At 70.3% G+C, this 54,926-nt stretch carries 58 protein-coding genes (2 of these 58 running past the window's edge); 45 read left to right on the forward strand and 13 right to left on the reverse strand.

Annotation, left to right across the window (positions count from 1 at the left end):
- The 5 genes from QRN19_RS00580 to QRN19_RS00600 form a co-directional block, all read left to right on the forward strand.
- Window positions 1-332, forward strand: partial view of a DUF1349 domain-containing protein gene (locus QRN19_RS00580; protein WP_285024596.1) — the 3' portion only. The gene continues 280 nt to the left of window position 1, outside the view; 332 of the gene's 612 nt are visible here — the last part of the coding sequence; its start codon lies off the left edge, out of view; it ends in the stop codon at window positions 330-332.
- A gap of 69 nt (window positions 333-401) precedes the next feature.
- Window positions 402-779: a PadR family transcriptional regulator gene (locus tag QRN19_RS00585; protein ID WP_285024597.1), complete on the forward strand. Its 378-nt coding sequence runs from the start codon at window positions 402-404 to the stop codon at window positions 777-779.
- Window positions 776-1,537: a hypothetical protein gene (locus QRN19_RS00590; protein ID WP_285024598.1), complete on the forward strand. Its 762-nt coding sequence runs from the start codon at window positions 776-778 to the stop codon at window positions 1,535-1,537. The genes QRN19_RS00585 and QRN19_RS00590 overlap by 4 nt, the downstream gene beginning before the upstream one ends.
- Window positions 1,534-2,187, forward strand: a complete 654-nt coding sequence (locus tag QRN19_RS00595) for a hypothetical protein (RefSeq protein ID WP_285024600.1) — start codon at window positions 1,534-1,536, stop codon at window positions 2,185-2,187. Before QRN19_RS00590 ends, QRN19_RS00595 begins: the two co-directional genes overlap by 4 nt.
- A gap of 38 nt (window positions 2,188-2,225) precedes the next feature.
- Window positions 2,226-2,819: a short chain dehydrogenase gene (locus QRN19_RS00600; RefSeq protein WP_175117067.1), complete on the forward strand. Its 594-nt coding sequence runs from the start codon at window positions 2,226-2,228 to the stop codon at window positions 2,817-2,819.
- A gap of 39 nt (window positions 2,820-2,858) precedes the next feature.
- Here QRN19_RS00600 and QRN19_RS00605 read toward each other — a convergent pair whose 3' ends face one another.
- Window positions 2,859-4,148, reverse strand: coding sequence for a helix-turn-helix transcriptional regulator (locus QRN19_RS00605; RefSeq protein WP_285024603.1), 1,290 nt, complete (start codon window positions 4,146-4,148; stop codon window positions 2,859-2,861).
- A 101-nt stretch (window positions 4,149-4,249) separates the two neighbouring features.
- Between QRN19_RS00605 and hxlB the strand changes: the two genes are divergently transcribed.
- The 5 genes from hxlB to QRN19_RS00630 all read left to right on the forward strand — a co-directional run bounded on the left by hxlB (window position 4,250) and on the right by QRN19_RS00630 (window position 8,151).
- A complete protein-coding gene (hxlB, locus tag QRN19_RS00610; protein WP_285024604.1) occupies window positions 4,250-4,861 on the forward strand; it encodes a 6-phospho-3-hexuloisomerase in 612 nt (203 codons plus the stop codon).
- A gap of 70 nt (window positions 4,862-4,931) precedes the next feature.
- Window positions 4,932-5,558 carry a 3-hexulose-6-phosphate synthase gene (gene hxlA, locus QRN19_RS00615; RefSeq protein ID WP_064297125.1) on the forward strand — a complete coding sequence of 209 codons (627 nt, stop codon included), beginning with the start codon at window positions 4,932-4,934 and terminating at the stop codon, window positions 5,556-5,558.
- Between the two features lie 270 nt (window positions 5,559-5,828).
- Window positions 5,829-7,364, forward strand: a complete 1,536-nt coding sequence (locus tag QRN19_RS00620) for a carboxylesterase/lipase family protein (RefSeq protein ID WP_285024605.1) — start codon at window positions 5,829-5,831, stop codon at window positions 7,362-7,364.
- A gap of 104 nt (window positions 7,365-7,468) precedes the next feature.
- On the forward strand, window positions 7,469-7,645 hold the full coding sequence (locus QRN19_RS00625; RefSeq protein WP_159453388.1) for a hypothetical protein: 177 nt from the start codon (window positions 7,469-7,471) through the stop codon (window positions 7,643-7,645).
- Window positions 7,646-7,986: 341 nt separating this feature from the next.
- A complete protein-coding gene (locus tag QRN19_RS00630; RefSeq protein ID WP_162852292.1) occupies window positions 7,987-8,151 on the forward strand; it encodes a hypothetical protein in 165 nt (54 codons plus the stop codon).
- Window positions 8,152-8,241: 90 nt separating this feature from the next.
- Here QRN19_RS00630 and QRN19_RS00635 read toward each other — a convergent pair whose 3' ends face one another.
- Window positions 8,242-8,991, reverse strand: coding sequence for a type 1 glutamine amidotransferase (locus QRN19_RS00635; RefSeq protein ID WP_285024608.1), 750 nt, complete (start codon window positions 8,989-8,991; stop codon window positions 8,242-8,244).
- Between the two features lie 138 nt (window positions 8,992-9,129).
- On the opposite strand from QRN19_RS00635, the gene dcd reads away from it, so the two are divergent.
- Window positions 9,130-9,720 (forward strand): dCTP deaminase, encoded by a 591-nt coding sequence (gene dcd / locus QRN19_RS00640; protein WP_056009122.1) that lies wholly within the window; start codon window positions 9,130-9,132, stop codon window positions 9,718-9,720.
- A 63-nt stretch (window positions 9,721-9,783) separates the two neighbouring features.
- Window positions 9,784-10,311 carry a hypothetical protein gene (locus QRN19_RS00645; RefSeq protein ID WP_071261813.1) on the forward strand — a complete coding sequence of 176 codons (528 nt, stop codon included), beginning with the start codon at window positions 9,784-9,786 and terminating at the stop codon, window positions 10,309-10,311.
- 31 nt (window positions 10,312-10,342) lie between these two features.
- Here the strand turns inward: QRN19_RS00645 and QRN19_RS00650 are convergent, their stop codons facing one another.
- Window positions 10,343-10,828, reverse strand: a complete 486-nt coding sequence (locus QRN19_RS00650; protein ID WP_285024610.1) for a MarR family winged helix-turn-helix transcriptional regulator — start codon at window positions 10,826-10,828, stop codon at window positions 10,343-10,345.
- 45 nt (window positions 10,829-10,873) lie between these two features.
- On the opposite strand from QRN19_RS00650, the gene QRN19_RS00655 reads away from it, so the two are divergent.
- Together QRN19_RS00655 and QRN19_RS00660 are read left to right on the forward strand one after the other, a co-directional pair.
- A complete protein-coding gene (locus QRN19_RS00655; protein ID WP_285024611.1) occupies window positions 10,874-11,824 on the forward strand; it encodes an EamA family transporter in 951 nt (316 codons plus the stop codon).
- Window positions 11,821-12,258 carry a YdeI/OmpD-associated family protein gene (locus QRN19_RS00660; RefSeq protein WP_285024612.1) on the forward strand — a complete coding sequence of 146 codons (438 nt, stop codon included), beginning with the start codon at window positions 11,821-11,823 and terminating at the stop codon, window positions 12,256-12,258. The genes QRN19_RS00655 and QRN19_RS00660 overlap by 4 nt, the downstream gene beginning before the upstream one ends.
- 60 nt (window positions 12,259-12,318) lie before the next feature.
- Here QRN19_RS00660 and idi read toward each other — a convergent pair whose 3' ends face one another.
- Window positions 12,319-12,864 carry an isopentenyl-diphosphate Delta-isomerase gene (gene idi, locus QRN19_RS00665; RefSeq protein ID WP_079704925.1) on the reverse strand — a complete coding sequence of 182 codons (546 nt, stop codon included), beginning with the start codon at window positions 12,862-12,864 and terminating at the stop codon, window positions 12,319-12,321.
- Window positions 12,865-12,949: 85 nt separating this feature from the next.
- Here idi and QRN19_RS00670 point away from each other — a divergent pair, with 85 nt between their 5' ends.
- Genes QRN19_RS00670 through QRN19_RS00695 form a run of 6 tightly spaced genes read left to right on the forward strand, consistent with a single transcriptional unit; the run spans window position 12,950 to window position 18,158 of the window.
- A complete protein-coding gene (locus QRN19_RS00670) occupies window positions 12,950-14,023 on the forward strand; it encodes a polyprenyl synthetase family protein (RefSeq protein ID WP_285024614.1) in 1,074 nt (357 codons plus the stop codon).
- The gene (locus tag QRN19_RS00675; protein ID WP_285024615.1) at window positions 14,020-14,988 is read left to right on the forward strand and encodes a phytoene/squalene synthase family protein; all 969 of its coding nucleotides are present in this window, start codon (window positions 14,020-14,022) and stop codon (window positions 14,986-14,988) included. Before QRN19_RS00670 ends, QRN19_RS00675 begins: the two co-directional genes overlap by 4 nt.
- On the forward strand, window positions 14,985-16,565 hold the full coding sequence (gene crtI / locus QRN19_RS00680; RefSeq protein ID WP_285024616.1) for a phytoene desaturase family protein: 1,581 nt from the start codon (window positions 14,985-14,987) through the stop codon (window positions 16,563-16,565). The genes QRN19_RS00675 and crtI overlap by 4 nt, the downstream gene beginning before the upstream one ends.
- Entirely contained in the window at window positions 16,565-16,918 is a 354-nt protein-coding gene (locus QRN19_RS00685; RefSeq protein WP_285024617.1) for a lycopene cyclase domain-containing protein, read from the forward strand. Before crtI ends, QRN19_RS00685 begins: the two co-directional genes overlap by 1 nt.
- Window positions 16,915-17,295, forward strand: coding sequence for a lycopene cyclase (locus tag QRN19_RS00690; protein ID WP_202938893.1), 381 nt, complete (start codon window positions 16,915-16,917; stop codon window positions 17,293-17,295). The genes QRN19_RS00685 and QRN19_RS00690 overlap by 4 nt, the downstream gene beginning before the upstream one ends.
- Entirely contained in the window at window positions 17,292-18,158 is an 867-nt protein-coding gene (locus QRN19_RS00695) for a prenyltransferase (protein WP_285024618.1), read from the forward strand. Before QRN19_RS00690 ends, QRN19_RS00695 begins: the two co-directional genes overlap by 4 nt.
- 99 nt (window positions 18,159-18,257) lie before the next feature.
- Here QRN19_RS00695 and QRN19_RS00700 read toward each other — a convergent pair whose 3' ends face one another.
- Complete coding sequence (locus QRN19_RS00700; protein WP_285024619.1) at window positions 18,258-19,058, reverse strand: isocitrate lyase/PEP mutase family protein; 801 nt, start codon at window positions 19,056-19,058, stop codon at window positions 18,258-18,260.
- 205 nt (window positions 19,059-19,263) lie between these two features.
- Here QRN19_RS00700 and QRN19_RS00705 point away from each other — a divergent pair, with 205 nt between their 5' ends.
- The 6 genes from QRN19_RS00705 (at window position 19,264) to QRN19_RS00730 (ending at window position 27,184) form a co-directional block, all read left to right on the forward strand.
- Window positions 19,264-20,373 carry a LacI family DNA-binding transcriptional regulator gene (locus QRN19_RS00705; RefSeq protein WP_121291487.1) on the forward strand — a complete coding sequence of 370 codons (1,110 nt, stop codon included), beginning with the start codon at window positions 19,264-19,266 and terminating at the stop codon, window positions 20,371-20,373.
- A gap of 187 nt (window positions 20,374-20,560) precedes the next feature.
- Window positions 20,561-22,237, forward strand: a complete 1,677-nt coding sequence (locus QRN19_RS00710) for an ABC transporter substrate-binding protein (protein WP_285024620.1) — start codon at window positions 20,561-20,563, stop codon at window positions 22,235-22,237.
- Between the two features lie 8 nt (window positions 22,238-22,245).
- Entirely contained in the window at window positions 22,246-23,217 is a 972-nt protein-coding gene (locus QRN19_RS00715) for an ABC transporter permease (RefSeq protein ID WP_064297181.1), read from the forward strand.
- Entirely contained in the window at window positions 23,214-24,134 is a 921-nt protein-coding gene (locus tag QRN19_RS00720; protein WP_064297140.1) for an ABC transporter permease, read from the forward strand. The genes QRN19_RS00715 and QRN19_RS00720 overlap by 4 nt, the downstream gene beginning before the upstream one ends.
- Entirely contained in the window at window positions 24,131-25,900 is a 1,770-nt protein-coding gene (locus QRN19_RS00725; protein ID WP_071261828.1) for an ABC transporter ATP-binding protein, read from the forward strand. The genes QRN19_RS00720 and QRN19_RS00725 overlap by 4 nt, the downstream gene beginning before the upstream one ends.
- Window positions 25,901-26,005: 105 nt before the next feature.
- On the forward strand, window positions 26,006-27,184 hold the full coding sequence (locus QRN19_RS00730; RefSeq protein WP_285024621.1) for a glycoside hydrolase family 1 protein: 1,179 nt from the start codon (window positions 26,006-26,008) through the stop codon (window positions 27,182-27,184).
- Window positions 27,185-27,474: 290 nt separating this feature from the next.
- Here QRN19_RS00730 and QRN19_RS00735 read toward each other — a convergent pair whose 3' ends face one another.
- A complete protein-coding gene (locus QRN19_RS00735) occupies window positions 27,475-28,245 on the reverse strand; it encodes a winged helix DNA-binding protein (RefSeq protein ID WP_285024622.1) in 771 nt (256 codons plus the stop codon).
- 53 nt (window positions 28,246-28,298) lie between these two features.
- Between QRN19_RS00735 and QRN19_RS00740 the strand changes: the two genes are divergently transcribed.
- Window positions 28,299-28,961 carry a MarR family winged helix-turn-helix transcriptional regulator gene (locus QRN19_RS00740; RefSeq protein WP_285024623.1) on the forward strand — a complete coding sequence of 221 codons (663 nt, stop codon included), beginning with the start codon at window positions 28,299-28,301 and terminating at the stop codon, window positions 28,959-28,961.
- 239 nt (window positions 28,962-29,200) lie between these two features.
- On the opposite strand, the gene QRN19_RS00745 is transcribed toward QRN19_RS00740, so the two are convergent.
- Window positions 29,201-29,971, reverse strand: a complete 771-nt coding sequence (locus QRN19_RS00745) for an SDR family NAD(P)-dependent oxidoreductase (RefSeq protein ID WP_285024624.1) — start codon at window positions 29,969-29,971, stop codon at window positions 29,201-29,203.
- A complete protein-coding gene (locus QRN19_RS00750; protein WP_285024625.1) occupies window positions 29,968-30,870 on the reverse strand; it encodes a fumarylacetoacetate hydrolase family protein in 903 nt (300 codons plus the stop codon). The genes QRN19_RS00745 and QRN19_RS00750 overlap by 4 nt, the downstream gene beginning before the upstream one ends.
- 179 nt (window positions 30,871-31,049) lie before the next feature.
- Here QRN19_RS00750 and QRN19_RS00755 point away from each other — a divergent pair, with 179 nt between their 5' ends.
- From QRN19_RS00755 to QRN19_RS00770, 4 genes are read left to right on the forward strand one after another with little or no spacing between them, the layout of a single operon-like run.
- Window positions 31,050-32,339: an L-fuconate dehydratase gene (locus QRN19_RS00755; RefSeq protein WP_285024626.1), complete on the forward strand. Its 1,290-nt coding sequence runs from the start codon at window positions 31,050-31,052 to the stop codon at window positions 32,337-32,339.
- On the forward strand, window positions 32,332-33,285 hold the full coding sequence (locus QRN19_RS00760; RefSeq protein ID WP_285024627.1) for an aldo/keto reductase: 954 nt from the start codon (window positions 32,332-32,334) through the stop codon (window positions 33,283-33,285). The genes QRN19_RS00755 and QRN19_RS00760 overlap by 8 nt, the downstream gene beginning before the upstream one ends.
- Window positions 33,285-34,148, forward strand: a complete 864-nt coding sequence (locus QRN19_RS00765; protein WP_285024628.1) for an amidohydrolase family protein — start codon at window positions 33,285-33,287, stop codon at window positions 34,146-34,148. The genes QRN19_RS00760 and QRN19_RS00765 overlap by 1 nt, the downstream gene beginning before the upstream one ends.
- Before the next feature lie 43 nt (window positions 34,149-34,191).
- On the forward strand, window positions 34,192-34,608 hold the full coding sequence (locus tag QRN19_RS00770; RefSeq protein ID WP_285024629.1) for an RbsD/FucU family protein: 417 nt from the start codon (window positions 34,192-34,194) through the stop codon (window positions 34,606-34,608).
- 22 nt (window positions 34,609-34,630) lie between these two features.
- Here the strand turns inward: QRN19_RS00770 and QRN19_RS00775 are convergent, their stop codons facing one another.
- The 4 genes from QRN19_RS00775 to QRN19_RS00790 all read right to left on the reverse strand — a co-directional run bounded on the left by QRN19_RS00775 (window position 34,631) and on the right by QRN19_RS00790 (window position 38,283).
- Complete coding sequence (locus tag QRN19_RS00775; protein ID WP_285024630.1) at window positions 34,631-35,041, reverse strand: hypothetical protein; 411 nt, start codon at window positions 35,039-35,041, stop codon at window positions 34,631-34,633.
- On the reverse strand, window positions 35,038-36,135 hold the full coding sequence (locus QRN19_RS00780; protein WP_285024631.1) for a serine hydrolase domain-containing protein: 1,098 nt from the start codon (window positions 36,133-36,135) through the stop codon (window positions 35,038-35,040). Before QRN19_RS00780 ends, QRN19_RS00775 begins: the two co-directional genes overlap by 4 nt.
- A 25-nt stretch (window positions 36,136-36,160) precedes the next feature.
- Window positions 36,161-36,742 carry a winged helix-turn-helix domain-containing protein gene (locus QRN19_RS00785; RefSeq protein WP_285024632.1) on the reverse strand — a complete coding sequence of 194 codons (582 nt, stop codon included), beginning with the start codon at window positions 36,740-36,742 and terminating at the stop codon, window positions 36,161-36,163.
- Between the two features lie 74 nt (window positions 36,743-36,816).
- Window positions 36,817-38,283 carry an MFS transporter gene (locus QRN19_RS00790; protein ID WP_285024633.1) on the reverse strand — a complete coding sequence of 489 codons (1,467 nt, stop codon included), beginning with the start codon at window positions 38,281-38,283 and terminating at the stop codon, window positions 36,817-36,819.
- 160 nt (window positions 38,284-38,443) lie between these two features.
- Between QRN19_RS00790 and QRN19_RS00795 the strand changes: the two genes are divergently transcribed.
- From QRN19_RS00795 to QRN19_RS00830, 8 genes are all read left to right on the forward strand, one after another.
- On the forward strand, window positions 38,444-41,026 hold the full coding sequence (locus tag QRN19_RS00795) for an ATP-dependent Clp protease ATP-binding subunit (RefSeq protein ID WP_285024634.1): 2,583 nt from the start codon (window positions 38,444-38,446) through the stop codon (window positions 41,024-41,026).
- Between the two features lie 306 nt (window positions 41,027-41,332).
- On the forward strand, window positions 41,333-43,195 hold the full coding sequence (dnaK, locus tag QRN19_RS00800; RefSeq protein ID WP_064297153.1) for a molecular chaperone DnaK: 1,863 nt from the start codon (window positions 41,333-41,335) through the stop codon (window positions 43,193-43,195).
- Between the two features lie 2 nt (window positions 43,196-43,197).
- Window positions 43,198-43,872, forward strand: coding sequence for a nucleotide exchange factor GrpE (locus QRN19_RS00805; RefSeq protein WP_285024635.1), 675 nt, complete (start codon window positions 43,198-43,200; stop codon window positions 43,870-43,872).
- A gap of 2 nt (window positions 43,873-43,874) precedes the next feature.
- Entirely contained in the window at window positions 43,875-44,876 is a 1,002-nt protein-coding gene (locus QRN19_RS00810; RefSeq protein WP_079704948.1) for a DnaJ C-terminal domain-containing protein, read from the forward strand.
- 30 nt (window positions 44,877-44,906) lie between these two features.
- Window positions 44,907-45,323: a heat shock protein transcriptional repressor HspR gene (locus QRN19_RS00815; RefSeq protein ID WP_064297156.1), complete on the forward strand. Its 417-nt coding sequence runs from the start codon at window positions 44,907-44,909 to the stop codon at window positions 45,321-45,323.
- Window positions 45,324-45,404: 81 nt separating this feature from the next.
- Window positions 45,405-46,049, forward strand: a complete 645-nt coding sequence (locus tag QRN19_RS00820; protein ID WP_285024636.1) for a hypothetical protein — start codon at window positions 45,405-45,407, stop codon at window positions 46,047-46,049.
- Between the two features lie 82 nt (window positions 46,050-46,131).
- Complete coding sequence (locus QRN19_RS00825) at window positions 46,132-46,524, forward strand: RidA family protein (RefSeq protein WP_285024637.1); 393 nt, start codon at window positions 46,132-46,134, stop codon at window positions 46,522-46,524.
- A 41-nt stretch (window positions 46,525-46,565) separates the two neighbouring features.
- Window positions 46,566-47,768, forward strand: coding sequence for a class I SAM-dependent methyltransferase (locus QRN19_RS00830; RefSeq protein ID WP_285024638.1), 1,203 nt, complete (start codon window positions 46,566-46,568; stop codon window positions 47,766-47,768).
- A gap of 91 nt (window positions 47,769-47,859) precedes the next feature.
- On the opposite strand, the gene QRN19_RS00835 is transcribed toward QRN19_RS00830, so the two are convergent.
- The gene (locus QRN19_RS00835; RefSeq protein WP_285024639.1) at window positions 47,860-49,332 is read right to left on the reverse strand and encodes a hypothetical protein; all 1,473 of its coding nucleotides are present in this window, start codon (window positions 49,330-49,332) and stop codon (window positions 47,860-47,862) included.
- A 91-nt stretch (window positions 49,333-49,423) separates the two neighbouring features.
- Between QRN19_RS00835 and QRN19_RS00840 the strand changes: the two genes are divergently transcribed.
- The 6 genes from QRN19_RS00840 to QRN19_RS00865 all read left to right on the forward strand — a co-directional run.
- Entirely contained in the window at window positions 49,424-50,341 is a 918-nt protein-coding gene (locus QRN19_RS00840) for a DUF817 domain-containing protein (RefSeq protein WP_285024640.1), read from the forward strand.
- 243 nt (window positions 50,342-50,584) lie between these two features.
- Window positions 50,585-52,246 (forward strand): sensor histidine kinase, encoded by a 1,662-nt coding sequence (locus QRN19_RS00845; RefSeq protein ID WP_285024641.1) that lies wholly within the window; start codon window positions 50,585-50,587, stop codon window positions 52,244-52,246.
- A gap of 52 nt (window positions 52,247-52,298) precedes the next feature.
- Window positions 52,299-52,583: an ATP-dependent Clp protease adapter ClpS gene (clpS, locus tag QRN19_RS00850; RefSeq protein WP_056009029.1), complete on the forward strand. Its 285-nt coding sequence runs from the start codon at window positions 52,299-52,301 to the stop codon at window positions 52,581-52,583.
- Complete coding sequence (locus tag QRN19_RS00855; protein ID WP_285024642.1) at window positions 52,580-53,149, forward strand: DUF2017 family protein; 570 nt, start codon at window positions 52,580-52,582, stop codon at window positions 53,147-53,149. Before clpS ends, QRN19_RS00855 begins: the two co-directional genes overlap by 4 nt.
- 54 nt (window positions 53,150-53,203) lie before the next feature.
- Window positions 53,204-54,409 (forward strand): glycosyltransferase, encoded by a 1,206-nt coding sequence (locus tag QRN19_RS00860; RefSeq protein WP_285024643.1) that lies wholly within the window; start codon window positions 53,204-53,206, stop codon window positions 54,407-54,409.
- Between the two features lie 9 nt (window positions 54,410-54,418).
- Window positions 54,419-54,926, forward strand: partial view of an MGDG synthase family glycosyltransferase gene (locus QRN19_RS00865; RefSeq protein WP_285024644.1) — the beginning only. Its footprint extends 956 nt past the window's final position; 508 of the gene's 1,464 nt are visible here — the first part of the coding sequence; it begins with the start codon at window positions 54,419-54,421; its stop codon lies beyond the right edge, outside the window.

Below are 54,926 nucleotides of genomic sequence, written 5' to 3' on the forward strand. Positions count from 1 at the left end.
ACTGGGCCAAGCTCTGCTTCGAGCAGTCGCCGCAGGGTCAGGCGATGGTGGTGAGCGTCGTGACGAACACCTGGTCGGACGACGTGAACTCGACGCCCGTCACGGCCGACCACGTGTGGATGCGCATCAGCCGTCTCGGCGAGGCGTGGGCGTTCCACAGCTCGACGGACGGTGTCACGTGGGACTTCGTCCGCGTCTTCCGCCTGCACAGCGACGCTCCGGCGCGCATCGGCTTCCTCTCGCAGGCGCCCGCCGGGCCGCCCTGCACGGCGCGCTTCGACGAGATCGCTCTGGGGGCCGAACCGCCGACGGACCTCCGCGACGGCAGCTGACCGCCGCCGGTCGACGCGTCCGCGGATCCGGAGTTGACGTATCGGAACCTATCTTCCTATAGTGTCTTCATGGCACGCAGACGACCCGGCACGCTCTTCCCGCTCGAGCTCGACATCCTCGACGTCGGCACAGTGCTCCAGTCGACCGAGGGGAGCTTCTACGGGTTCGCCCTCGCCAAGCAGCTCGCCGAAGCCGGGGACGCCGCCCTCACCGCGCACGGCACGCTCTACAAGGCCCTGTCGCGGATGGCGGACGCCGGCCTGATCGAGGCGACCTGGGAGGACCCGGAGGTCGCCGAAGCGGAGGGCCGCCCTCGTCGACGGCTGTACCGGATCACGGGCGAAGGAGCGACGGCTCGGGATCGGGAGCACGCGAGGATCGCCGGTGAGCAGACCGCCGCGGCGAGGCCGGCGGGTGCGGCGTGGACGCAGGGGGCGATCGCATGACCGCCATCCGGACGCCGGAGTACCGCACGGCCGCCCACCGGGTCCTGAGCTGGTGCGGGTGGTACACCCGCGACCTCTCGCCCGACGTCGCCGGGGAGCGTCGCGACGAGATCGCGTCCGACCTGCACGAGCACGCCGTCTGGGCCCAGGAGGCGGGCGTCGCACCGCAGCGGCTGCGGCGCGACATCATGCTGCGGGCCATCCGCGGGATCCCGCACGACCTCTCGTGGCGCTCCGGGCAGTTGCGCGCGGGCCACGGCGTCGATCCGATGCCGCTCGGCATGCGGCGGGCCGGCGACGTCCTCGCAGCCCTCGTGGTGACCGGCGGCATCCTGGTCACCGGAGCGGCGCTGTTCCTCCTCGTCCGCATCCTCCGTGCGCTCGTCATCGGCGACGTCGTCGAGGTCCCGGCGGGCGCGCTCGGTGTGGCGATCGCCGCGGTCCTGGGCATGGTCGGGCTCGTGCTGTCGTTGCGGCGACGCAGTCGATGGCTCGGCGCGGGGCTCCTGGCGCCCGCAGCGGTCCTCATCGGCGTGCTCGCGGGCGACATCATGTACCGCGTCAGCGCCACCGGCGTGCTCATCGTGTCCCGCCTGAGCTCGCACGGCGCCGGGCTCGAACCGTGGTGGGTGATGAGCGTGGCCATCGGCGTGGGTGCCGCGCTCGGGTTCATCGGAGCCGCGGTGTGGTGGTGGCCGGGGGGTCGCCGAACGACGGAACGGGACGCAGCGGCGTCGGTGCAGGGGGAGACGGCATGAGCGGGAACGAGATCCACGACGGGTCGGACTCGGCGCAGGAGGCGGCACCCGTCCGCCGGAGCCCCGGAACGCTCCGACGACGGATCGGGCTCGGCATCGCGATGAGCGGGGTGCTCGCGGTGGCGGCAGGCGGGGTGTTCATCGGGGTGTCGAACGCCCAGGCGGCCGCTGACGACGCACGGTCCGTCGAAGCGGCCGCCGAGGCCGCCGCGTCGCTCGACGACCTCCCGCCCGTCGAACCCGTGGTGCCCGCGGATCCCGCAGCGACGCCGGACGCCGGCGAACCCGTCTCGCCGGCGGCCGGCGTCGACTACTCGCAGACGCCGGCCGGCTGGTTCGACGCGACCACCGACCCGGCGTCCATCGTGATCCCGCCGACCAACGAGTGGGGTGAGGCGAACAACGGGATCTGGGAGGCACAGCAGCAGATCATCGCGAAGTGCATGGCTGATCAGGGATTCTGGTACGCCTGGACGAACAATCGTGCGCTGCTCGACCCCGAACGGCCAACGATGGTCCTCTCGGAGGATGGCCCGGCGGCCGAGTTGGCGGAGTACGGCGACACCCCGCTCGGCGACGCCTACGACTGGACTCGTGCAGGGTGCCACGGTTACGCCGTCCACGTCACCGGGATGGACGACGCCAACTGACGGAGCCGGCGTCCGACGCCGGTGCTAGCGTCGCCCGCATGAGAATCCTGTTGATCGGTGCCAGTGGACATGTCGGACGAGCGGCTCAGGACGCCCTCGCGGAGCGTCACGAGGTGATCGCAGTGTCGCGCTCGACGGCACCTGCGGTCGACACCACCGACGAGGCGTCCATCGAGGCGCTGTTCGCCGAGGTGGGCGAGGTCGACGCGGTGATCGTCGCCGTCGGATCGGTCCCGTTCAAGCCCGTGGGAGAGCTGACGCGCGACGACTACCGCGCGGCCTTCCTCGGCAAGGTGCTCAGCCAGCTCGACGTCGTGCGGATCGGGACCCCGTTCGTCCGCGACGGTGGCTCCTTCACGCTCACGACGGGCATCCTCGCCCGCGAGCCGATCGCGACGGGTGCTGCGGCCTCGATGGCCAACGGGGCGGTCGAGTCCTTCGTCATCGGTGCCGCCCCGGAACTCCCGCGCGGCATCCGCATCAACGCCGTCAGCCCGACCGTGCTCGCCGAGGCCACCGGCTACCACGACGCGTTCCCCGGCTTCCCGCCCGTCGCGTCCGACGTGGTCGGCCTGGCGTTCGTGCGTGCCGTCGAGGGGGTCGGTACCGGGCGGGTGCTCGCGCTCGACTGAGCCATCCCGACACGCTCCTGAGGGGAGGCGGTGACGGGTTCAGCGGCTGGCGGCCAAGGCGGCTGCCAGCTCCACGCGGCTCGCGACGCCGAGCTTCCGCAGGACGTTCGCGATGTGGAACTTGACGGTGTTCTCGCTGATGGTGAGGGTCTCGGCGATCGCCCGGTTCCGTGCTCCACCGGCGGCCAGCTCGGCCACGCTCCACTCGCGCTCGGTCAGCGCGGCGGCCGAGTCTGCGCGGGTCTGCGTCGCGGGCGGCGGGTCGAGCGGCAGCGTCACGTGCAGCTCCGAGCCCCACCCGGGCGTCGCCTGGACATCGAGACTGCCGCGGAGGGCGGCGACGCGAGCACTGAGCTGCTGCACGCTCGGAGTGTCGACGGTCAACTCGCCGGGGCCGTCGTCGCGGATGCCGATGAGCAAGTTGCTGCCGTCGCAGTCCCACTGCACCCGGACCCGCCCGACCGAGGACTGCTCGACGAGCGCGAGGACCGTGCCGCGGACGATCGCCCGTCCGGCGTGCGCCACCTCGCCGGGCAGGGCCCGACCGTCGACGGGCGGCTCGATGAACTGGACCTCGGGGCCGCCGAAGCGGGCGAGCGGGCGGAGGTCCTCACGGAGTCTCGCGAAGGCGCGGGCGACCGGTTCCTCGGCCAGCTGGCGGTCGCGGTCCGACACCGCCCGCAGCTCGACCATGGCGGCCGAGGCGATCTCGGTCACCGCCGCTCGGGCGTCCTCCGCCGACGTCTGGCGCGACCGGGTGACCGCGAGGATCGACTCCAGCGTCGTCGCATGCGCGTCGGTGAGTTCCGCGATCGCGCCGGCCCGCTCACTTGAGGCGGCCCGCGAGTCGCGGAGGTAGTCTGGGGCCGCGGTCGCCACTTGCTGGCGGATGCCCGCCGCGACGACCTCCCACAGGGCGCCGACGAGCCGATCGTCGATCGGTCCCTGCGGGTCGGTCAGGACGAGGAGGGCGCCGGTGTCGGCCAGCCAGGCCCCGATCGGACGTTCCGCGCCTGCGATCACCGCCGACGTCGGCCGGCCGGCGTGCGGTCCGGCATCAGCGAGTGCCGTGGTTACCGGGCCGCGCGGGGTGCGCTGTCGGACCGCGTCGAGCTCGGCGATCGTGATGCCCTCGACGATCGCCGGGTCGCCGGCCTTCTTCCGCGGGCGGCCGGTGCAGTCCTCGGTGAAGATCACGAGTGCGGAATGGGCGACGACCGGTTCGAGGACCTCCCGGAACGCACCGGCGATGCGGAGCAGCGAGCTGGATGCGACGGAGGCCAGGCCGTCGAGCAACTCGACCGGGTAGGTGACAGAGCGTTCGATCATGTCCGCACCCTATCCCATTGCTTAGCGCCCACCCGTTCGGGTAGGAGGAACCGTTCGGGTGAGCAGCGGCGTACCTACCCGATCATGCTCAGGATGGAGGGATGTCGAACCCCACCGTTCCTCCATCCACGTCGGTGACGCCTGCGACCTCGACGGTCCAGGGAGCGCTCGCCGCGATCGACGCCGAGCTCCATCGCACCGTGTCGAGCCTGCTGGAGGCCGATCCGGCTCCCTTCGCCGGCGCACTCGACCGCCTGCGAACGGCGGACCGCGTGTTCGTGTCCGGCGCCGGTCGGTCCGGTCTCGCGCTCCGGATGACCGCCATGCGCCTCATGCACCTCGGACTCACCGTGCACGTCGTCGGCGAGACGACGACGCCCGCCATCACCTCGGGCGACGTCCTGCTCGTCGCCAGCGGCTCGGGTACGACGACAGGTGTGGTGCGCGCCGTGGACACGGCCGTCTCCGTCGGGGCTCAGGTGATCGCCATCACGACCGACCCCGCATCCCCGCTCGCCGAGTTGGCCGCCGAGACGATCGTCGTCCCCGCCGCGCAGAAGACCGACCATGGCGGCACGCGTTCCGTGCAGTACTCCGGGAGTCTCTTCGAGCAGGCGGTCATGCTGCTCGGCGACGCGTTCTTCCACGCGCTCTGGCAGTCCACCGGGGTCAGCGCCGAGGAGCTGTGGCCGCGCCACGCGAACCTCGAGTAGTCCCCCCGATCCCTTCCAACGCGCCCGGCAGACGTCGGACGCATCCCATCACGACAGAAAGCAGCACCACATGAAGCTCCAGGTAGCCATGGACGTCCTCACCACCGAGGCAGCCCTCGAACTCGCCGGGAAGGTCGCCCCCTACGTCGACATCCTCGAGCTCGGCACGCCCCTCATCAAGAGCGAGGGCCTGCGTGCCGTCACCGCGGTCAAGGACGCCCACCCCGACAAGATCGTCTTCGCCGACCTCAAGACGATGGATGCCGGTGAGCTCGAAGCCGACATCGCCTTCTCCGCCGGTGCGGACATCGTCACCGTCCTCGGGACCGCCGGTGACAGCACGATCGTCGGCGCAGTGAAGGCCGCGAAGGCGCACGGCAAGTCCGTCGTCGTCGACCTCATCGGGGTCGCCGACAAGGTGCAGCGCGCGAAGGAGGTCACCGCTCTCGGTGCCGCGTTCGTCGAGATGCACGCCGGTCTCGACGAGCAGGCCGAGGAGGGCTTCACCTTCCAGACGCTCCTGTCCGACGGTGAAGCGGCCGCCGTGCCGTTCTCGGTCGCCGGCGGCGTGAACGTGTCGACGATCGCGTCGGTGCAGCAGGCGGGCGCGCAGGTCGCGGTCGCCGGTGGCGCGATCTACTCGGCCGACGACCCGGCGGCCTCCGCAGCCGCCCTCCGCGCGGCCATCGTCGCCTAACCCCGCCCGCCAACCCCGCACCCGTCGGATTGGCCAGCGCGGTGCGCTGACGTGAGCGCGGTGCATCGGACGTGAGCGCGGGTCTCCAGAGGCCCGCGCTCACGCCTCCGGGGCGCGCTCGGGTCGGCGCACCGCGCTGGCGCATCGGGTGGGTTGGCCGGGCGAAGCCCGAACATCGGACGGGATTCGGGCGTGACGCGGCATACTGGGCGGATCACCACGCGACGCTCGTCGGATGAGCGCGCAGCCGAGCACCCGGAGGATCCGCCGATGACGACCGATTCCAGCCCAGAGCAGCCCATTGCACAGACGACCTCGGGAGCGGTCCGCGGGACGCGCCGAGCCGACGGATCGGTCGCCTTCCTCGGCATCCCATTCGCCGAGCCGCCGACCGGAGCGAGACGGTTCCAGGCCCCCGAGCCCAAGGCGCCCTGGGACGGCGTCCTCGACGCGACCGTCTACGGCGCGACACCGCAGCGGAAGGCCCTGGCCGAGATCACGACCATCCCGGAACCGTCGATCCCCGGCGACTCGACGCTCAACGTCAACGTCTTCACGCCCGACCCGACGCCTCCGTCCGAGGGTGCAGGACTGCCCGTCCTCGTCTGGATCCACGGCGGCGGCTTCATCGCCGGGTCGCCCGCGAGCCCCTGGTACGACGGCCGGGCCTTCAACCGCGACGGCGTCGTCACGGTCTCCGTGTCCTACCGCCTCGGCTTCGACGGGTTCGGCTGGCTGCCCGACGCCCCCGCCAACCGCGGCGTCCTCGACTGGATCCTCGCCCTCGAGTGGGTGCGCGACCACATCGCGTCATTCGGCGGCGACCCGCAGCGCGTGACGATCGCGGGCCAGTCCGCGGGCGGCGGGTCGGTCATGACCCTGCTCACGGTCCCGTCCGCCAGGCACCTGTTCCACCGGGCGATCTCCGTGTCCGGCGTCCCCGGCGACGTCCCGCTCCACGAGGCGCAGGCCCTGACCGCGCGACTCGCCGAGCACCTCGGGGTACCCGCGACCCTGGTCGGCTTCGCGAGCATCGCGGAGGACACGCTGATCGAGGCTCAGCGGTTCGAACTCGTCCCCGGCGGCGCGACCGACCCGGAGTCCGTGCTCCGCGGGATGACGACGATGAACGGCCGCCTCGGCCTCGGGCCGGTCGTCGACGGCGAGTTGGTCGTCGACACCGTCGAAGCCGGCATGACCGCGGGACGAGGTGCTGACAAGCCGTTGCTCGTCAGCGCGACCCGAGAGGAGTTCGCCGGGTTCTTCACCGGTCGACTCGACGAGTTCGACGTCGTGGCGCCGACGCGTGCCCTGGAACTCATGGGCGTGCCGGAATCGCTCGGCGAGGCGTACGTCGCGACCCAGCCCGGCGAACGCACTGGACTCGTCGCGGGGCGCTTCGTGAGCGACGTCATGTTCCGGGAGCGCGTCATCCGCTGGCTGGCGCTGCGGGATGACGCCGAGACGTGGGTCTCCGACTTCGTGTGGCCCTCGGCGGTGAGCGGGATCGCGGAGCACTGTCTCGACGTCCCGTTCATCTTCGACGTGATCGACGACCCGGACGTCACCCGGGTGGCGGGCCCGCACGCGCCACAGGAGCTCGCGGATCGGATCCACGGTGCGGTCGTGGGGTTCGTCCGAGACGGGTCGCCGGGTTGGTCGCGGTCCGATCGCGACGCCTCCGGGATCGAGGTGTTCGACGCGGCCGGGGCGCCGACGGTCGAGCCGTTCGCGAGCGCACGCGTGCTCGCAGCGGCGAAGCGATTCGCGGAAGCGGCGTCGGGTGCGGCGTCGACACCGGTCTGAGGGACTCGCGCCCTCGGCACGTAGGACGAACCGGGCCGTTGTGCCAGGGGGTGTGGCTGTGAGGCGTCCCGCGTTACCGTCGGGACACGAGGAAAGGAATCAGCATGAGCGACCCACGAGACGAGATGGACGACCCGATCGGCGATGCGCAGGAGGCGATCTCCCGAGCGCTGCCCGACAACGCTCCCGAGAGTGACGATCCGATGGCGGCGCCGACGGTCGACGACCCGGGCTCCGAGCCCGGCGACGGCGACCCCGCCGACCAGCCGGGTCTCCTCTAACGCGGCTCGCCGGGCCGGCCCGCTGCTCGGGAATCCCTGGTCAGCGCGGTGCTGCCACCCGAGAGGTGCTGATCCGGTGCCGGCGCGGTGCGCTGGTCCGAACCCCCGGGATCAGGCCTGAGCGCGGGGCGTGCGCGTGAGCGCGACCCTCCGGAGACCCGCGCTCACGCGTGTGCCCCGCGCTCGCGTCAGCGCACCGCGCTGGCGCAACCCGGGGCGGAGGTGTGCAACGCGGGGGCGCTCCGCGCGCGTAGCGGAACGACTTCGAGCGATGTCAACCCCCGGGACGGAATGGTCATGCCCCCATACGGTGGACGGAGTTCTGCGAAAGGAGCTTCACCATGAACATCCTGCTCATCATCGTCATCGTCGTTGCCATCGTTCTCGCCATCACCGGTGGGTTCGTCCAGTCCCTCAACTTCCTGCTGTGGGTCGGCCTCGTGCTGCTCGCGATCGCGATCATCGCGTTCTTGATCAGGACGATCACGGGTCGCAAGGCACTCTAGCTCAAATCCGAGTTCACGAAGCGGTCGGTCCCTCCTGGGGCCGGCCGCTTCGCTGTGTCCGGGGTGGCGCGTGCGGGCGCGATCCGAGTCCTACCGCAGGGACGGGTCGACGCTCGTCCGCCGAAGCACCGCGTCGGCGAACGCCCCGAACAACCGCTCGCCGGCCTCCCGCATCGGCCCCGCCACCGCGGCGACCTCGGACCGCAACCGGTCGGCCGCCTCCTCCGCGGTCCCCGCGATGAACGGCAGATCGCGGAGCATGAGCGGTTCCGCGAGCCACCGGTCGAGCATCGGCGGGTCGACCTCGAGGTGGAACTGCGTCGCGAAGACCCGATCCTCGATCCGGAACGCCTGGTTCGGCGTCGACGGCGACGACGCGAGGACCGTCGCCCCGTACGGAGCCTCGACGACGTCCCCATGCCAGTGCAGCACCGGCAGCCGCTCGCCACGCATGCCGAGTTCGCTCTCGGTCAGGAGCTCGACGTCGCCGACGCCCACTTCATGCGCGGCCGCCGAGTGGAGTGTGGCGCCGAGGGCCGTCGCGATGAGCTGATGCCCGAGACAGACTCCGAACACCGGGATGCCGAGCACGGCCGCATCGCGCACGAGCTGCGCTTCGAGCCCGAGACCCGGGTGCTCCTCCACGTCGAGCGCGCCCATCGGGCCGCCGAGGAGGACGAACCCGTCGAATCCGGTGATCTCGCGCGCCGGCGGCAGCTCACGACGCTCGACGATGGTGTCGAGCGTCCAGTCGATGCCCGACGCCGTGAGCACCTCGCCGAGCACCGCAGGCTGCTCCCATGGCACGTGCTGCAGGACGAGGACGTGCGGTCTGGTCATCGAAAGGCCTCCAGGTCGCCGGGGCGGCGCGACCGGTCTCCGCCGGGTCGCGGAGGTCCGCGCCGTGCGAGCATCGTAGCGAATCCGGGCGTCGTCACCGGCCCGAGGCTTCGGGCTCCCGGCCGATACACTGTCACCGTGCTGCTCTCGGACCGTGACATCAAAGCCGAACTCGACGCCTCCCGCATCGCGCTCGACCCCTACTCGCCGGAGATGATCCAGCCGTCGTCCATCGACGTGCGCCTCGATCGCTTCTTCCGCCTCTTCGACAACCACAAGTACCCCTTCATCGACCCCGCGGAGGATCAGCCCGAGCTGACGCGCCTCATCGAGACGCTGCCGAACGAGCCGTTCATCCTGCACCCCGGCGAGTTCGTCCTCGGGTCCACGTACGAGCGGGTCTCCCTCCCGGACGACGTCGCCGCCCGCCTCGAGGGCAAGAGCTCGCTCGGCCGTCTCGGTCTGCTCACGCACTCCACCGCCGGCTTCATCGACCCGGGCTTCACGGGTCACGTCACCCTCGAGCTCAGCAACGTCGCGACGCTGCCGATCAAGCTCTGGCCGGGGATGAAGATCGGTCAGATGTGCTTCTTCCGGCTCACGTCACCGGCCGAGCGCCCGTACGGGTCGAGCGAGTACAGTTCCAGGTATCAGGGACAGCGTGGACCCACCGCCTCCCGTTCCTTCCAGAACTTCCACCGGACCGACGTCGGCGAGACGCAGCGCTGACGCAGGACTGAGGCGGGCGTCCCGACGACGGGCGAGCAGGTGGACCAGCAGAAAGGCCCCGCCATGAGCACGTCAGAGCGACCCGACTTCGCCCGCGCGATCACCGCCGACGGGCCGACGCCGCTCTACCCGCGTCGCATGGTCCGGTTCGGGCAGTTCGTCGGGTCCTGGGACGTCCACTCGAAGCGGCTCGACGACGAGAGCGGCGAGTGGGTCGAGTCCGACTTCCGCTGGATCGTGTCGTACATCCTCGAGGGGCGGGCCGTGCAGGACGTCCAGCTCGTCGCGAACGACGCGGAACCGTCCGGCTGGGAGACGGTCAGCACGGCGCTCCGCGTCTACGACCGGTTGATGGGTGCCTGGCGCGTGAACTACGTCGAGCCACGGCGCGGCGAGTTCTGCCAGCTCGTCGCGACGCCGCACCGCTCCGACGGCATCCGCCAGGACGGCACGCGGAACGACGACAAGCTCATCCGGTGGAACTTCAGTGGCATCACCGAGGACTCGTACACCTGGGAGAGCTGGGTGTCCGACGACGAGGGCGTGACCTGGTGGCTGCAGGAGCACAACGAGGGTCGCCGCATCGCCTGAGTGGCTCCGTCTCCACCCTCCACCGCGACACTCAGGGGTCGGTGCGCGCCAGGCGCTCCAGGAACGACGCCAGCTGCTCGCGCTCGGCCGTGGAGAAGCCGTCGAGGACACGCTCCTCGGCGGCGAGGTGATCGGGCAGGGCCGCTTCGACGAGGCGCTTGCCGGCAAGGGTGAGGGCGACGACCGTGCCGCGCCCGTCCTGCTCGCTCGGACGGCGCGTCACGAGACCGCGCTCGACGAGCTTGTTCACGCGCTGGGCGATCGCACTCGACGTCACCATCGACCAGTGGGCGAGGTCCTTCGGCGCGAGTTCGTGCGGTGAGCCGGCGCGGAGCAGGGTGGCGAGCACATCGAACGAGGCGCTGTCGAGACCGTGCTCGGCGAAGGTCGCGGACAGGCGTGTGTCCACCGCCGTCGCCGCCCGTGACAGTCGTCCGATGACGGCCATGGGCGAGACGTCGAGGTCGGGCCGCTCGGTCCGCCACTGGCTCAGGATGTCGTCGACGCGCGTGCTCATCCAGCCAGCGTAGCAATTCGCTTAGCGCTGAGCTATTCTTGCTCAGTGCTTAGCAATCAACTCCGCATCGCCGCCGTCACCGCCATCGCCCCGATCAGCTGGGGGACGACCTACCTCGTCACGAGCGAACTGCTCCCGCCGGGACGACCGCTGCTGGCAGCCGTGCTCCGGGCGCTGCCCGCGGGCCTGCTGCTCCTCGCGATCACGCGAACCCTGCCGGTCGGTGGCTGGTGGTGGCGGTCGCTCGTGCTCGGCACGCTGAACATCGGCGCCTTCTTCGCCTTCCTCTTCCTCGCCGCCTACCGACTGCCCGGCGGGGTCGCCGCGACCATGGGGGCGATCGGGCCCGTGCTCGTCGCCGTGCTCGCGAGCCTGCTGGTGGGGGAGGCCTTGACCGTGCGCCGCGTCGTCGCCGGGTTCGCCGGAGTGGCTGGCGTCGCTCTCATCGTGCTGCAGGCCGACGCGCGTCTCGATGTGATCGGCGTCGTCGCCGCGCTCGCCGGTGCGGTCTCGATGTCGCTCGGATCGGTGCTGAGCAAGCGGTGGGGGAGACCGGAGGTCGGTCGCCGGATCGGCGCGCGCCGGCGCACGAGCCCGGACCTCGACCCGAACGCCGGCAGCGACGCACCGGTCTCCGGCCTCGCGCTGACCGCCTGGCAGCTCGTCGCCGGCGGTCTCGTCCTCGTGCCGGTGCTGCTCGTCGTCGAGGGGCTCCCGTCGGCCGCGCCGGACGCCGCGGCGATCGGTGGGTACGCCTACCTCTCCCTCGTCGGCACTGCCCTCGGGTACGCCCTGTGGTTCCGAGGCATCGCCGCGCTCCCCGTCGGGTCGGTGTCGTTCCTCGGCCTCCTGAGTCCCGTCGTCGCCGTGCTGGCAGGCCTCGTGGTCCTCGGCGAGGCGCTGAGCCTCGGACAAGTGATCGGGATCGCGGTCGTCGCCGGCTCCCTCATCCTGGTCTTCACCGCGAGACGGCCCAGCGTCATACTGGGCGCATGAGATTCCGCACCGTCATCGAGCTCCAGGGCAACAACACCGGGATCCTCGTCCCCGATGCCGTCGTCGAGGGCCTGGACCGGGGCAAGCGCGTGCCTGTCGTCGTCACCGTCGGAGCAACCACCTACCGCAGCACCATCACCCCGATGGGCGGCAGGTACCTGATCGCGTTGAGTGCCGCCAACCGCGCCGCTGCCGGGGTCGCGGGAGGCGACGAGGTCGAGGTGGACCTCGAGGTCGACGACGCACCGCGCGTGTTCCCGCTGCCGCCCGAGCTCGAGACGGCGCTCGCGGGAGACGAGCAGGCGCTCGCCGCCTACGGAGCCCTGTCGTTCAGCCGACAGCGCGCGCTGGCCGAGCCGGTCGCACTGGCGAAGACGGATGCGACGCGCGACAAGCGGATCGCCGCGGCCGTCGAAGCGCTCCGCGGCGCCTGAGCTCGCTCAGTCGCCTGAATCTGTTCGGGAACCGGCTCGATCCGTGCAGATCCGGGCGCCTCAGCGGGCCGCGGACTCCGCGAGAAGCGGTACGACGAGCGGCAGCTGGAGCGTCAGCCAAGGGCTGAACGCGAAGGGCGCCTGCTCGACGGACGCCAGGAGCGATTCGGGCTCGGCCCAGGCCCACTCCATGACCTCGTCGGGGTTCGGCTCGGGCGTCGCGTCCGTGTAGGCGACGTAGACCGGGCAGATCTCGTACTCGACCACACCCGAGGCGTCGACGGCGCGATACCGGAAGTCGGGCAGCACCAGTTCCGGTGCGGAGATCGGCAGGCCGAGCTCGGCACTCGCCCGACGCAGCACGGCGTCCACGCTGTCCTCGTCCGGGCCGGGGTGGCCGCAGAACGAGTTCGTCCAGACGCCCGGCCATGTGAGCTTCGAGAGCGCGCGCCGGGTCACGAGGATGCGACCGTCGGGCCCGATCACGTGGCAGGAGAACGCGAGGTGGAGTGGCGTCTCCAGCGTGTGGACGGTCGCCTTCGGCGTGGTGCCGATGCGGGTGCCGTCCTCGGCGAGCAGGACGACGAGTTCTTCGGGTACCGACATGCGTCCATTCTCCCCGACGATCGGGGTGAACGCGAATGGACAGCTAGCGTACTAATCCCACCGCTCCGTGAAGTAGCCTCGTGATATGGAGACCCACCACGTCGTCGACGTGCCCTATCGACAACAGCATCAGGTCGAGGATGCCCTCGAGCGTTTCCTCGAACTGGCGAAGACGCAGGCGGTGTCGTTCGGCGGCGCCGGCTACCTGCGGCTCTGGGAGACCATCGAGCGCAGCATGGCCGGCGGCAAGCGGTTCCGTCCGCGGATGGTCATGACGGCCTACGAGGCGCTGGGCGGCGAGGACATCGTCGCGGCCGCTCACGTCGCCGCCGCCTACGAACTCCTGCACACCGCGCTGATCGTCCACGACGACGTGATCGACCGCGACTTCGTCCGGCGCGGCAGCCCCAACGTCTCCGGCAGCTACCGCGACATCGCGCAGACCGCGGGCATCCCACTGCCGCTCGCCGAGCACCGCGGCATGTCCGTCGCCGTCATCGCCGGCGACCTCGCCCTGTCCGCGTCCTACCGCCTGATCGACCGCGCCGGGAGCGCCGACTCGGTCCGCACCCGCCTGCGCGAGATCCTCGACGACGCCATCTCCGCCTCGGCGGCCGGTGAGCTCGCCGACGTCGACTTCACGGTCGGCGGCGTCGTCCCGACGGTCGACGACATCATCCGCATGGAGCGTCTGAAGACCGCCTACTACTCGTTCGAGGCGCCCCTGCAGTCGGGCGGCGTCCTCGCCGGCGCTCCGGAGGCGACGATCGACGCGCTCGGAGCCTTCGGGCAGCAGATCGGTATCGCCTACCAGATCATCGACGACGTCCTCGGGGTCTTCGGCGACTCGAAGACGACCGGCAAGACGACGATCGGCGACCTCCGCGAGGGCAAGTTGACGGTCATGGTGGCGTTCGCGGCGGAGCAGCCCGAGTGGCACGCCGTCGAACACCTCTTCGGCGACCCGGACCTCGACGAGGAGGGTGCCGCCGTCCTGCGCGAGGTCCTCATGACGACGGGAGCCCGCCAGCACGCGACCCTGCTCGCCGGGGACTACGCCAACCGCGCCTGGGAGCAGCTGGCCTCTCCGAGCATCCCGGCGCAACTCCGCGACGAGCTCCGTCCCATCGTCGCCACCGTGCTCGAGCGGTCGCGATGACCGCAGCAGGGGACGGGACCGCGCGACCGGCCGATGACGCTTCGGCGGTCGGCGACGCACGACAGCTCTACGACCGGGTCGCGCAGGAGACCGCCAGCATCGTCATCCGTCGGTACTCCACGTCCTTCGGCCTGGCGGCCAGGCTGCTGGGTGGCGACATCCGCCAGGACGTCGAGAACGTGTACGCGCTCGTGCGCATCGCCGACGAGATCGTCGACGGCCTGGCCGCGGCAGCCGGGCTCGACCCTGAGCGGGTCCTCCGCATGCTCGACGCCCTCGAGCAGGACACCGAGGACGCGATGGAGACGGGGTACAGCAGCAACCTCGTCGTCCACGCCTTCGCCATCTCGGCGCGGTCGGCGGGGATCGAGGTCGACCTCACCCGTCCGTTCTTCGCGTCCATGCGTGCGGACCTCTCGCGCACCGTCCACACCCCGGAGACGTTCCGCGACTACGTGTACGGCTCAGCCGAGGTCGTCGGGCTCATGTGCCTGCGGATCTTCCTCCGCGGCCACGACGTCGACGACGCCCAGCGCGCCGCGTTCGTCGTCGGTGCCAGGAGTCTCGGTGCCGCCTTCCAGAAGGTCAACTTCCTCCGCGACCTCTCGGCCGACCACGACGAGCTCGGCCGCAGCTACTTCCCGGGTGTCGCCGTCGACGAGCTGACCGAGGCACAGAAGCACAGTCTCCTCGACGACATCGAAGCCGATCTCGACCGCTCGGCAGCGGTCCTCGGGCGGCTGCCGAAGTCGAGCCGTCGCGCGGTCGCGCTCGCCCAGGAGCTCTTCTCCGAACTCGCCCGACGCATCCGGACGACGCCCGCCTCGGCGCTCGTCCGCACGCGCGTCCGGGTGCCCGACCCGGTCAAGCTCCGCATCGCGGCCGGCGCGCTCGCCGGCCGCACGCCGGCCACGACCGGCACCACCGCCTCCATCCCGACGATCGACGAGAGTTCGCAGTCATGACCACCTCCCACCACCGGACCGTCGTCATCGGCGGCGGCATCAGCGGTCTCGCCGCCGCAGCCCTCCTCGCCCGCGACGGCCAGCGGGTCACGCTGCTCGAACGACGCGAGGTGCTCGGCGGCCGCGCCGGCACCTGGGAGCAGGACGGCTTCACCTTCGACACCGGCCCGAGCTGGTACCTCATGCCGGAGGTCTTCGACCACTTCTACCGTCTCCTCGGCACCTCCGCCGCCGAGCAGCTCGACCTCGGGCGTCTCGACCCGGCCTACCGCGTCTACTCGGAGGGCCGCGACGGGCACCTCGACCTCGCCGCCGACCGGGCCGGCAACCTCGCCCTGTTCGAGTCGGTCGAGCCCGGTGCCGGCGCGAAGATGGACGAGTACCTCCGCAGCGCGAAGGAGACGTACGAGATCGCCATCCGGAGCTTCCTGTACACGACGTTCGAGTCGTACCGGACCCTCGCGAGTCGTGAGGTCCTCGCCCGGATGCCGAAGCTCGCGAAGCTCCTCACGGAGGACCTCGACACCCTGGCCGCGCGCACCGTCTCCGACGTCCGCCTGCAGCAGATCCTCGGCTACCCGGCCGTGTTCCTCGGCTCCTCGCCGTTCGAGGCGCCGAGCATGTACCACCTCATGAGCTACCTCGACCTCGAGGACGGCGTGCTCTACCCGCAGGGCGGCTTCTCGCGGATCATCGAGACGATCGCCGAGCTCGCCCGCGCCGAGGGTGTGGAGATCATCACGGGCGCCGAGGTCACCGGCATCACCACGATGCCCGCTGGGCGCCGCGCCAGGGTCGACGGCGTCAACTACCTCGACGCCGACGGTCGCCGGCAGTTGCTCCGCGCCGACCGGGTCGTGTCCGCCGCCGACCTGCACCACACCGAGACGACGCTGCTGCCTCGCGAACTCCAGACCTACCCGGCCGGGTACTGGGAGAAGCGCACCGCCGGACCGGGAGCTGTGCTCGTGATGCTCGGCGTCCGCGGCGAGCTCCCGGAACTCCTGCACCACAGCCTGTTCTTCACGGCCGACTGGCGCGACAACTTCGGCCGTATCTTCGGCGAGGAGACGAGCGTGCCCGACCCCGCGTCGCTGTACGTCTGCCGCCCGAGCGCGACCGATGCCGGCGTCGCACCCGACGGCCACGAGAACCTGTTCATCCTGGTGCCGGTCCCTGCGGATCCGTCCATCGGTGGCGGGGGAGACACCCGGGTCGCGGAGATCGGCGACGCCGCCATCGCGCAGATCGCCGAGTGGGCCGGCGTCCCCGACCTCGCCGAGCGCATCGTGGTGCGTCGCGACGTCGGACCCGCCGATTTCGCGACCGATCTCAACGTCTGGAAGGGCACCGCCCTCGGGCCGGCGCACATCCTCTCGCAGAGCGCGATGTTCCGGAGCGGCAACGTCAGCAAGAAGGTCGACGGCCTGTTCTACACCGGTGGCTCCACCATCCCGGGCATCGGCCTGCCGATGTGCCTCATCAGCGCGGAGCTCGTCGTCAAGCGCATGCGTGGCGACCTCACCACCGGACCGATGGCGGAGCCGTTGCGTGCGCGCTCCGAGGCGACCGGCTGATGGGTCTGCTGTACCTGCTGGCGCTGCTCGTCTCGATCACCGGGATGGTCCTGCTCGACCGGCGGTTCCGGCTCTTCTTCTGGGCCGACCGACGACGGGCCGCGATCATCTTGCCGATCGGCGTCGTGTTCTTCCTCGTGTGGGATCTGCTCGGTATCGGCACCGGCATCTTCTTCCGCGGTGAGACCTCGTTCATGACCGGGCTCCAGGTCGCGCCCGAGCTGCCGATCGAGGAGGTCTTCTTCCTGACGCTGCTCTGCTACCTCACGATGAACCTGTTCGGCGCGGCGCGACACACACTCGGTCGGTCGTCCCGTCGCGCGACCGGCGCCGCCGAGGTGAGCGGACGATGACCTACTGGGCCCTCAACGCATGGTTCCTCGCCGTGGTGGCGGTCGTCGCCCTGCTCGCGGTCGTCCGGCTCGATCGACGTCGGGCAGGCGGATCGCGCTCCACCGGTCTGACCGCGGGCACCTGGCTGCTCGCGGTGGGCGGTGGGCTCGTCGTCCTCCTGCTCATGACCGCGCTGTTCGACAACATCATGATCGGCATCGGGCTCGTCGGCTACGACCCGGCACTGATCTCCGGCGCCTTCATCGGCATCGCACCGCTCGAGGACTTCGCCTACGCCATCGCCGCGGCCGTCCTGCTGCCGTCCCTCTGGGTGCTTCTCGAGCGCCGAACCCCTGCTCCCGTCTCCCCATCCCCGTCCCAGGAGGACCCGGCATGAACCGACTCGGCCAGCTCGTGCTGTCCTCCCGACCGCTGTCGTGGATCAACACCGCGTACCCGTTCGCAGCGGCGTACCTGCTGACCACGCGCGAGCTCGACCTCACCTTCTGGCTCGGGACGCTGTACTTCCTCATCCCGTACAACCTCGCGATGTACGGCATCAACGACGTCTTCGACTACGAGTCCGACCTGCGGAACCCGCGCAAGGGCGGCGTCGAGGGCGCGGTCCTGGACCGCCGGATGCACCGGTTGACGATCTTCGCGGCGATCGTGACGAACGTCCCGTTCCTCGTCTACCTCGTCGTCGTCGGCTCGCCGCTGTCGTGGCTCGTCCTCGCGATCAGCGTGTTCGCGCTCATCGCGTACAGTGCGCCCGGCCTGCGGTTCAAGGAGCGGCCGTTCATCGACTCGCTCACCTCGAGCACGCACTTCGTGAGCCCGGCGGTCTACGGCCTCGTCCTCGCCGGTGCGGTCTTCACCCCGGCGCTCTGGGCGCTGCTCGTCGGTTACTTCCTCTGGGGGATCGCCAGCCACGCCTTCGGTGCGGTGCAGGACATCATCGCCGACCGGGAGGGCGGGATCGGGTCGATCGCGACGGTCATCGGTGCCGCGGCGACCGTCCGGTTCGCCTTCGTCGCCTACCTGGCCGGCGGCGCGCTGATGCTCGTGACCCCGTGGCCGATCCCGTTGGCGGGCCTGCTCGCGCTGCCCTACGCCGCGAGTGTGCTGCCGTTCTGGAACCTCCGCGAGGAGGACGCCGAGCGGGCCAACGCGGGCTGGAAGCGGTTCCTCCGCCTCAACTTCCTGACGGGCTTCCTCATCACGATGCTCATCATCTGGTACTGGTTCCTGACGTCCTGACCGGAACCCGCGGCCCTGTCTCAGGAGTCCCCGGGCGCGCCGCCCGCGTTGCGCGGCGCCACGCCCGGATCCTCCTGAGACAGGGTCGTCAGTCGAGCATCAGAGCTCGAAGGAGAAGCCGAGGTCCTCGGGGTATTCGCCGAGCTCGGTGAGGCCGGTCGCCGCGCGCTGGAGGGCGGCGAGCGTCAGGCCGAGCGTGCCGGGGCCGAAGCTGACGCGTGAGACGCCGAGTTCGGCCAGGCGCTTCAGCGGGACCGCGCCGGGGTAGCCGATCACGGAGATGCGTCCGTGCACCTGCTCGATCGCCTTGGCGACGAGCTCCTCCGTACCGAGTCCGAGGAAGAAGACGACGTCCGCACCGGCCTCGAGGTAGGCGTTGGCGCGCGCGACGGCCTCGTCCCACGCCTCGGGGTCGCCGGCGAGCGTGTCGACCCGGGCGTTGATGACGAGGGGGATGCCCGCGTCCTCCGCTCCGGCGCGAGCGGCGGCGACACGGGCCGCGGCCTCCTCGATCGGGAACTGCGGGGCCTTCGCGGCACCGACGGAGTCCTCGAGGTTGATGCCGACGGCACCCGACTCGACGATGAGGCGGCGGACGTTCTCGCGAACGCCGGCCGCGTCGGACGCGTAGCCCTTCTCGAAGTCGATGGTCACCGGCAGGTCGACGGCGCCCACGATGATCTTCGCGGCGGCGATCGCCTCATCGACGTCGAGGCCACCGCCGTCTTCGAGCCCGCGGACGTTCGACACCGAGTGGCTCGCCGAGGCGAGGGCGACGACGCCGGGGGCCTCGGAGACGACTTTCGCGGTGATGGCGTCCCAGACGTTGGTGACGACGAGCGGGGAACCCGGCTCGTGGAGGGAGTTGAGGAGGACGGCTTTGGCATGCTGATCAGTCATGTCCGCAGTCTGCCAGCGGACGGCCGACGCCCAGCCGACAAGCGTCGAGAATTCAGGGAACGTTCGGGTTGGCTGCGGTTCCCGGCTCGTGTGGGCCGCTTTCGTGACGCAAGACGAGGGCGCTCCGCGCGTCATCCCACGCCGCCGGTGGACCGGGTGGGCAGGATGCCGTGCGTATCATTGGTGGCCGAAGGAAGGCGTTCCCATGACGAAACCGCCGACGGTCTACGACGTCGCGCACCACGCCGGCGTCTCCATCGCGACGGTCTCGCGGGTGCTCAGCCGCCCCGACGACGTGAAGCCGGCCACTCGAGACCGCGTGCTCGCCTCGGTCGGCGAACTCGGGTACGTCCCGAGTGGGGCCGCACGAGGTCTCGCCGCGCGCCGAACCGGCGTCATCGGCCTGTTCTTCCAGGGGCTCGACGCCATGGACGACCTCGGGGACATCGCCCTCGAGGGTGACGAAGCGGCGGCCGGGGGAGCGCGCATCGTGCGCGACATCCCCGAGCGGACCGACACGCGGACGCTCAACCTCTACTTCGACGAGGTGCTGCGCGGCTGCGAACTGGAGTCCTGGCGGAGCGGGTTCGCGCTGCTCGTCGGCGTCGGCCGCGGATCCACGGCGACGCAGACCGTGCGCGACATGGCGGGTCGGGTGGACGGCCTCATGGTGCTGGCCGGGAGCGCCAGCGAGGAGGAGCTCGCGCGCCTGTCGCGGCACGTCCCGATCGTCGTGATGGCGGGGCCCAGGCGCGGCGACGACCTCGACCACGTCTCGGTGAGCAACGCGGAGGGGATGCGCACACTCACGGCGCACCTCATCGACGACCTCGGCGCCCGGGAGCTCGAGTACGTGGCGGGAAGCCTCGGCTCGCCCGATGATGCGGAACGCTGGAGCGGGTTCCGCGCGGCGCTCGCGGACCGGTCGCTCGAGGCCCCGGAGGAGCCGACCCTTCGCGGCGACTTCACCCGGGAGGGTGGGCGACGGGTCGGTCGGGAGCTGTTCCGACGCGACGGCCTGCCGCGCGCCGTCGTGTGCGCCAACGACCAGATGGCGCTCGGCGTGATCGACGCCGCCAGGATCGCCGGGGTCGCGGTCCCGGAGGAGCTCATCGTCACCGGATTCGACGGCATCGACGCCGGCCGCTTGTCCGCTCCGCGGCTCACGACGGTCCGGCAGCCGATGGAGACGCTCGGCCGGGTCTCCGTGCAGGCGCTCGCCCGTCGCCTCGCCGAGCCGAAGCTGCCCGCGATGTCCGTCCGACTCCCCGTCGAGGTCGTCCTTCGCGAGAGCTCCGAGTCGATCACGTCCTGATCATCGCCTCTCTCCGCGTTCGCAATTCAGGATGCCCACGGCGCGCCGCGGCGCGTCCGTCCGCTGCGAGGTCGCCACGCCGAGGCTCTCCTGAATTGCGAACAGGAGCGGATGTCCGACACGGGTTGCGTCGAGCAATGTATGCGCTTACACTCAACCGGTACAGACTTCAGCAAGGACGGTGGCGATGACGCACACGACGCACGAGCGGACCAAGGTCCGCAGGCGCAGACGACTCGGAGCAGCGGCGATGATCGCCGCCGCGGCCTTGCTCGTCTCCGGCTGCAGCATCCAGATCAAGAGCGAGCCGGATCCTTCGATCCCCGCCGACACGATGCTGCTGGCCTCCGACAAGGGCACCCCGATGCTCGAGCGGAACTTCAACCCCTACCTCGTGAACAAGCGCTCGGCCTCGAGCTACATCTACGAGCCGCTCGTGATCATCAACGTGCTCGACGGCAAGGAGACGCCGTGGCTCGCCGAGCAGGTCGACCTCCCGGACGCCCGCACGATCGACTACACGATCCGCGACGGCGCCACCTGGTCCGACGGCGAGGCCTTCACCCCTGAGGACGTCAAGTTCACCTTCGACCTCATCAAGCAGTACCCGACGCTCGACCAGAAGGGCGCCTGGCAGCACATCGACACGATCGAGGTGAAGGGCCAGCACGTCATCATGCACCTGCTCGACGACGACGCCCCCGCGGCCGACATCGTCTCGCAGACGCTCATCGTCCCGGAGCACATCTGGAAGGACGTCAAGAGCCCCGACACCTGGCGGAACCCGAACCCGGTCGGCACCGGTCCGTACGTGCTCGGCAACTACACCTCGCAGCAGTACACGATGGACAAGAACGAGACGTACTGGCAGGCCGACAAGATCGAGGTCAACCACCTCGTGATCCCCGCGGCCACCGGCGAACTCGACATCGTCACCAAGGGCTTCGACTGGGCGTACTCGTTCCTGTCGAACGTCGAAGGCACCTGGGGTGCGGCCAACGACCACAACAAGTTCTGGTTCCCGCCGGGAGGCGTGATCGGGCTCGTGCCCAACATGGACGTCGCCCCGTTCGACAACGTCGACGTCCGTCGTGGCATCGCCCTGGCGCTCGACCGCGACAAGATCGCCGACGCAGCCACAGAGGGCTACCTCGGTGCCGCAGGCCAGTCGAGCCTCATGCTCCCCAACCAGCAGGACGAGCTCGACCCGACCCTCCCGAACCAGGGCATGATCACCCAGGACACCGCCGGCGCCCTCGAGGCCTTCGCGGCCGCCGGGTACACCCAGCAGGGCGGCAAGCTCGTCGACGCGGCGGGCAAGCAGTTCAGCTTCTCGATCACGACCGCCAACGGCTATGCGGACTGGCTCCGCGCGGTCCAGGAGGTCCGCAAGGAGCTCGGCGCCCTCGGCATCGACGTGCAGATCAAGCAGCCGCAGCCGCCGGGCTACCAGCAGGCGATCCAGAGCGGTGCCTTCGAGGTCGCTATGGGCGGCATGGGCAACGGCATCATGTTCCAGGGCTTCAACAACAGCTTCAACAGCGAGTTCGCGAAGCCGATCGGCGAGACGACGTCCAGCAACTTCGGTCGCTACCGAAACCCGCAGATGGACCAGCTGCTCGCCCAGTACAAGGAGACGACCGACGAGGCCACTCGCCTGGGGCTGAGCCACCAGATGCAGCAGATCGTCTACAGCGACTTCCCGGTCATCGGCATGTACTACGGCGGACTCTGGGGCCTCTACAACGACAAGAAGTTCACGGGCTGGCCCGATGCGGACAACCCGTACGCACCGCTCCAGACCTACGACCAGACCCCGCTCCTCGTGTTCACGCATCTCAAGCTCCGGAAGGACGGTGAGTGACCGTGTACATGGTGCGCAAACTCGGCCTCTTCGTCCTCACCCTGTGGGCGGCGGTCACGCTGAACTTCCTCCTGCCGCGACTCATGCCCGGCTCCCCGACCGACGCCGCGATCGCGAAGCTCGCGCAGAACGGCCCGGTCTCCGCGGCCACACGGGCGGCGATCGAGGCCCAACTCGGTGTCCCCGGCGGCAACCTCTGGGAGCAGTACGTCACGTACCTCCACCAGGTCGTCACGCTCGACTTCGGTGTCTCGTACACCTTCTTCCCACAGTCGGTGGGCGAGCTCATCTGGCAGGCGTTCCCGTACACGATCATCCTGCTCGGGATCGTGACGATCGTCGCCTTCATCCTCGGCACGCTCATCGGCGTGCTCGCGGCCTGGCGGCGGAACACCTGGCTCGACGCCCTGCCGACGCTGAGCGGCACCTTCGCCAGCACGTTCCCGTACTTCTGGACCGCGCTGCTCCTGCTGTTCTTCGCCGGCTACGTCCTCCACTGGTTCCCGACCTCGGGTGCCTTCGGACCGACGGCCTCGCCCGCGTTCACCTGGGACTTCATCGTCGACGTCGCGTACCACGCGGTGCTGCCGGCGCTGACGATCCTCGTGACGAGCCTCGGCGGCTGGATCATCGGCATGCGCAACGCGATGATCAACACGCTCGGTGACGACTACGTGACCTTCGCCGAGGCGAACGGGCTCCGCGGTCGCACGGTCGCCATCAAGTACGCGGCCCGCAACGCGATCCTCCCGAACCTCACCGGCTTCGGGCTCGCGCTCGGCGGTGTGGTCGGCGGCTCGATCCTCGTGGAGCAGGTCTTCGGCTACCCGGGCATCGGCTTCCTCCTGTTCAACGCGGTGATCGGACAGGACTACCCGCTCATGCAGGCGCTCTTCCTGCTCATCACGGTGAGCGTGCTCGTCGCCAACTTCCTCGTCGACATCCTGTACGGCGTACTCGACCCAAGGACCCGCCGATGACCACCACACAGCACGTCAAGACACTGCAGTCCGACCAGGCCGTGCGTCCACCGAGGAAGTTCGCCTTCATCGGTCGATCGGCGGCGACGCTCTGGGCCAACTGGAAGTCCCGCCTCGGGCTCATCATCCTCGCGTTCTTCATCCTCGTCGCGATCTTCGCGCCGGTGCTCGCACCCTACGGCGCGAGCCAGGACGGGTTCCCGCGGAACGCCGACTCGAGCCCCGAGCACTGGTTCGGGACGACGGCGGCGGGTGAGGACGTCCTCAGCCAGCTCATCTACGGTTCGCAGATCAGCGTCACGGTCGGTTTCATCGCCGGCATCCTGTCGACGATCGTCGCGGTGCTGATCGGCCTCAGCTGGGGTTACATCAAGGGGTTCGGCGCCGAGGTCGTGAACTTCATCGTCAACCTGTTCCTCGTGGTGCCCGGCCTGCCGCTCATGATCGTCATCGCCGCGTACCTCCAGAACGGTGGGCTCGTGATGATCGTCGCGGTCATCGTGATCACCGGGTGGGCGTGGGGTGCCCGCGTGCTCCGCAGCCAGACGCAGTCGCTGCGTTCGCGTGACTTCGTGACCGCGGCCCGTTTCTCCGGCGACCGACCGTTCCGCATCGTGTTCAACGAGATCCTGCCGAACATGACGTCCCTCATCGCCGGTGGCTTCTTCGGTGCCGCGACGAGTGCGATCCTCGCGGAGGCCGGCCTCGAGTTCCTCGGCCTCGGCGACTCGTCGATCGTCAGCTGGGGCACGATCCTCTACTGGGCGCAGAACTCCAACGCCCTGCTCACCGGTCAGTGGATCCTCCTCTTCGCCCCCGGTCTCTGCATCGCGCTCCTCGCGATGAGCCTCACCCTCATCAACTTCGGTGTCGACGCGATCAGCAACCCGCGCCTCCGTGAAGGGAAGTCACGATGAACGCCGTCAACCTCCAGGCCGAGAGCGCATCCGCGCCGGCAGCCGGGACCGGAGCGCTCCTCGAGGTCCGCGACCTGTCCGTCGTCTACGAGTCCGTCGGCGCCGCGCCGGTCCAGGCGGTCGACCACGTGTCGTTCTCCGTCGGTGCCGGTGAGTTCATCGGGCTCGTCGGCGAGTCCGGCTCCGGGAAGTCGACGCTCGGCTTCGCGGCCACCCGCTTGCAGAAGCCGCCGGCCCGCATCAACGGCGGGCAGATCCTCTTCGGTGGCAAGGACATCCGCGAGCTCGGCGACGAGGCGCTCCGCGAGCAGCGGCAGGGCGGGTTCGCCATGGTGCTGCAGTCGGGCATGAACGCACTCAACCCGGTCCGCACGATCCGCAACCACTTCGTGGACATCTTCAAGGCGCACGGCCACGTCTCCCGCGACCGCTGGGACGCCCGGATGGCCGAGCTGGTCGGCAAGGTCGGGCTGACGCCGCAGGTGCTCGCCCGCTTCCCCGGCGAGCTGTCCGGCGGCATGCGTCAGCGCGTGTCCATCGCGCTGGCCCTGTCGCTCGAGCCTCGCCTCATGGTGTTCGACGAACCGACCACCGCGCTCGACGTCCTCGTGCAGCACGCGATCATGGACACGATCACGGAGCTGCAGCAGGCCGAGGGGTTCACCGCGATCCTCATCAGCCACGACCTCGGTGTCGTGCTCGAGGCGACCCAGCGGGTGCTCGTCATGCACGAGGGCCGCATCGTCGAGGACGCCCCGAGCCGCGACATCCTCGAGCGTCCGCAGGACCCGTACACGCGGATGCTGCTCAGTCACTACGCCGACCCGCGCGCCGCGGTCGTCGAGCTGCCCGGCTTCCCCTCGCGGGCGAACCGGGGGACGGCTCCGGTGTCGGGCACCACGACGAGCGTCCCGACCGCGACGAGCGCGAGCTCCGAGTCGGGCAAGGCCTCGTCGCGTGCCGGTCGTTCGGCGGAGTCGGCGGTCATCGTCGACGCCGTCTCGAAGGTCTACCCGCCGCCGCGCCGCGGTGAGTCCGCGGTGACGGCCGTCGACGACGTGTCGTTCACGCTCGAACCCGGCCAGTCGCTCGCGCTCGTGGGGGCCTCGGGCTCCGGCAAGTCGACCATCGCGAAGCTCATCACGGGCATCGAGAAGCCGACGTCCGGTGCGGTCCGCTTCGGCGACCTCGACGTCGCCCAGCTGAACCGCAAGGGGATCCGGAACCTGCACAAGAACGTGCAGATGATCTTCCAGGACCCGTATGCGGCGCTCAACCCGCTGCACACGGTCGAGTACACGCTCACCCGTCCGGTGGTGAACTTCACCGGGCTGAAGGGCGACGCCGTCCGCAAACGGGTGCTCGAACTCCTCGAGACGGTGGGCCTCTCACCCGTCGAGCAGTTCGCGGCGAAACTGCCCCACCAGCTCTCCGGTGGACAGCGGCAGCGCGTCGTGATCGCCCGGGCGCTCGCGAGCGACCCGCAGGTGCTCATCGCCGACGAGCCCGTGTCGATGCTCGACGTGTCGCTGCGTGCCGGTGTGCTCGCGCTGCTCGAAGACCTGCGCGAGCAGTGGGGCGTCTCGATGCTCTACATCACGCACGACCTGCTGTCGGCGCGACTCGTGACCGACAACATCATGGTCCTCAACCAGGGGCGCGTCGTCGAACGCGGCGAGACCGCGCACGTCCTGCAGCACCCGCAGGATCCGTACACGATCCAGCTGCTCGACGCCGTCCCCAATCCGGCCCGCGCCAAGCGCTGACGCCCGTCCCGTCTCTGCGCCCACCCCTCCCGGTCCCTGAGCCCACCCCTCCCGGTCCCTGAGCTTGTCGAAGGGCCACCTCAACATGAAACAGGAGCAACACCCGTGCTGACCTTCCCCGACGGCTTCCTCTGGGGCGCTGCCACCGCTGCCCACCAGATCGAGGGCAACAACATCAACAGCAACTGGTGGGTGCACGAGCACGAAGCCGGGACGAACATCGTCGAGCCCTCGGGCGACGCGATGGACAGCTACCACCGCTACCGCGAGGACATGCAGCTGCTCGCCGACGCCGGGCTGAACACCTACCGGTTCAGTGTCGAGTGGGCGCGGATCGAGCCCGAGCGCGGCATCGTGTCGCGTGCCGAGGTCGACCACTACCGTCGCATGGTCGACACCGCGCACGAGCTGGGACTCAACCCGGTCGTCACGCTCATGCACTTCACGGTGCCGCGCTGGTTCGAGCGTGACGGGTTCTGGCGGGCGAAGGACGCCGCCGACCTCTTCGCGCGGTACACCGAGCTGACGCTGCCGATCGTCGGCGAGGGTGTCGACCACGTCTGCACCATCAACGAGCCGAACATCGCCGCGATGCTCGCCGGTGGTGAGGACGCGGCGAACCTCGTCGCGTACGGCCTGCCGAACCCGGACCTGTTCGTGGCGGACGCGCTCCTCGAGTCGCACAAGCGTTCGCGCGAGGTGCTGTCGCAGGTGTCCGGCCTGAAGTCCGGCTGGACCATCGCGACGCAGGCGTTCCGGTCGAACGGTGAGCCGGGCTCCGACGAGATGCTGCGCGAGTACGGCTACCCGCGTGACGACTGGTACCTCGAGCAGTCCGCCGGCGACGACTTCCTCGGTGTCCAGGCGTACACGCGCACGTTCATCGGGCCGAAGGGTCCGCTGCCCGTCGAGGACGACGTCGAGACGACGCTCACCGGTTGGGAGTTCTATCCGCCGGCCGCCGCCGAAGGTGTGCGGAGTGCTTGGGAGCTGTCGGGTGGGGTGCCGATCATGATCACCGAGAACGGCATAGCGACCTCGGACGACACGCGTCGGATCGACTACACGGACGGCGCCCTGCGCGAGCTGCACGCCTGCATCCAGGACGGGATCCAGCTCGAGGGCTACCTCCACTGGAGTGCGCTCGACAACTACGAGTGGGCGAGCGGCTTCCGGCCGACCTTCGGCCTCATCGCCGTCGACCGCGAGACCTTCGTGCGCACGCCGAAGCCGAGCCTCGCGTGGCTCGGGAACGTCGCGAAGGCGAACGGCCTCACGGAGTAGCGGAGGTTCGCAATTCAGGACGCCTCCGGCGTGTCGGCCGCCGGGTCCCTCCTCCGCGCCGCGACACGCGCCAGGTCTCCTGAGTTGTGAACGGAGTGACCACAGGTTGTGTGTGTCCGCAATTCAGGACGCCTCCGGCGCGGCGCCCCCGATTGCGGTCCGGTTGGCCGCGACACGCGGTGGGCGTCCTGAGTTGTGGACGGCGAGAGCCCCGGGCAGCGATTGCTGCCCGGGGCTCGGTGCATGGTGTTCGGCTGGGGTCCGCATGGGCGGAAGACGCCGGCAGCCGGTCAGCGCTCGCTGCGGGGGCCGCGACCGAAGCGACCATGCGGGCCGCGCTCGTGCACTGCGTGCTCGTCCCGGCCGAAGGCTCGGGCGATGCTCTCGAGGCTGGCGAGCGTCGTAGCGAGGTCCTCGGGTGAGACGGCGTCGGCGACGGTCTGGCGGACCGCGTCGACCTTGGTGCGGAGCGCGTCGTGCGCCTCGCGACCGGCGTCCGTCAGGGTGATGCCGTCGGCGTCGACGATGACCCAGCCGCGTGCGGCGAAGTCCATGACGATGTCCGCGGTCGAGCGACGAGGACCTCGGTTACCGCGGTCGTGGCCGTGGCCGGGGCCGAACGGTGCGCCGCCGGGACGGTGATCACGACCGAAGCCGGCACCGGACTCGAGGCCGCGCCCGAAGGCCCGATCGTGAGCGGGGTGGCCGTGCTCGTGGTCGCGCGGACGCTCCGCGGATGCGGTGTCCGCCGTCGTGTCGGCGGTGCGCTCGGGGCGACCGAAGCCGCGACCGGGGCCGAACCCGCCGCGGCGGCCGAACCGTTCGGGGCCGCGCGGTCCGCGGCGGTGTGGCGGGAGCGAGGCGTCGATCTCCTCGACCCTCGAGGCGCCGGAGGCGATGAGCTCGAGCGTGCGCCAGCTGCGCCGGCCGAGGCCGTCCTCGGCGAGCACCTCGTGCATCGAGTGCTTGACCGCGTGATCGACGGTGCGGAGCCAGAAGCCGAGCGGGCGCTCGGCGGACTGGGTGGTGGACTGCTCTGGGGAAGTCGTGGGGGTGTTCATGGGTGGTCTCCTTATTTGCATGCTCTGTTACATGTAAATGTATAATGACATGTATGTCCGATGATCGTCAAGCGCAGCCCAGCGAACCCACAGCAACCGACCCGGTGGAGATGATCGAGCAGGCCCTCGTCCAGATCCGACGGGACCAGTCAGGCCGTCGCTTCGGCGGACGCGGTGGGCGCGGTGGGCCCGGTCATCACCACCACGATGAGCACGGGGGCGGTCATCGGCACGGCACCGACGGCGGCGCTGATGACGAACGTGGGCGCGGGCGCCGTCCGGGCTTCGGACCCGGCTTCGGTGGGCCCTGGGGTCCCGGCGGTGGCGCCCGTCATCCGCGCGAGCAGGCGATCGCCCAGGCGGCTCGGTTCCGGATGCTGGACGCGCTCGCTCGTGACGATGCGGCCGGTGGTATGGGGATCAGTGCGCTCGCGGAGGCGATCGGCGTCGACCAACCCCGCGCGAGCCGGCTCGTGGCCGAAGCGACGAAGCGCGGCGAGGTCGCTCGCGCGGTCGACCCGAACGACGGTCGACGCAGCGTGGTGCAGTTGAGTGCCGCCGGCCGCGCGGTCCTGCAGGAGGCGCACCGGGGTCGACGCGACGCGGTCACGACCGCGCTCTCCGGATTCACGCCCGAGGAGGCGGCGCAGTTCGCCGCATACCTCGAGCGCTTCGTCGCCGCGTGGCCGCGCCCCGATGCGGAACCACACGCCTGATCCTTGGCTCCGGGTTCGTAATTCAGGAGCGTCCCGGTGAGCCGAGCCGGATCATCCCCTCGGTGGCCGGACGCGCGGGCGTGCGCCTGAGTTCTGCACGATCGGACCCGTCCGGTCCATGCGGTTCACAATTCAGGAGGAGTCAGGCGCGTCGGCCTGGGGATGGCCGTCTCACGCGAGAACCGCCGGGGCGCTCCTGAGTTCTGAACGGTGAGGCGGGCACCCGGACCCGGCGCTTGCTACTCGGGGCGGAGGCGGAGCTCCTGCATTCCGCCGTCGACGGCGATCGACGTGCCGGTCGTCGAGCCTGAGCGTGGGCTCGCCAGGTAGGCGACGGCCCCGGCGACCTCGGTCGCGGCGACGAGCCGGCCATGCGGTTGGCGGGCCTCGAGGGCGGCGCGTTCTGCGGCCGGGTCGGGCGCGCTGTCGAGGAGTCGGCCCACCCACGGGGTGTCGGCCGTGCCCGGGTTCACGCAGTTGACCCGGATGCCCTCGCTCAGGTGGTCGGCGGCCATCGCGCGCGTCAACGACAGTACGGCCCCCTTCGTCGCCGTGTAGAGCGCCCGCTGGGGGAGCCCCGCCGTCGCGGCGATCGACGCGGTGTTCACGATGGCGGCCGACGGCGACTCGCGCAGGTGCGGGAGGGCTGCGCGGGTCACGCGGGCCATGCCGACGACGTTGATGTCGAAGACGCGGTGCCACTCGTCGTCGTCGTTCGACTCGACGGTTCCCTGCGCGCCGATACCGGCGTTGTTCACGACGATGTCGAGGCGGCCGAACCGTGCGACGACGGCGTCGATCGCCGCGCGGACCGACGCGTCGTCGGCGACGTTCGCCCGCACCGACAGGCGGGTGGCGGAGTCCTCGTCGGGCGACGGGTTCAGGTCGAGGATCGCGACGCTCGCGCCATCGGCGGAGAGGCGTTCGACGATGGCGGCGCCGATCCCCGAAGCGCCGCCGGTGACGATCGCGACGAGTCCGTCGAACTCGCCGGTGTCTGCGGCGCTCATGCGCGGGCTCCGAGTGCCTCGGCCGGCTTGGCAGACGGCGCGATTCCAGGGACCGGGTCGACGAACCGCTGTCGCTGGCGGCCGAGGCCTTCGATCTCGACCTCGCAGACGTCGCCCGGTGCGAGGTAGGGGAACCGGCCGGAGAGCGCGACACCCTCGGGTGTGCCGGTCAGGACGAGGTCGCCGGGTTCGAGCTGCAGGTATTGGCTCAGGTGCCAGATGACCGTGGCGACGTCGAAGATGAGGTCGGCCGTGCTCGAGTCCTGACGTGGTTCGCCGTTGACCCAGCTGCGGAGTCGCAGAGCGCCGGCGTCGACCTCGTCCGGCGTCACGAGCCACGGGCCGGTCGGGTTGAAGCCCGGAGCGCACTTGCCCTTCGACCACTGCCCGCCACTCGCCGCCATCTGGAAGTCGCGCTCCGACACGTCGTTCGCGGTGACGAATCCGGCGATGCGGCCGAGGGCGTCCTCAGGGCTGTCGAGGTAGGAGGTGCGCTCGCCGATGACGACGCCGAGCTCGACCTCCCAGTCGGTCTTCGTGCTGCCTCGCGGGATGCGGACGTCGTCGTTCGGTCCGACGACCGTGTTGGGCGTCTTCAGGAACATGATGGGGATCTCGGGAGGAGCGGATCCCGACTCCGCCGCATGCGCCGCGTAGTTCATCCCGATGCAGACGACCGCGCTCGGCCGGGCGATCGGAGCGCCGATCCGGAGCTCGTCGGCGCCGTCGAGGACGGGGAGCGCACCCGACTCGAGGGCGGCGCGGACGTGGGCGACGCCGTCGCCGGCGAGGAACGCTCCGTCGATGTCGGGGGTGATCGATCGGAGGTCGTAGGCGGTGTCGCCCACGAACACGACGGGGGTCTCCCCGTCCACGGGGCCGAGTCTGGCGAAGCGCATGCTGGTCCTTCCGGTTCCGCCGGTGCCCACCTGCGGACCCGGCTCCGTAGCCGATAACATCTGAACTCTACCGTCGATCGGGCTGCTGCAACAGACTATGACGCCCGATTCGGACGCATTGACAGCCCAGACGTCGGATGTCTAAGCTCGGTGGCACCAGCCCGAAGGAGCATGCCGACGTGAGTACCATCATCGGATTCGAGACGCACGACGTCCGGTTCCCGACCTCGACCACCCTCGACGGCTCGGACGCCATGAACCCCGATCCCGACTACTCCGCTGCCTACCTGCGGCTCGTCACGGATGCAGACGACGGCCACGAGGGCCACGGCTTCGTCTTCACCATCGGACGCGGCAACGACGTCGAGGTCGCAGCGATCCACGCCCTCCGGGAGCACCTGCTCGGTCGCGAGGTCGAGCCCGTGCTCGCCGCCCTCGGCGCTTTCTGGCGCGAACTCGTCTACGACTCCCAGCTCCGGTGGCTCGGTCCCGAGAAGGGCGTCATGCACATGGCGATCGGCGCCGTCGTCAACGCGCTCTGGGACCTCAAGGCCAAACGCGCCGGACTGCCACTCTGGCGGTTGCTCGCCACCATGACCCCGGAGGAGCTCGTCGAGCTCGTCGACTTCCGCTACCTGAGCGACGTTCTCACCCCGGACGACGCCCTCGCGATCCTCCGACGCGCGGAGCCGGGACGGGAGGCGAGGATCGAGGCCCTCCTCGCCGCCGGGTACCCCGCCTACACGACCACGCCCGGGTGGCTCGGCTACTCCGACGAGAAGCTCGACCGCCTGTGTCGCGAAGCGGTCGCGGACGGATTCGCGCAGGTCAAACTCAAGGTCGGCGGGACCGTGGAAGACGACGTCCGCCGCCTCGCCATCGCCCGGAACGCGGTGGGACCCGACATCCGGATCGCCGTCGACGCCAACCAACGGTGGGACGTCGCGGAGGCGATCGACTGGATGTCCCGACTCGCCCCCCACGACATCGCCTGGATCGAGGAGCCGACGAGCCCCGACGACATCCTCGGCCACGCGGCGATCGCGCGCGGCGTCGCCCCGATCCCGGTCGCGACCGGCGAGCACATGGCCAACCGCATCATGTTCAAGCAGTTCCTGCAGGCCGACGCCCTCCAGGTGCTCCAGATCGACTCCACGCGGGTCGCCGGCGTGAACGAGAACATCGCGATCCTCCTCCTGGCCGCGAAGTTCGGTGTCCCGGTCTGCCCGCACGCCGGTGGCGTCGGGCTGTGCGAAGCGGTGCAGCACCTCTCGATGTTCGACTTCATCGCCGTGTCCGGAAGCGAGGATGGACGCATGATCGAATTCGTCGACCACCTGCACGAGCACTTCGTCGAGCCCGTCGAGATCGTCGCCGGCCGGTACCGCGCGCCGCTCGCCCCCGGCGGCGGTTCGGAGATGCTCGCGACGTCGATCGCCGAGTTCACCTTCCGGGGCGCCGGTGCCTGACCTGCTCGTCCCGCGGCTCGCGTACGGCGCCGCCAACCTCGGCAACCTCTACCGCGAGCTCAGCGATGAGGAGGCCTGGGCGGTCCTCGATGCGGCCTGGGAACACGGCGTCCGCTTCTACGACACGGCTCCGCACTATGGCCTCGGTCTCTCCGAGCGTCGGCTCGGCGCCTTCCTGCGGACGAAGCCGCGCGACGAGTACGTCCTGTCCACCAAGGTCGGCCGCCTCCTCGTGCCGAACCCTGCTGGGGAGGGCGCGCTCGACACGGACAACGACTTCGTCGTCCCGGCGACCCTGCGGCGCGAGTGGGACGCGAGCGAGGCCGGCGTGCGTCGCTCGCTCGACGAGTCCCTCGGGCGACTCGGACTCGACCACGTCGACGTGCTCTACCTCCATGACCCCGAACGCAACGATCCGGAGTCCGGGATATCCGAGGGGATCCCGGCGCTCGCCGCCCTCCGCGAGGAAGGACTCGTCGGGGCGGTCGGGATCGGGTCGATGGATGTCACCGCACTCCTCGCCGCGGTGCGCACGGGCCTGACCGACCTCATCATGATCGCCGGTCGGTACACGCTCGCCGAGCAACCGGCTGCCGAGGAGGTGCTGCCCGCCTGCCTGGAACACGGCGTCGGTGTGGTCGCCGCCTCGGTGTTCAACTCCGGCCTGCTGGCCCGCGCCGTCCCCGACCGCGACGGACGCTACGAGTACGGTGCCGTCCCGCCGGAGGTCTTCGACCGCGCCGTCGACATCGCCGAGATCTGCCGTCGGTTCGAGGTCGAACTGCCCGCAGCCGCCCTCCAGTTCCCGCTCCGCCACCCCGCCGTGCGGACGGTCGCGGTCGGCGCCTCGCGGCCGGAGCAGATGATCCAGAACGTGGAGCGCTTCGAGGCGCCGATCCCCGAGACCTTCTGGACGGAGCTGCGCACCAGAGGGCTGCTCGGCTGATGCGGACGATCGACGCGCACCTCCATCTGTGGAACCGCGCCGACGGCTATCACTGGCTCGCTTCGGCCGACGAGGCGCTTCGCGAGGACTTCACGCCGGAGCGTGCGGCCGCGGAGCTGCAGGCGGCCGGCGTCGATGCGGCGATCCTCGTCCAGGCCGACGACACGGAGCTCGACACGATGTCCATGCTCAGCGCATCGGACACCTGCAGCTGGGTGGCCGGCGTCGTCGGCTGGGTGCCGATCGACGATGCGAGGCGGGCCGAGGCCCTGCTCGACCGTTGGGGCGCGCATCCACGGTTCAGCGGCGTTCGTCAGCTGCTGCACGACGATCCCCGGGACGGCCTGCTCCTGGCAGCACCCGCGCGCCGGTTGGCGGCGGTGCTCGCGGACCGCGGGCTTCCGCTCGACCTCCCGAACGCCTTCCCCAGGCTGCTCCGAGACGCCACCGGACTCGCCCGGCTGGAGGAGGGGCTGACGATCGTCGTCGACCACCTCGCGAAGCCGCCGCACGAGGATGAGGCCTTCGAACGGTGGGCGACCGAGCTGGCTGCTGCGGCGGCGTCACCGAACATGGTCGCGAAGGTGTCCGGCCTCAACCGAGCCGGTCGGCCGTTCGTGGCGGCCGACGTGCGCCGGGCCTGGGACACCGCACTCGCGTGCTTCGGGCCCGAGCGCTTGATGCTTGGCGGCGACTGGCCGATGACCGTCACGAGCGGCGGGTACGGTGCGGTCTGGCACGAGCTGTCCGGTCTCGTCGACGAGTTGTCACCGGCGGAACGCGATGCACTCCGTGGCGGGACGGCGACGCGCGTCTACCGGCTCGACCGCCGTGGGCCGGCCGGCGTCGATGGACTGACATGATCGGGCGGAAGGATGGACACGGAACCATGACGAGGAGGTCACCATGCTGACAGGGATCGACCCGGTGCTGAGCGGCGAACTGCTGCTGCACCTGGACGCGATGGGACATTCGGACGCGGTGGTGATCGCCGACGCGCACTTCCCGGCCGCCCGGCTCGGCGAACGGGTCGTCGTGCTGCCGACGCTGTCGACGCCCGAGGTCCTCCGAGCGGTGCGCACGGTGATCCCGCTCGACGACGAGCCCGTGCTCGATCTCATGACGAGTGCGGACGGCACGGTGCTCGACGTCCAGCGAGAACTCATCGCCGCCGCCGGCACGACCGAGGACGCCGTGCGCTTCGTCGACCGGTTCGCCTACTACGACGAGGCCGCCACGGCGTTCCTCGTCATCCGCACGGGCGAGACCAGGAAGTACGGGAACGTCACCCTGCGGAAGGGGCTCGTGCTCCCAGGCGCCTGACCCGACCGAGGGCTGCGGTCGCTCACCAGCAGAGCGCGACGATCGCGACGCCGACCGCACCGTAGAGACCGGCCTGGACCTGCCGCCGGCGGTCCTTCGGCGCGACCGCGGTCTCGACCGTCGCCCCGTGCTCGTCGAGTGAGCGCTTCGGCTTCGGTGCGTGCCAGGGGAGTGCGCGCCAGCGAAGGGCTGCTCCGGCGAGTCCGAAGCCGACGATCGCGACGGCGAGGACCCACGCCCACGACCAGAGGCCGACCGGCGCGGCGAGGGCGCGGACGAGCGCGAGGATCACGATGCTGTCGACCGCGTCGACGACCAGTCGGTAGCGCTCGGTCGCCGCCCAGCGTCCCGTACTCCACGCGTGGACGACCTGGAGGGCGATGATCCACGCGACGACGAGGGCCACGACGGCGGGGATGAGGATCTCGATCATCGTGCTGCTCCGATCTGCTCGAGGAGGGCGACACCGGCCGCATCGACCGACTCCTGGGTCGCCGAGACGATGATCACCGTGGTGCCGGTCGCCGGGACGACACCGACGAAGGACGCGAAGCCGCCCGTGGCGCCGTTGTGCCAGACGAGGTCCTCGCCGTCGATCGCCTTCCGATCGGTGATCCAGGCCCAGCCGATCTCGCGATCGCCGAACGCCGCCTGCGGGTCGAGTGCCTCGATGCCCGGCGCGCTGCCGTCGGCCAGCCGTTCCGCGAAGCGGGCGAGATCCTCCGTGTCCGAGCGGATCCCACCGGCGGGCCCGATCGCCGTGCCGGTCCAAGCGGCGGCGGTCCGTCCGCCGGCGGTCTCACCGAGGAGGTCGCGGTCGCCGAGGTCTGCTGCATCGCTCACGGGGCCGGTCGCGTCGAGTTCCATCGGACCGGTGATCCGCTCCTCGAGGAGGTCGGCGTAGCTGGTGCCCGCGGCCGAGCCGAGGGCGGCACCGAGGAGTTCGAAGCCGAGGTTGGAGTAGGTGCCCGTCGGGGTGTCGAGGGAAGCGGACCTCGCCTGTTCGAGCAGCTGGTCGAGGTCCTCGCCGTACGGGTTCGCCGTCGTGAGCGCGAACCACGCGGAGGAGAGGATCGTCGAGAGGTCGATCGGCAGCCGGGGCAGGCCGGAGGTGTGGGTGGCGAGCTGCTCGAGGGTGACGTCCGCCGCGGGCGCGTCGCCCAGCTCGAGGAGCTCACCGAGCCTGGTGTCCGGGGTGACCTCGCCGCGCTCGATCGCGTCGGCGAGCAACAGCCCCGTGAAGGCCTTGCTCACCGACCCGATCTCGAACCGGGTGTCCGGCTGGGCGCCGATCGTCGCGGTGCGGGTGCCGTCCGGGGTGACGACGACGGCCAGCAGGGCCTTGCGGTCGGGGCCGGCGAGATCACGGACGGACGCCGCGAGTTCGGCGTCGCCGGTGGCCTCGGCGGGAAGCGTCGAGGGCCCCGGTCGGAAGGCGAGTCCGATCGCGAGGGCGACAGCGGTGCTGACGGCGGCGATGACCCAGACCCGTCTGGGTCGGGACGTGCTGCGTGGTGTGGCGGTCATGCGGGGTCCTTCCTGGGGTCGGTGGTCATTCCATGGCGGCGACGGCGACGAGGAGCGGGACGAGTCGCGTGGGCGGGACCGCGACCCGTCCGCGGCCGGCGGGTTGCAGCCAGCCGGCGGCCGTCAGGACGCGGACGTGGTGGTAGACCTGGCCGGTCGTGCCGATGCCGTCGAGTTCGCCGAGGTCCGCGAGTGCCGACGTGCCCTTGGCGACGGCCAGCAGCAGCTGCAGCCGGACGGGGGAGCCGATGGCCGCGAGGCGCGATGCCGCCGTCGCGACCGGACCGGAGGCTGCTGGCTGCACGGCGTCGGGGTCGTCGCCGAGCGCGAGGAGGTCGTCGGTCGCCCTGGCGTACTGCCACTGCACGGGTCCGCCGCCGACGACGACCGATCCGGTGAAGAGGACCGCCCCATGCTCGAGCTCGGCCGTGCGCTGTTCGAGCCCGCGGAGCGCCCAGAAGGTGTCGTCCAGATCGCCGGTCGTGGCTGCGGGCGTCACGTCGCCCGGTCGCCCGGTGATCGTGTCGTCGTCGGTCGGCTGGGCGAACACGGCGGCTTCGAGACGCGCGAGACGCGCCTCGTGATCGCCGGGGTCGATGGTCGTCATGACCCAAGTGTACAAATATCGTAATTACGAAATCAAGCTTGTCGGTTCCGTCGTTCGGGCGTCGGAGCCGCGCATCACGCCCGCGAGCTGAGCCGCCCCTGCTTCGCATGCACCGGGATCAGCAGTCCGAGGCCGATGAGCAGCACGAGCACGATCCCGAGGATCCCCCAGAACTGCGCCCCGCCGAGCGTGACGAACAGTGCGAAGGCGGTCGGTGCAAGGAAGGACACGGCGCGGCCGGTCGTGGCGTAGAGGCCGAAGACCTCACCCTCGCGGCCCTCGGGGATGATGCGCGCCAGGAACGAGCGGCTCGCCGACTGGGCAGGGCCGACGAACAGGCACAGCATGAGGCCGAAGATCCAGAAGATCGTCGCGCCGCCCTCGTGGAGGAAGAACACGGCGCTTCCCGCGATGACGAGGCCGATGAGCGACGCGACGATGACGGGTTTCGGGCCCACCTTGTCGTCGAGCAGGCCGATCGTGATCGTCGCGACCCCGGCGACGACGTTGGCGGCGATCGCGAAGATGATCACCTCGCCGGGTGAGAAGCCGAAGGTCCCCGCGGCCAGGACGCCACCGAAGGTGAAGACGCCGGCGAGCCCGTCGCGGAACACGGCGCTCGCGAGCAGGAAGTAGAGCGTCTGTCGGCTGTCGCGCCAGAGTTCCGCGATGCTCTTGGCGAGGACGCCGTAGGAGGCGAAGAACCCGACGTGCGGCCGGGCGACGGCCTGGGGTGCGTGGTACTCGGGCACCGCGAACAGTACGGGCAGGGCGAAGATCCCGAACCACGCCGCAGACACGAGCATCGCGACGCGGACGTCCATGCCGTCCTCGCCGGTGACGCCGAAGAGTCCGACCTCGGGGGAGATGAAGCCGAAGTAGACGATGAGCAGCAGCACGATGCCGCCGATGTACCCCATGCCCCAGCCGAGGCCGGAGACCTTGCCGATGGAGGTGGGCGTCGACACCTGGGCGAGCATCGCGTTGTAGTTGACGCCGGCGAACTCGAACACGATGTTGCCGACCGCGAGGAGGACGAGGCCCAGCCACAGGAAGTCCGGATCGGGGGCGACGAAGAAGAGGAGTGCGGTGATCGCGACGACGACGTAGGTGTTGAAGCCGAGCCAGAACTTCCGTCGCCCGGCGGAGTCCGACCGTTGGCCGACGACCGGCGCGAGGATCGCGATCAGCAGTCCGGCGGCGGCGAGTGCCCACCCGAGCGACGCCGACACCGCGGCCTCCTCGCCGAAGGAGTCGCTCGTCAGATAGACGGTGAACACGAAGGTGGTGACGACGGCGTTGAACGACGCCGAGCCCCAGTCCCACAGGCTCCACGCGAAGATGCGACCCTTGCGACCCGCCTGCGCCTTCACGGCGGCGACCTGCGAGGTGTCGAGGTCGACGGTGGCCGCTGCGGCGTCGGGCGTGACGAGCGGTGGCGGCGGGAAGTTGCGGGGCCGGGATCCGAGGCGTGGGGCCTCGTCGTCGCGCCTGCCTGTCCGGTCGGTGCCGTCGGTGCCACCTGGGGGAGTCGTGCTCATGCACTGAGGCTAGTGCCGCGCGGTGAACGGGCGGTAGCGCGCCCGCACGAGCACGATGGCTGGGGGTTCGCTGGGATGCGGCGCGAGCCCGGGAATAGCTTCGGGCGGTCCGCGTTGGACTTGAGCGTACGACACTCAAGTTTGAATCCAGGAGGTTCACGTGCCCGAAGACTTCACTCAGGGCGGCGCAGCAGCAGACGGCGGATCGTCGTCGTTCGACGACTTCCTCGCCCGATACCTCGAGGGCGAGCGGGCGCGTTCGGCGCGGACCATCGACCTCAGCCGCTTCCTCACCGCACGGACGCAGGAGATCCTGCAGCGCGCCGGCCGGTTCGCGCTCGAGCGCGGCCAGAACGAGCTCGACGCGCTCCACATCCTGCGCGTCATCGTGAGCGAGGAGCCCGCGAAGGACGCCGTCGCTCGCCTCGGCGTCGACCCGAAGGTCATCGCCAAGGCCGCCGAGCAGCGCTTGCCGCAGGCGTCCTCGCCGAGCGTCAAGGACCCGGCCATCACGCCGTCGGCCCAGCGCGCGCTGTTCCACGCCTACCAGGTGGCCCGCGCCGCCGGATCGACGTACGTCGACCCCGAGCACCTCTTCTTCGCCCTCGTCATCAACCAGGACTCGCCCGCCGGAGAGGTCCTCGCCCGCGCCGGCGTCACGGCGGAGGCGCTGACGCAGGGCATGCGCCAGACCGTCGGCGACCCCGGCGTCGCCACCGACGACCAGGACGACCGCGATGCCGACGACCTCGACTCGGACACCCCGATGCTCGACCGCTTCGGCACCGACCTCACGGCGCTCGCCGCAGGTGGGACGCTCGACCCCGTCATCGGACGTTCCGAGGAGATCGAGCAGACCATCGAGATCCTCTCCCGCCGCACCAAGAACAACCCCGTGCTCGTCGGCGAGGCCGGCGTCGGCAAGACCGCGGTCGTCGAGGGGCTCGCCCAGGCGATCGTCGATGGCGGCGTCCCGGAGCAGTTGCGGGGCAAGCGCGTCATCTCACTCGACCTGCCGGCCATGGTCGCCGGAACCCGGTACCGCGGTGACTTCGAGGAGCGCCTCACCGGCCTGCTCGACGAGATCGCAGCCAACCGCTCCGAGCTGATCGTCTTCATCGACGAGGTCCACACCGTCGTCGGCGCCGGGGGTTCCGGCGAGGGCGGCATGGACGCCGGGAACATGCTGAAGCCACGTCTCGCGCGCGGTGAGCTGCACCTCATCGGTGCGACCACCCTCCGTGAATACCGCGGGATCGAGAAGGACCCGGCACTCGAACGCCGCTTCCAGCCCGTGCGCGTCGGTGAGCCGTCGATCGAGGACGCCGTCCTCATCCTCGACGGCCTCCGCCCGGCGTACGAGGAGCACCACGACGTCCGCTTCACCGACGACGCCCTCCGCGCCGCCGTCGAGCTGTCGGCCCGCTACCTCCCCGATCGCGTCCTGCCCGACAAGGCCATCGACCTCGTCGACCAGGCCGGCGCCCGGCTGCGGTTGCGGCTCGGGAAGGCCGTCGACGTGAGCGCCCTCGTCGAGGAGCTCGCGACACTCGAAGCGTCGAAGAACGCAGCCGTCTCGGCCGAGCACTACGAGGAGGCCTCGCGCATCCGCGACGAGATCACCGCCGTGCAGGCCAAGCTCGACGCCGCCTCCAACGGACCCGGCGCGCGCACCGATCGTGACGCGGTCGTCGACGAGGCCCAGATCGCCGGCGTCGTGTCCCGCGCCACCGGCATCCCGGTCAGCCGGCTCACGGAGGGCGAGCGGGATCGTCTCGCCGGCCTCGAGGACGAACTGCACGCCCGCGTCATCGGCCAGCACGACGCCGTGACCGCGGTGTCGAAGGCCGTCCGTCGCAACCGCACGGGCATGGGGGACGCGAACCGACCCGTCGGCAGCTTCCTGTTCCTCGGCCCCACCGGCGTGGGCAAGACGGAGCTCGCGAAGGCGCTCGCCGGATCACTCTTCGCGGACGAGCACTCGGTGATCCGCTTCGACATGAGCGAGTTCGGCGAACGCCACACGGTGTCGCGACTCGTCGGTGCCCCTCCCGGGTACGTCGGGTTCGACGAGGCCGGTCAGCTCACCGAGCGCGTGCGCCGGAACCCGTACTCGATCGTGCTGTTCGACGAGATCGAGAAGGCGCACCCGGACGTCTTCAACCTGCTCCTCCAGGTGCTCGACGACGGTCGCCTGACCGACGGCCAGGGTCGGACGATCGACTTCCGCAACACGGTCGTCGTCATGACCTCGAACCTCGGCTCCGAGTTCCTGGCCTCCCGGTCCGGTGCGATGGGCTTCGTGGCCGGTGGCGCCGACGACCCGACGGGCTTCGGCTCCGAGGAGGCGCTGCGGGCCCGGGTCATGGGCAAGCTGCGCGAGGCGATGCGTCCGGAGTTCCTCAACCGGATCGATGAGATCGTCCTCTTCCGCAAGCTCGACCAGCAGCAGCTGCAGGAGATCGTCGGACTGATGCTCGGCCGCACGACCGAACGGTTGGCCGCGCGCGGTGCGTCCCTCGAGACGACGCCTGAGGCGCTCGCGCTCCTCGCTGAGCTCGGCTACGAGCCGGAGTACGGTGCGCGCCCCCTGCGTCGCCTCATCCAGCGTGAGGTCGACGACCGCATCGCCGAGCTCGTCGTGAGTGGTGGGGTCGGCGACGGCTCGACCGTGCACGTCGACGCGGTCGACGGGAAGATCGTCGTCACCGAGCGCTCCGCGGTGGTGGCAGCAGCCGCATAGGCAGGGGCTCGATCGACAGGCTCAGGGACCGGACCTCCGGCCCCTGGGCCTGTCGGTGTTTCGGCGGCCTGTCAGCGCGAGCAAACTGGCCGTCCGCTGGGAGTTGAGCCAGGCGGGCTCAACTTTCTTGACGTCGAAACCGGGCCTCGGTAGCATTGAGTCATCGGGGCTCAAGTCTCGACGTCACACCAGCACCACCCCATCAACCAGCTCGGTGCCGAGCTCGTCGAGTCGGCCGGACGCCCACAGCATGCCGCCCGAGTCGACGAGTTCCGAACCGGCAGTCAACACAAGGAGAACCAACACATGGCACGTGCAGTAGGCATCGACCTCGGTACCACCAACTCGGTGGTCGCCGTCCTCGAAGGTGGAGAACCCACCGTCATCGCCAACGCCGAGGGCTTCCGCACCACCCCCTCCGTCGTCGCATTCACCAAGGATGGCGAGGTGCTCGTCGGCGAGACCGCGAAGCGCCAGGCCGTCACCAACGTCGACCGCACCATCGCGAGCGTCAAGCGCCACATGGGCACCGACTGGAAGTTCGACGTCGACGGCAAGAAGTACACGCCGCAGGAGCTGTCCGCCCGCATCCTCGCGAAGCTGAAGCGCGACGCCGAGCAGTACCTGGGCGACACCGTGACCGACGCGGTCATCACCGTCCCCGCCTACTTCAACGACGCCGAGCGTCAGGCCACGAAGGAGGCCGGTGAGGTCGCAGGCCTCAACGTGCTCCGCATCATCAACGAGCCGACCGCCGCTGCCCTCGCCTACGGCCTCGACCGCGGCAAGGAGGACGAGCTCATCCTCGTCTTCGACCTCGGTGGCGGTACCTTCGACGTCTCGCTGCTCGAAGTGGGCAAGGACGACGACTTCTCCACCATCCAGGTCCGTTCCACTTCCGGCGACAACCGCCTCGGTGGAGACGACTGGGACCAGCGCGTCGTCGACTACCTGATCAAGCGCTTCAAGGACTCGACCGGTGTTGACGTCTCGGGCGACAAGATCGCCAAGCAGCGCCTCAAGGAGGCCGCCGAGCAGGCGAAGAAGGAGCTCAGCTCCTCGATGTCGACGTCGATCCAGCTCCCGTACCTCTCCCTCACGGAGAACGGCCCGGCCAACCTCGACGAGACGCTCTCCCGCGCGAAGTTCGAGGAGCTCACGCAGGACCTGCTCGAGCGCACCCGCAAGCCGTTCAACGACGTCATCGCCGAGGCCGGCGTGAAGGTCTCCGACATCGCGCACGTCGTGCTCGTCGGTGGATCGACCCGCATGCCCGCTGTCGCCGAGCTCGTCAAGAAGCTCACCGGTGGTCAGGAGCCCAACAAGGGCGTCAACCCCGACGAGGTCGTCGCCGTCGGTGCCGCCCTCCAGGCCGGCGTGCTGAAGGGTGAGCGCAAGGACGTGCTGCTCATCGACGTCACCCCCCTGTCGCTCGGTATCGAGACCAAGGGTGGCATCATGACGAAGCTCATCGAGCGCAACACCGCGATCCCCACGAAGCGGAGCGAGACCTTCACCACGGCCGACGACAACCAGCCGTCCGTCGCGATCCAGGTCTTCCAGGGCGAGCGCGAGTTCACCCGCGACAACAAGAACCTCGGCACCTTCGAGCTGACCGGCATCGCGCCGGCTCCGCGCGGTGTGCCGCAGGTCGAGGTCACCTTCGACATCGACGCCAACGGCATCGTGCACGTGTCCGCTAAGGACAAGGGCACCGGCAAGGAGCAGTCGATGACCATCACGGGTGGCTCGTCCCTCGGCAAGGAGGACATCGAGCGCATGGTCCGCGAGGCCGAGGAGCACGCTGCGGACGACAAGGCCCGCCGCGAGCAGGCCGAGGTCCGCAACAGCGCCGAGCAGCTCGCCTACTCGATCGACAAGCTCATCAAGGAGAACGACGACAAGCTGCCCGAGGACGTCAAGACCGACGTCCAGGCCGATGTCGACGCCCTGAAGAGCGCGCTCGCCGGTGAGGACGAGGATGCGGTGAAGACCGCGTTCGACAAGCTCAACGAGAGCCAGGTCAAGCTCGGCGAGGCGATCTACGCCCAGGCGCAGGCCTCCGAGTCCGCCGCAGGAACCGAGGCCCCGGCTGAGGAGGCGACCTCCGATGAGGACGTCGTCGACGCCGAGGTCGTCGAGGACGAAGACGACAAGGACAAGAAGTAACCATGACTGACGAGAACCAGAACCAGAACCAGGACGATCCCATCATTCGTGACAAGCGACGGATCGACCCGGAGACCGGCGAGGTTCGTCAGCCTGGCACCGAGGGGGTTGACGCCGATGCGTCGGCCCCCTCGGGCGCACCTGCCGAATCCGCCGGCGCCGACGCACCGGCCGCCGACGACGAGCTGACCGTCGAGGACATCCTCAACGCGGCTCCCGAGGAGCCCGTGCAGGGCGGCGACCTCTCCCCGGCCGAGCAGCTCGCTGCAGAACGCCTCGGCGACCTGCAGCGCGTCACGGCCGAGTACGCGAACTACCGGAAGCGCACCGAGGCCGGCCGCGAGGTGGAGCGCGAGCGCACCACCGGCGAGGTCGCCAAGGTCCTGCTCCCGGTGCTCGACGACCTCGACCGCGCTGACAAGCACGGCGACCTCGAGGGCGACGCCCCCTTCACGCAGATCGCGGCCAAGCTCCGCGGCGCTGCTGAGAAGCTCGGGCTGAAGCCGTTCGGAGCGGTCGGCGAGACCTTCGACCCCAACGTGCACGAGGCCATCTTCCAGCAGCCCACGCCGGGCGCCGAGGGCGAGACCGTCCTCGACGTCGTGGAGACCGGGTACCACCTGGGCTCCACCCTGCTGCGCGCCGCGAAGGTGGTCGTCGCGGTCCCGGCGAGCTAGCCATGGCGAGTCAGGACTGGTTCGACAAGGACTTCTACAAGGTCCTCGGCGTCAAGAAGGACGTGACGCCGGCGGAACTGAAGAAGGTCTACCGGAAGCTCGCCCGGCAGTACCACCCGGACTCCAACCCGGGTGATGCGAAGGCCGAGGCGAAGTTCAAGGAGATCAGCGAGGCCCACTCGGTCCTCGGCGACCCCGAGCAGCGCAAGGAGTACGACGCCGTTCGTGCCATGGGCGGTGGAGCCCGCTTCACCGCCCCGGGTGCCGGCGGCGGCCAGGGCGGCTTCGAGGACGTCTTCGGGACGATGTTCGGTGGGGGCGGTGGTGGTGGCGGTCGCCAGAGCTACAGCTACCAGCAGGCTCCTCCCGGGTACGAGGACATCCTCGGCGGCATGTTCGGCCAGGGTGGCTTCGGCCAGACCTCCGGCGGCTTCCGCGGCTACGGCGGACCCACGCCGGGCCGCGACATCACCGCGCACACGACGATCGACTTCATCACGGCCACGCAGGGCGACACCATCTCCCTGCAGACCTCCGAGGGACGCACCATCAAGGTGAAGATCCCGGCGGGTGTGTCGGATGGACAGAAGATCCGCCTGCGCGGCAAGGGGCAGCCGAGTCCGGACGGCGGCGAACCCGGCGATATCGTGGTCACCGTGAGTGTCCGCAAGCATCCCGTGTTCGAACGCGACGGCCTGAACCTCCGCGTCACCGTGCCGGTCACCTTCGTGGAGGCCGCGCTCGGCGCCACGATCGAGGTTCCGACGCTCGGCGGCGACCCCGTCAAGCTGCGCGTCGCCCCCGGCACGCCGAGCGGCCGCGTCCTCCGCGTCAAGGGCCGTGGAGTCGCGACGACGAAGGGCACCGGCGACCTCCTGGCCGTCGTGCAGATCGTCGTCCCGGCGCATCTCGGCGGCGAGGCCAAGGAGGCACTCGAACGGTTCCACGAGCTGGAGCCGAAGGACAACCCCCGAGACGAGCTCATCGCTCGGGCTCGGGGCTAGTAGCCAGCAGCACACGGAAGGGCAGGGAGCATGGACGAGCATTCGCCGGTCTTCGCGATCGCGATGGCTGCCGAGCTCGCCGGCATGCACCCGCAGACCCTCCGGCAGTACGACCGGCTCGGCCTCGTGTCGCCGACACGGACCGCCGGGAAGTCCCGCAGGTACTCGATGCGCGACATCGCCCAGCTCCGTGAGGTGTCGAGGCTCAGCGCCGAGGGCGTCAGCCTCGAGGGCATCTCCCGCATCCTGACCCTGGAGAACGAGGTCAGCTCGCTCCAGGGCCGGGTGCGGGAGCTCGAGCACGCGCTCGCCAACGCCCTCCTGCGGACTCCGGGCAACCGGGTGTTCGCCGCAGGCATGGAGGGCAGCGTCGTCCCGATGCGGAGCGGTACCCGCACCCGTCGCCGGACCGAGGTCGTCGTCTGGCGGCCGTCGCTCTCCGAGTAGCCGACGAAAGCGCACTCGTGGTCGTCATCCCGCACGGATGACGACCACGAGTGCGCTTTCGTGTACGCGTAGGGTTGGGGCATGAGCGCGCAGCCCGTGGTGACGAAGCCGGACCCGGCGCAGACCGCACCCGCGACGGCCCGCAGGCGGCGCGGCGCCCGGCTGACCGGACTGACCGCCTACCCGCTCATGTACTTCGGCGTCATCGCCGGCGTGCTTCCGCTGCTGACACTCGTCGTGATCGGCGCCCCCATCCTCGTCGGCGTCCTGCTCGGAGCTGGCGAGGCTGAATGGGTCGACGGCTTCTCGCGCGTGTTCGGGTTCATCCTGCTCTTCCTGACACCGCCGTTCGGTGCCTGGGTGTGGGGGTACGTCGCGCTCGGGGTCGTCGCCTTCCTCGGTGGCATCGCCCTCAGTCTCAGGATCCTGCGACGTCACGGCGTGCGTCGTGCAGGAGCCGTCACGCACTGGGGCATGTGGGCCACCGTCCCGCTGCAGCTCATCTTCGCGGTCATCAGCCTCGTGATCGTGTTCGGCGCGATCGCGTCCGTCCGCGCCGAGGATGCCAGCGGCCTCGAGACCGTCCGCGCCTTCGGCCAGGGCGTCGCCATCGCCACGGTCGTCAACCTCCTCGTCTCCGCCGGGCTCGGTGTCCTCGTCTTCCCGGCCGTCCTCCGAGCCGTGAAGGCGGAGAAACCGGTGCGACGCTCACGTCGACGCGGCTGACCCTGGACGGTGTCGGTCCCCGGGAGCAGAATCGCTGCATCAGCCGTCCAGGCTGTGTCGCCGCTCCAGAAGGGACGCCAGCATGACCACGATGCCGATCGCCGTCGATCCGCCCTCGATGTACACGAGCCCCGCCTTCGCGCAGGGCATGATCCTCCCGGCCGGCCCGACGCTGTTCATCGGCGGGCAGAACGGTGTCGACGCCGAGGGCGCACTCCTCGACGGCCTCGGTCCGCAGACCGAGCAGGCGCTCCGGAACGTCCTCACGGTGCTCGCCGAGGCCGGTTCCGGACCCGAGCACGTCGCGAAGCTCACCATCTACCTCGCGCCAGGGATCGATCCGTCCGACGGCTACGCCGCGACCGCGGCGGTCTGGGGTGGTCGCCGGACCGCGGTGACGGTCGTCTCCGTCGCACCGGCACGCCCGGGCGCGCTCGTCGAGATCGACGCCGTGGCGGCGGTCCCCACGTCTTGAGCGCTGAACCCGCTCGGACGACCCGCCGGTACGCTGAGGGGATGCCCGAGTTCTCCTTCGACGCGCTGCGCCGGTTCCCCGATCACGAGGCGCCGAACCTCTTCGCCGTCGACGCGACCGACCGGTTCCTGCTCGACGAAGCGGCCGCGGCCTTGGCGGGGAGAGTCCCGACGCCCGGCGAGATCGTCGTCGTCGGCGACGCCTACGGGGCGCTCACCCTCGGCGCCATCGCGCTCCTCGGGGCGACGGACGTCCGGGTCCACCAGGACGCGGCGGTCGGCGAACGCGCGCTCGCCGCCAACGCCGAACGCCTCGGCATCGACGGCGGCTTCCGCAACCTGCCGCTCGGCGAGGAGCTGTTCACGGGCGCATCGCTCGTCCTCCTCCAGTTACCGAAGCACCTCGAAGCCCTGCACGAGATCGCCGCCGCCGTGGCCCGCTGGGGCGCTGACGATGTCCGTCTCCTGGCCGGTGGCCGGGTCAAGCACCTCACGCCCGCGATGAACGACGTGCTTCGGCGGAGCTTCTCGACCGTCACCGCGAGCCTCGCCCGCCAGAAGTCGCGGGTGCTCCGCGCGAGCGACCCGGTGACCGCCACCGCCGTCGAGGGAGAGCATGACGATGACGACACCACGGCCTCGACCGCGCTGCGCACCGAGCACCACGCCGACATCGGCCTGACCATCGCCGCCGCCGGGGCGGCGTTCGCCGGCACGAAGCTCGACATCGGTACCCGGTTCCTGCTCGAGATGCTGCCGGAGATCGCGCCCGAAGCTCGGACGGCCATCGACCTCGGCTGCGGCACCGGCGTCCTCGCGGTGTCGCTCGCCATCGCCCGGCCCGAGCTCGCGGTCATCGCGACCGACCAGTCCGCTGCAGCGGTCGCCTCGACCACCGCGACCATCGCGGCCAACGACGACGCCGATCGCCGACTGGCCGAGCGCATCACGGTGCTCCGCGACGACGGCCTGTCGATGCAGCCGGATGCCTCAGCCGACCTCATCGTCTTGAACCCGCCCTTCCACAGCGGGACCACCGTCCATACGGGCGTCGCCCACGACCTGTTCGCCGAGGCCGCGCGCGTCCTCCAACCGGGCGGCACCCTCGCCGTCGTGTGGAACTCGCACCTCGGCTACCGGGCGGCGCTCGAGCGGCTCGTCGGTCCGACGACGCAGCTCGCGCGCAACCAGAAGTTCACCGTGACCGTCTCGCACCCCCGGTCCACCGGCGAGCCGCGTCCGTAGCTCCTGCCGCTCGGACCGTCCGGTGTGCGCCGGCCGCTCGGACACCGGGACCGTCGGCCGCTCACCGACGATCGGCAGGAGTCGTGGGACGTCAGGCGGCGTTCCAGAGGCGCTCGATGCGCTCGCGGAGCGCGGTCTCCTCCGGAAATTCGTCGGCGTACGTCGAAGGGTCGATCGTGATGGTGTCCACGGCGTCGAACCACCACCGCCCCGGCTCACCGGAGACCCCGAGGCCGGTCCAGGTCCCCGTGGAGACACCCGCCTTGATCAGGCCGATCGCCGCCCCGAGCGTCGCGTCGTCGCCCGCGTGGAATTCGACCTGCAGTCGGCCGGCGCTGCCCTCGAACGAGGCCAGGGAGCCCGATGCGGTCAGCTGCTCGACCAGGGTGAGCAGCGATGCGGCCTCCGCGCGAGAGCCGCTCACCGAGAATGTGCCAGGGTCGCCGTTCGCGACAGGGCCACCGATCCGGAGCGACTCGACGATCGACGCCGCCGGCAGCGCATCGAGGGCGTCGAGGGAGGCGCGACCCGCCGCCGGATCCGACACGGTGATCCCGAGGCGGTCACTCGACGCCGCGATCGCGGTGACGCCGGGCACCGCGCCGAGGGCCTGGACGACCGGCAGCATCTCCGCCGACGGGACGCCGTCATCCCACGTGACGATGCCGCCCTGGATCTCCACTGCGACGTTCGCCGGCACCGCACCCGTCGCCACCGCGGTCGCTGCGGCCACGTCGTCGACGTTCGCGATGCGGAGGTCGATCGTCTCCGGGGTCAGCGTGGCGCCGATCACCTCGAACTGCTCGGCGACGGCCACGTAGGCGGCGCGGGTCGCGCCGGGATCGCCGCTGACCGTCGCGTCGTCGTCGACGCCTGAGGAGATGGAGAATCGCGCGGTCGCGTCCCAGTTCGGGAAGCCGGGGGCCGCATCGTCGGCACCGTCCTCGTCGGGTTCGGCCGGGTCGACGCCGTCGTCGCTGCGGCCGGCGACGACCGCGGCGGTGTAGGCGGGCGTCGCGTCGGCGGTCGCTCTGGCCAGGTCGTAGGCGTCGAGGAAGTCCTCGCCGGGACGCGTGACGAGGGTGAGCGAGGACGCACGCGCGCCGCCGGTTCCCGCGAAGGCGAGCTGGAGCTCGCCGCCCGGCACACCCTCGTCCTCGAGCGAGGCGAGCAGCTCCAGCTGGGTCGCGTTGTCGGCTCGTCGGTCGAGGACGGACAGGGTGAACCCGCGGACGGTGAGGTCGACGCCCTCCCACGTCGCACCGCCGCTCCGCTTCGCCTGCTCGTTCAGGAAGCCGCCGATGCGGTCCACGACCTCGCTCAGTCGGTCGTCGGAGACGTCGTCGTCGAGGAGCACCGACGCCGCTGCCGTACCGCTCCACGGCAGGGTGTTGCTGCCGGTCGTGTCGACGTCGACCACCTCCGGGACGCCGTCCAGAAGCTGTTCGAAGTCCCGTCCGGCGGCGGAAGCCGCGTTCACGTCGCCGCAGCCCGAGAGGCAGAGGACGGCGGCCATCGCGAAGAGGGCCGTCGCGGCGGTCCGGATCGTGCGGTTCTGCGGCATGGATCCACCCTAGGAGCTGTCGGGAACAGCCCGCGTCGGGGTGGTCCCGACGTCTCAGGTGCGTCGCGGCGTGTGCCCGTATGCTGGCCCGATGTCCGAGCCGCCCACCCCAGCAGACGGCGTGGGTCGCGACGCACCTCGGGTGGACCAGCATGAACTGACGGCGGTCGAGCGCTGGATCGACGACCGGGCCAACCGACTCCTGCGCGACGCCCCCGACGGCGGTGCGCGGGCGAAGGCCGTCGAGTTCCTCGTCTTCGGGGCGAAACAGGCGTGGGCGTGCATCTTCGGCGCAGCGATGCTCGCCGTCATCGTCGCCGCCCGCCTCTGGTACCCGGACGACGTCTGGCTCGCCCGGAACGACGCGCTCGTCGTCGCTGCCATCGTCATCCAGGTGGTCATGATCGCCACGAGACTCGAGACCGGCCGCGAGCTCTGGGTGATCGTCCTGTTCCACGTCGTCGGGACGGGCATGGAGCTGTTCAAGACCGGGGTGGGGTCGTGGGAGTACGACGGCGGCGGGGTCCTGCACCTCGGCGCCGTGCCCTTGTACACCGGGTTCATGTACGCGGCCGTCGGGTCGTACATGGTCCGGGTGTACCGGCTCTTCGACCTGCGGTTCGACCGCTATCCACGGGTGTGGCTCACGACGATCATCGCGGCCGGCATCTACGTGAACTTCTTCAGCCAGCACGTCATCGTGGATCTGCGATGGGTGCTGCTCGCGGCCGTCCTCGTCGTGTTCGCCCGGACGATGATGCACTTCCGCGTGTTCCGTCGGACGCACCGCATGCCCGTGCTGGTGGCGTTCCTGCTCGTCGCCTGCTTCATCTGGATCGCCGAGAACATCGGCACGATCTCGGGAGCCTGGCTGTACCCGAACCAGGAGGACGGCTGGCAGCTCGTCCCGCTCACCAAACTCGTGTCGTGGTTCCTGCTCATGATGATCTCGGTGGTGATGGTCACCTGGGTGTACCCGCCCAAGCGGCCGGATCGCCTCCCGACCTGAGCCGCCTGCTGTCAACAGTTGCTGAAGGCGGTCCGCGCACCGGGTAGGGTTCGGGAGAGAGCGACCCGAGCCCGGTGATCGCTCGGCCCCTTCCGGAGAGCAGCCATGGCCCAGCGTCAGCCCCAGGATCCACGATTCCGTGATCGTGCCGGTGCTCGGCCAGCTCCCACGCAGCCGGGCACCGCCCAGCCGGCCCCCGCCAGGCCCCCCGCCGCTCGGCCGACCCCGGCTCGGCCGGCCGGTGTGCCTCGTTCCACGAACCCGACGGTCGGCATCTCCGTGCCAGCCGCTGCATCGGCACCCCTGCCCCGGACGAACCACCTCTTCGCCGGCGCGCAGTTCGCCTTCATCGCCTCGATCCTGATGCTCGGGCTGTACATCGGCCTGACCTCGACGTGGACCCTGCTGGAACCCGACTTCCTCATCGGGCTCTCCCTGACGGCCGCGGCCACGTCCCTGCTCTTCGCCGTGCCGCCGTCGGGCGCTCTCCGTGGTCTGCTCGTGCTCGTGCCGACCATCGACATCCTCGCCGTCGGATTCTTCCGCGACACCCTGCCGAACCTGCCGACGTCGGGTCTCCTCATCGTCATCCCGGTGCTCTGGCTCGCCGGTGGGTTCGGGGTCTCGGCACTGCCCGTCCCGGTGTTCGGAGCGATCTTCGTCTCCCTCATCCCGGTCGCGCGCGCCGGAGCATGGCCGACGACGCCTGGCGGGTGGGGTGCGATCTGCATCCTGCCGGCCCTCGTCCTCATCATGACCGTCACCGTGCACCTCGCCGCACGTCAGCTCCGCGCCCACGAGGGACGGGCGCGCATCGCGCTCGCCGCGGCGACGGAGGCGGCAGCCATCGCGACGACGGTCTCGGAATCCGTCGACGCCGCCGTCGCCTTCTTCAGGCCCGACGGGACCGCGGCGCTTCGGAACGAGGCGACCTACGAACAGGCCGAACGAGCCGGCTTCGACCGGAAGACCCGTGCCGGCGTCCACGTCTACGGACCGGACCGGAAGACCCGGGTGTCGCCCGACAAGCAGGTCATCAACCGGGCGCTGCGCGGGGAGAGCTTCCGCGGCGAACTCTATTGGATCGGGGAGCCGGGAGACCAACGCGCCATCATCGGGAACGCGCGACAGGTGCACACCGACGACGGCACGTTCGTGGGCACCATCACCGTCGGTCACGACGTCACCGACCTCGCCGACGCGGTGGCGCTGCGCGAAGCGTTCCTCATCGACGTCTCCCACGAACTCCGCACCCCGTTGACGTCGATCATCGGCTACCTCGACCTCCTCACCGAAGGACATGACCTGCGGCAGCTCGGGCTGGAGCGCGAGGTCTCGACGATCCAGCGCAACGCGGAGCAGTTGTACGCGATCATCGGTGACCTGCTCGCAGCGGGCGACGCCGAGATGCGCGTGCGGATCGCCCTCACCGACGTCGCCGACATCGCCCGGGAGAGCGCGGCCGCGATCCTCCCGCAGGCGTCGGAGGCCGGCGTCGTCGTCCGAGCCGAGATCCCTCCGCACGTCGAACTGGAGGGCGACGGTGCACGCCTCCGCCAGATCTTCGACAACCTGCTCTCGAACGCGGTGAAGTACACCCCGCGGGGCGGACGCGTCGTCCTGACCATCGCGGTGGACGGTGAGACCTGCACCGTGAACGTCGCGGACACCGGCATCGGCATCTCGCCCGACGATCAGCGGCAGCTCTTCGACCGCTTCTTCCGAGCCAGGGAGGTCCGCGACGATGCGCGGCCAGGTGTCGGCCTCGGGCTGTCGATCGTGAAGTCCATCACCGAGGCGCATCATGGCTGGATCACCGTGTCCAGCCGTCCGGGCCGCGGCTCCACCTTCACCGTGACCCTGCCGCTCCGCCAGCCGCGCGCCGGCGCACCGTCCGCTTCCTGAGTCGGACCCCGGCGGGGAGGCGCTTCGGCACGCATCGTGGGAGGCTTGGAGGATGGCGCAGATCCTCGACCAGCCGATCGTCGACGAGGCGACCCTCACCATGCAACCGTGGGTCACCATCGTGTGGAACGACCCGGTGAACCTCATGTCCTACGTCTCCCTCGTGTTCCGCAGCTACTTCGGCTACACCCACGAGGAGGCGGAGCGACTCATGCTCGCCGTGCACCACGAGGGCCGCGCCGTCGTCGCGACCGGCAACCGCGAGGAGATGGAGCGCCATGTCGAGGCGATGCACGGGTACGGGCTCTGGGCCTCGCTCGCGAAGGCCGACGCATGAGCGCCTTCGTCCGTCCGCCCGTCGGACCCGTCGTGCTCCGCCTCGACGAGCAGGAGACGTCGATCCTCGAACAACTGGCGAGCCAGCTCGTCGACATGCTCGAGGACGCGACGCGCGCCGGGCTGGCGACCGCCGTGGAGCTCGACCCCGCCATGGCGCGACTGGTGCCCGAGGGATACCGCGACGATCCCGAGGCCGCCGCGGAGTTCCGACGCTTCACCGCCGACGACCTCGTCGGCGGCAAGGTGACCGCGGCGCGGACCGTCCTGGCGGCGCTCACCGCCGACGTGTCCGACGCGACTCAGCCGACCGACGTCCCGGTCGGGCACGAGGATGGTGCAGCCGTGACCCTCGAGGGCGAGACGGCCTGGACCTGGTTGCGGTTCCTCAACGACACCCGGCTCACCATCGCCGCTCGACTCGGCATCGAGGAGGACGACGCGGAGCCGTTCGACCCGTCTCCGAGGACCTCGGACGACGAGCAGGATCCGCAGCTCATGATGGCGATCTACGCCTGGCTCGGGTACCTGCAGGAGTCGATCGTCGCCGTCCTCGACGAAGCCTGACCCACGGCACCGGGCTCACCTGCGACACACACGCCACGGGTAGCCTTGGTGACCATGCACATCCTCGTCTTCAGCGACCAGCACCCCGAGTCGTCCGGCGGGGCCCAGGTCTCGATCCGGCTGCAGCGGCGATTCCTGGAGGCCGCGGGGCACACCGTCACCGTGTGCTCGCCGCGGATGCACCAGGCGCACGACGACGACCCGCACTATCTCGACACCCCCTCGATCCCCATCACGCTCGACCGCGAGTACTCGATGACCGTGCCCGGCCGGCTCACCGACCGCTGGCTCGACGCACGACTGGCCGAGCTGCCACCGGTGGACGTCGTGCACGTGCAGGCCGATTTCTGGCAGGCGCTCACGGCCTACCGCTACGCCGAACGGCACGGGATCCCGGCCCTCCACACGATGCACAACCGCATGGACGTCGGCATCGAGCAGACCATGCCGGCACCGGGCCTCGTCGTCGGAGCCCTGTCGTGGTGGCAGCGCCGGGTCCTCCGGCCGCGGCTGTCGACCCTGCCGACGGGCGTCTGGTCCTACCTGCAGGAGTTCGCCAAGCGTGCGGCCGTCGTCATCGCGCCGTCGCACCACTTCGCGCGTGTCCTCCGCGAGCAGGGCGTGACCGCCCATGCCGAGGTCCTGTCGACGGGCGTCGACGACGCGGTGCTCGACGAGATCCTCGACGAACGCGCGACCACCCTTCGCGTGCCGCACCGGCTGCCGTCCTTCGTGTGGATCGGCCGCTTCAGCCAGGAGAAGCGGCTCATGGAGTTCCTCGAGGCGGTCCGGCTCGCGGACGTCGACGCGGTGTTCCGCCTGTACGGGGCCGGCCTCCTGCTCGCGAAGGCCCAGGCGTTCGTCGCCCAACACGACCTCGCCGACCACGTCGTCTTCGCCGGGCGCGTGTCCTACCCCGACTCGCTGCGCGCGATCGCCGACGCCGACGCCCTCGTGCAGACGTCGATCGGGTTCGAGACGCAGGGCATGACCGTGTTCGAGGCGGCCGCACTCGGCACACCGTCGATCATCAGCGACCCGAACATCGCGGCGGAGCTCCCCGCCGACTCGATGTGGCAGCCGACGGACGGTGGGGTCGAAGCGCTCGCCGAAGCGATCCGTCGGGCCGTCGCCGACATCGACGCGGGAACCGCACCGGTCGTCGCACCGGGCCTCGCCCGCACCCTGCGCCAGTCGACGCAGACCACGCGCCTCATCGCCCTGTACGAGGCAGCCATGGCGCCGGAGGCCGCGCGCTAGCATCGGCTCATGCGCAGGACATCGAAGCAGCAGACCGGGCCGAACGGTGGCGAGCGCGTCCTGATCCTGTCGGCCGGGGTCGGGTCCGGACACAACAGCGCCGCCGCCGCCGTGGAACAGGCGTGCGCGGGGCGCCCCGACGTCACCGAGGTCGAGGTGCTGGACGTCCTCCAGGCGAGCACCTCCCTGTACCGCGACGTCCTCGGCAAGGGGTACTTCGTGCTCGTCGAGGAGACGCCCTGGCTCGTGGAGTGGGGCTACGACCTCAGCGACGCACCGTTCCGTCGTCGCGGCCCGCTCGACCCCTGGACGCGGGCGAACGCGATGCCGGTGGTCAGCGCGATCAAACGCTTCAAGCCGACGGCGATCATCTGCACCCACTTCCTCCCGGCCCAGTTGCTGGCCTCCCTCATCCTCCGCGGCGCCGTCGACGCCAGGACCGCGATCGTCACCACGGACTACGACTTCCAGGGGCTGTGGCTGACGAGCGCCTTCCACGCGCTCTTCCTCGCCCGGG

Source organism: Plantibacter sp. ME-Dv--P-122b (genome assembly GCF_030209375.1).
Taxonomy (GTDB): domain Bacteria; phylum Actinomycetota; class Actinomycetes; order Actinomycetales; family Microbacteriaceae; genus Plantibacter.

Excerpts from the sequence above, each read along its gene's own strand:
- QRN19_RS00700 (WP_285024619.1), bottom strand. The coding sequence starts at position 19,058 with ATGACTGATCAGCATGCCAAAGCCGTCCTCCTCAACTCCCTCCACGAG.
- crtI (WP_285024616.1), top strand. The coding sequence starts at position 14,985 with ATGACCACCTCCCACCACCGGACCGTCGTCATCGGCGGCGGCATCAGC.
- QRN19_RS00710 (WP_285024620.1), top strand. The coding sequence starts at position 20,561 with ATGACGCACACGACGCACGAGCGGACCAAGGTCCGCAGGCGCAGACGA.
- idi (WP_079704925.1), bottom strand. The coding sequence starts at position 12,864 with ATGTCGGTACCCGAAGAACTCGTCGTCCTGCTCGCCGAGGACGGCACC.
- QRN19_RS00855 (WP_285024642.1), top strand. The coding sequence starts at position 52,580 with ATGAGCGCCTTCGTCCGTCCGCCCGTCGGACCCGTCGTGCTCCGCCTC.
- dnaK (WP_064297153.1), top strand. The coding sequence starts at position 41,333 with ATGGCACGTGCAGTAGGCATCGACCTCGGTACCACCAACTCGGTGGTC.
- QRN19_RS00620 (WP_285024605.1), top strand. The coding sequence starts at position 5,829 with ATGACGACCGATTCCAGCCCAGAGCAGCCCATTGCACAGACGACCTCG.
- QRN19_RS00740 (WP_285024623.1), top strand. The coding sequence starts at position 28,299 with ATGTCCGATGATCGTCAAGCGCAGCCCAGCGAACCCACAGCAACCGAC.
- QRN19_RS00595 (WP_285024600.1), top strand. The coding sequence starts at position 1,534 with ATGAGCGGGAACGAGATCCACGACGGGTCGGACTCGGCGCAGGAGGCG.
- QRN19_RS00820 (WP_285024636.1), top strand. The coding sequence starts at position 45,405 with ATGAGCGCGCAGCCCGTGGTGACGAAGCCGGACCCGGCGCAGACCGCA.
- QRN19_RS00780 (WP_285024631.1), bottom strand. The coding sequence starts at position 36,135 with ATGACCGCCACACCACGCAGCACGTCCCGACCCAGACGGGTCTGGGTC.
- QRN19_RS00720 (WP_064297140.1), top strand. The coding sequence starts at position 23,214 with ATGACCACCACACAGCACGTCAAGACACTGCAGTCCGACCAGGCCGTG.
- QRN19_RS00670 (WP_285024614.1), top strand. The coding sequence starts at position 12,950 with ATGGAGACCCACCACGTCGTCGACGTGCCCTATCGACAACAGCATCAG.
- QRN19_RS00650 (WP_285024610.1), bottom strand. The coding sequence starts at position 10,828 with ATGAGCACGCGCGTCGACGACATCCTGAGCCAGTGGCGGACCGAGCGG.
- QRN19_RS00825 (WP_285024637.1), top strand. The coding sequence starts at position 46,132 with ATGACCACGATGCCGATCGCCGTCGATCCGCCCTCGATGTACACGAGC.
- QRN19_RS00835 (WP_285024639.1), bottom strand. The coding sequence starts at position 49,332 with ATGCCGCAGAACCGCACGATCCGGACCGCCGCGACGGCCCTCTTCGCG.
- QRN19_RS00775 (WP_285024630.1), bottom strand. The coding sequence starts at position 35,041 with ATGATCGAGATCCTCATCCCCGCCGTCGTGGCCCTCGTCGTCGCGTGG.
- QRN19_RS00745 (WP_285024624.1), bottom strand. The coding sequence starts at position 29,971 with ATGAGCGCCGCAGACACCGGCGAGTTCGACGGACTCGTCGCGATCGTC.
- QRN19_RS00750 (WP_285024625.1), bottom strand. The coding sequence starts at position 30,870 with ATGCGCTTCGCCAGACTCGGCCCCGTGGACGGGGAGACCCCCGTCGTG.
- QRN19_RS00660 (WP_285024612.1), top strand. The coding sequence starts at position 11,821 with ATGAGATTCCGCACCGTCATCGAGCTCCAGGGCAACAACACCGGGATC.
- QRN19_RS00785 (WP_285024632.1), bottom strand. The coding sequence starts at position 36,742 with ATGACGACCATCGACCCCGGCGATCACGAGGCGCGTCTCGCGCGTCTC.
- QRN19_RS00765 (WP_285024628.1), top strand. The coding sequence starts at position 33,285 with ATGCGGACGATCGACGCGCACCTCCATCTGTGGAACCGCGCCGACGGC.
- QRN19_RS00830 (WP_285024638.1), top strand. The coding sequence starts at position 46,566 with ATGCCCGAGTTCTCCTTCGACGCGCTGCGCCGGTTCCCCGATCACGAG.
- QRN19_RS00645 (WP_071261813.1), top strand. The coding sequence starts at position 9,784 with ATGAGCACGTCAGAGCGACCCGACTTCGCCCGCGCGATCACCGCCGAC.
- QRN19_RS00635 (WP_285024608.1), bottom strand. The coding sequence starts at position 8,991 with ATGACCAGACCGCACGTCCTCGTCCTGCAGCACGTGCCATGGGAGCAG.
- hxlB (WP_285024604.1), top strand. The coding sequence starts at position 4,250 with ATGTCGAACCCCACCGTTCCTCCATCCACGTCGGTGACGCCTGCGACC.
- QRN19_RS00585 (WP_285024597.1), top strand. The coding sequence starts at position 402 with ATGGCACGCAGACGACCCGGCACGCTCTTCCCGCTCGAGCTCGACATC.
- QRN19_RS00600 (WP_175117067.1), top strand. The coding sequence starts at position 2,226 with ATGAGAATCCTGTTGATCGGTGCCAGTGGACATGTCGGACGAGCGGCT.
- QRN19_RS00625 (WP_159453388.1), top strand. The coding sequence starts at position 7,469 with ATGAGCGACCCACGAGACGAGATGGACGACCCGATCGGCGATGCGCAG.
- QRN19_RS00690 (WP_202938893.1), top strand. The coding sequence starts at position 16,915 with ATGACCTACTGGGCCCTCAACGCATGGTTCCTCGCCGTGGTGGCGGTC.
- QRN19_RS00725 (WP_071261828.1), top strand. The coding sequence starts at position 24,131 with ATGAACGCCGTCAACCTCCAGGCCGAGAGCGCATCCGCGCCGGCAGCC.
- hxlA (WP_064297125.1), top strand. The coding sequence starts at position 4,932 with ATGAAGCTCCAGGTAGCCATGGACGTCCTCACCACCGAGGCAGCCCTC.
- QRN19_RS00605 (WP_285024603.1), bottom strand. The coding sequence starts at position 4,148 with ATGATCGAACGCTCTGTCACCTACCCGGTCGAGTTGCTCGACGGCCTG.
- QRN19_RS00805 (WP_285024635.1), top strand. The coding sequence starts at position 43,198 with ATGACTGACGAGAACCAGAACCAGAACCAGGACGATCCCATCATTCGT.
- QRN19_RS00770 (WP_285024629.1), top strand. The coding sequence starts at position 34,192 with ATGCTGACAGGGATCGACCCGGTGCTGAGCGGCGAACTGCTGCTGCAC.
- QRN19_RS00735 (WP_285024622.1), bottom strand. The coding sequence starts at position 28,245 with ATGAACACCCCCACGACTTCCCCAGAGCAGTCCACCACCCAGTCCGCC.
- QRN19_RS00810 (WP_079704948.1), top strand. The coding sequence starts at position 43,875 with ATGGCGAGTCAGGACTGGTTCGACAAGGACTTCTACAAGGTCCTCGGC.
- QRN19_RS00840 (WP_285024640.1), top strand. The coding sequence starts at position 49,424 with ATGTCCGAGCCGCCCACCCCAGCAGACGGCGTGGGTCGCGACGCACCT.
- QRN19_RS00695 (WP_285024618.1), top strand. The coding sequence starts at position 17,292 with ATGAACCGACTCGGCCAGCTCGTGCTGTCCTCCCGACCGCTGTCGTGG.
- clpS (WP_056009029.1), top strand. The coding sequence starts at position 52,299 with ATGGCGCAGATCCTCGACCAGCCGATCGTCGACGAGGCGACCCTCACC.
- QRN19_RS00860 (WP_285024643.1), top strand. The coding sequence starts at position 53,204 with ATGCACATCCTCGTCTTCAGCGACCAGCACCCCGAGTCGTCCGGCGGG.
- QRN19_RS00675 (WP_285024615.1), top strand. The coding sequence starts at position 14,020 with ATGACCGCAGCAGGGGACGGGACCGCGCGACCGGCCGATGACGCTTCG.
- QRN19_RS00715 (WP_064297181.1), top strand. The coding sequence starts at position 22,246 with ATGGTGCGCAAACTCGGCCTCTTCGTCCTCACCCTGTGGGCGGCGGTC.
- QRN19_RS00630 (WP_162852292.1), top strand. The coding sequence starts at position 7,987 with ATGAACATCCTGCTCATCATCGTCATCGTCGTTGCCATCGTTCTCGCC.
- QRN19_RS00790 (WP_285024633.1), bottom strand. The coding sequence starts at position 38,283 with ATGAGCACGACTCCCCCAGGTGGCACCGACGGCACCGACCGGACAGGC.
- QRN19_RS00815 (WP_064297156.1), top strand. The coding sequence starts at position 44,907 with ATGGACGAGCATTCGCCGGTCTTCGCGATCGCGATGGCTGCCGAGCTC.
- QRN19_RS00590 (WP_285024598.1), top strand. The coding sequence starts at position 776 with ATGACCGCCATCCGGACGCCGGAGTACCGCACGGCCGCCCACCGGGTC.
- QRN19_RS00705 (WP_121291487.1), top strand. The coding sequence starts at position 19,264 with ATGACGAAACCGCCGACGGTCTACGACGTCGCGCACCACGCCGGCGTC.
- QRN19_RS00685 (WP_285024617.1), top strand. The coding sequence starts at position 16,565 with ATGGGTCTGCTGTACCTGCTGGCGCTGCTCGTCTCGATCACCGGGATG.